The sequence below is a fragment of the Pedobacter yonginensis genome (assembly GCF_003173595.1).
Lineage (GTDB): Bacteria > Bacteroidota > Bacteroidia > Sphingobacteriales > Sphingobacteriaceae > Pedobacter > Pedobacter yonginense.
This window is the reverse complement of the sequence record NZ_QGNZ01000003.1, coordinates 403700-460739: the sequence shown is the minus strand read 5'-3', so window position 1 is coordinate 460739 and position 57040 is coordinate 403700. Positions and strand designations below refer to the sequence as shown.

The window sequence follows — 57040 nt, the reverse complement described above, 5'->3', positions numbered from 1 at the left end:
GTAGTGGTTGATGACTTGGCTTTGCCACTCGGTAAGCTCCGCTTAAAACTGCAAGGTTCTAGCGCTGGGCATAATGGCTTAAAAAGTATAGAGGAAGTTTGTGGCGGGCAAAATTATGCACGCTTACGCTTCGGCATCGGGAACGATTACCCGAAAGGTAGGCAGGTTGATTTTGTTTTAGGCCTGTTTGATAAAAATGAGCAACTAGAATTGCCAGCACTCATTGATAAAAGTGTAGAATTAATCAAAAGCTTCGTTACTATTGGCCCCGCACACACGATGACGGCATTTAATAAATAGTTCAATCCCCAAAATTACAGTAAAACAAAAAAGGCCATCTTACGATAGCCTTTTCCTTGTATAGTTATTTCTTGCTTATTTAACTTGACCTTGAGCTCTTGCAATATAAGCATCAACTAATTGAGCTTCTTGGCTTTCAGGGTATTGAGATTTGATTTTGCTATATGCTTCTACAGCACCTTTAAAATCTTTTAAGTTTTCATTAACCAAACCTAATTTTTTCAAGAACATCGGAGAAGTGAATTTACTAGCCTTATCAGAAGCTTTTTTGTAATAGGTAGCAGCTTGTTTGTAATCTTTCAATTCGCTATAAGCATCACCTAACAAACCTAAAGCCAATGGATCTGCAACAGGGCTACCAGTAGCACTATATTTACTCAAAGCCTCCACAGCTTGTTTATATTCTCCCTTACGAAGGTAAATACCACCTAAATATAAGTTAGCTAAGTTTGCTGATTTTGTATTGTCATAGTCCTCTGCAATTTTTTCCAAACCTGGATAGCCACCCTCGCCTTTGATTGCTTTATTTGATAAAGAATCAATACCGATATATTGTTCAGATCTGAACATTTTGCTTGCAGCTTCTTCTGCGCGGCCTTTTAAATATACGTTTTGATACCAAAAATATACTGCGATTAATAACACTACTGCACCAGCTATAAATAGCAAGCTTTTATTATTTTCCTGTAAAAATGAACCTTTTTTAGTAGGTTGAATTGTCTGGTTATCTGTTGTAGACATGTTTGATTAAAAAATTTAAGATTGCAAAAATACATTTTTCAGTCAAAGAATCAATCTTTATTTTGAACTATTTAATTAAACATTAGTTATTTAGAGGCTAAAAATCGGTAAATTGCGCTCTATTTATGTGGTTAAAGAATATTACGCTTCTAAATTTTAAAAACTATACCGATGCAGATCTTCATTTTTCGGAGACCGTAAACGTTTTTACAGGCAACAATGGATCGGGCAAAACCAACATGCTCGATGCAATTCATTACCTGTGCCTGTGCAAAAGCTACTTCAATCCTATTGATGGACAACAAATAAAAGCTGGTGAAGAGGTTTTTATGATTCAAGGCGATTTCGATCGTAACCACAAGAATGAAAAAATTAGTTGCGGAGTAAAACGGAATCAAAAAAAGCAGTTCAAACGCAATAAAAAAGAATACGATAAACTGGCAGATCATATTGGTTTGTTTCCAGTGGTGATGGTTTCTCCGTATGATGTAAATCTGATTATGGAAGGTAGCGAAGAGCGCCGGAAGTTTATAGACAATGTAATTTCCCAAACAGACGCACACTATCTCGATCAACTCATTACCTACAACCGCATATTGGCCAACCGAAATGCATTGCTTAAGCAAATCGCCGCTACCAAGCGCTATGACGCCACCTTACTTCAAATTTTGGATGAACAGTTGGTAATGGCGGGAAACAAAATATTCCAGATTAGAAAAGCATTTATGGATGAGTTTATTCCACTTTTCAATCAATATTATAGTTACCTTACCGATAACAAAGAAACGGTAGAGTTAAATTACCAATCGCAGTTGAAAGATGTAGGTTTTGAAGAACTTCTGCAAAAATCGGTAGAGAAAGATCGTATCTTAGAGAGAACAACCACCGGGATTCATAAAGATGAGTTGGCTTTTGTAATTACGGGCATGCCACTTAAAAAATTTGGTTCTCAGGGGCAACAAAAATCCTTTTTAATTGCGCTAAAGCTTGCCCAGTATGCATATCTAGCTAAGAATAAGGGTTTTAAGCCTTTGCTTTTGTTAGATGATATTTTTGATAAATTAGACGATAACCGCGTACAAAAGTTAATGCAAATGGTTTCTCACCACGATTTCGGACAAATTTTTATTACCGATACCGGAATTGAAAGGGTAAAATCGATTTTTAAAAAAATAGAAGTTGATGTAACTTTGTTCGACGTTGAAAATGGAATAATCACACATGCGTAAACCTAATGATGTTACCTTAAAAGATGCTTTCAGTAAGATGCTGGATGTGTATCGGTTACGCCGTAAATTCGATGAAACGTCTATTCTCGCCATTTGGCCTGAAATTATGGGTACGGCCATTGCCAACCGCACTACCCAGATTTACATTAAAGATAAAAAGCTTTTTATCCGAATAGAATCTTCAGTAATCAAAAATGAATTGGTTATGGTAAGGCAGGGAATTATCCAAAAGCTTAATGAACATGCGGGAAGCGAAGTCATTAATGAGATGGTTTTTCTTTAAAGACCTGTAAAGCCGAATTTCGGCCTTACAGATCTAGTATTTTGAAGGGCAACCTCTGTATAAAAAGAAGCTGGAAATTTAACTATCCGTTACCGCCGCCAAAGATTTTTGCTAAAATCCAAATCAGCAGAGCGACAACCACTACCACTACAATAACGCCAACCCAAACGCCGGCTTTAAAAATACCACCAATCAGTTCACAACTGCTTAGGGTGCTGCATAAAAATGCGATCAGTACTAATGGAAATGCTCTTTTCATATCGTTGTTAATTTTGTAATAGCTAACATCCGATAGGTAAAGAAAGTTTTAGCAAACCGTTATTTTCCGTTTACTTTCAATAATTCTACTTCGAAAATCAAAGTGCTATACGGTGGAATGCTTGCTCCAGCACTGCGTTCGCCGTAAGCTAAGTTATACGGAATGAAAAATTTGTACTTAGAACCAGCAGGCATTAACTGCAAGCCTTCTGTCCAACCTGTAATTACTTGGTTTAAAGTAAAAGCAGTTGGTTTACCTCTATCGTAAGAACTGTCGAATTGTTCTCCGTTTAATAACGTTCCTTTGTAGTGAACCAAAACTGAATCGGTTGCAGTTGGCTTAACACCAGTACCAGCGGTAATTACTTCATATTGTAAGCCACTAGCGGTGGTTTGCACGCCAGCACGTTTTTTGTTTTCATCTAAAAAGGCTTGTCCTTCTTTAATCATAGGTGCATATTTAATTCTATTGGCTTCAGCTTCAGCCTTGTTTTTACTTTCAGAAGATTTTGTTAAAGCGTCGTTAATACATTTTTGTACTTGTTGTTGGCTTAAGGCAGTATTAGCCCCTTTAAATGCTTCTTTAAGTCCTTTTAGTAGCGCATCGTAGTTAAGCGAGCTTAAGCCCGTTGCTTTTAAACCACTTCCAATTGAAATACCGAAGGCATAACTTGTAGTATCTAAACTTGATTTTAATCCCGTGATTGTTGTAGAGGTTTTGCCTGCAATTGTTGTTTTTTTAGCTACAGGTTTTTTACTTACTGTTTTTTTTGTTTGTGCAAACGATGCGATAGCCATACCCGACACGAACACCATTAAGAAAACTTTTTTCATTCTTTAAATTTTAATTATATTTTTAAGTTTAAATGGGATGACTTATAGGTCCGAAGATACAAAACTATAAAACAATAAAACCCCGAAATATCCGAGGTTTTATGATTATAGAATAATTTCGCTTAGAAACGTTCGTCTGCTTTGAAGAAGAAGTTACCTTCTATTTCTGCATTCTCATCAGAATCTGAACCATGAACTGCATTTGCATCAATAGATTTAGCATATTTCTGACGGATGGTACCTTCTGCAGCTTCAGCTGGGTTAGTAGCGCCGATTAACTTTCTGAAATCTTCAATAGCGTTATCTTTCTCTAAAATTGCAGCTACAATTGGTCCAGAAGACATGAAGCTTACCAAATCTTTGTAGAAAGGACGTTCAGCATGAACTGCATAAAACTGACCAGCAGTTTCATCAGTGAGTTTAGTATATTTTAATGCAATGATTTTGAAACCTGCATTGGTAATGTCGTTTAAAATAGCTCCAATATGGCCGTTTGCTACTGCATCAGGCTTAATCATGGTAAATGTTCTGTTAGTGCTCATTGTGTTTAAATATCAAATTTTGTGCAAAAATACGTTTTAATTGAGGAATAATCAACTGTTTAGATCGTAAGGGCTGTTGTTTAATGCCGATACCATTCATCTCGCTGCCTAATATTATATAAGATTATTCTGTAACAAATTGTTTTTCAATTACTTGTATTTATTTTAACAAGGCCTCCATCAGCTGCTTAAAATTCTTTAATCCTAGAGTAAAAATCCTTAGCTTTGCAACGCAAAAAATATATGCTTACATTAACAGAGTTAAAATCCTTATTGGCAACGCCACAAAGAATCGTGATTACTACACATCACAAACCAGACGGCGACGCACTAGGTTCATCGTTGGGTTTGTATGGATACCTAATTCAAAAAGGTCATCATGTTAAAGTGATCACACCTACCGACTATCCGAGCTTTTTGCATTGGATGCCCAACAATTCTGATGTAATTATTTTTACCGAAGCGCAGGAAGAAGCTGCGAAGTTAGTAAATGAAGCCTCAATCATCTTCTGTTTAGATTTCAATACGCTAAGTAGAATAAACGAATTGGGTGAATTGGTTAGGGCGGCTGGTGCAAAAAAAGTAATGATCGACCACCATTTGGAACCGGAAGATTTTGACGATTACCGCCATTGGGATATTAATGCCTGCGCAGCAGCTCAATTGGTTTACGATTTTATTGTGAATCAATTAGAGGATAAGGGTGGCATAAATAAAGATGTCGCATCTTGTTTATATACGGGCATCATGACTGATTCTGGTTCGTTCCGTTTTGCATCTGCAACCTCAGAAGTTTATCGCATTGCTGCCAACCTAATCGATTTGGGTGCTGAGCACGATAAAATTCATCAATTGGTATATGATAATGCAAGCGAAAATCGTTTACGTTTCTTGGGTTATTGCTTATCAAACAAACTAGAGGTTTTGAGAGAATACAATACCGCCATAATTTCGGTAACGAAAGATGAGCTGGCACAATATCATAGCGCAACGGGAGATACGGAAGGGGTAGTAAATTACGCACTTTCCATCAACGGCATCCGTTTGGCGGCTTTAATTGTAGAACGATCAGATAAGGTTAAACTATCCGTTCGCTCTACCGGAGATTTTCCAGCCAATGAAATCTGTAAAAAATATTTTAATGGTGGAGGCCACAGAAACGCCGCAGGTGGTGCAGCAGAAAAACCACTAAATGTAGTGGTAGATGAATTTAAATCCATTTTGGAAGAATATAAAAATCAACTCATTGCATAAAGCAACAGGCAAATAAAAATTAAAAGTTTTAAAACAACAAAATGAAACCATCATAATTTTTCCAACCCCAAAGAGGGATAAATAAACCGAGCTAGCGCGTTCTTGAACACAATGGCGAAATTTATACGTGAAAAATCTGATAGCTTCATCACAATTAAAAAACAAATTATACAATAGATGAAAAAAGGAATTATTATTCTGGCAGCAGCAACTTTAGGTTTAGCTGCTTGTAACAAGTTTGAAAAAGGTGAGGGCGACATGACCTACAAGATTTACAAAAGCGAAGGAAAGGCAAAAATCCAAGAGGGCGATTTTGTAAAATTAAACGGTATTCAAGTTATCGAAACCAAAAGCAATGGCGATTCTACATTGGTAAATACCTATGATAACGAGCGTCCGGCGTTTTTCCCAATCAGCAAATCGATGTTTAAAGGCGATATGGTTGCGGCATTAAAATTATTAGGTGAAGGCGATAGCGCAACTTTCAAATTGAATTTAGATTCAATGGCTAAATATTCGGGCCAACCTAAACCAACTGGTACTAAAGATAACTACGCCACTTTCACCGTAAAAATCGAAAAGGTTTTGCATAAAGCAGCTAATGAACCAGATTCTACTTTTGAGAAAAAGAAAAGAGCGTTTTTCGAAACAGAATACAAAGCTTTAATTGCTAAAAACAAGGCTTCCGAAGAAGGTAAAATCAAAAAATATGTTTCTGATAATAACCTAAAAACCACCACATCTGCATCAGGCTTACAATACGTAATCGAAGCAGCTGGAAATTCAGAAAGAGCAGCTTTAACAGATACGGTAATGGTTGATTACACTGGTCAGTTCACAAACAAAAAAGGCGATGGCAAAATCAACGTATTTGATACATCAAATGCTAAAATTGCTAAAGAGGCAGGTATCTTCTCTCCAATGGCACAATATGCTGCTCGTCCTTTAGTACTTGGTCAATTGGCTCCAGGATTTATCGAAGGTGTTCAATTAATTGGTGTGGGTGGTAAAATCAAAATTGTTATCCCATCTAAATTAGGTTACGGTGAAAACGGTGGTGGTCCAATCAACCCATTCACTCCATTGGTATTTGATATTGAGTTAAAAGGAATCAAAAAAGGTTCGGCAGTTGCACAAATGCCAGCTCCAGCAATGGCACCAGCTACCAAATAATAGCGGTAAAATTAACCCATAAAGCAAAAGGCTTAGGATTTTTACATCTTAAGCCTTTTGCTTTTTTATAGAAACTGCGATTTTATGTCCTAGTCAGCCCAGTGTTTGTAAGGATTTAGGGTTAGATTGGAGTTGTAATACTTCTGATCTTCAGTTACTTCTTGATCAATCCATTCTGGAAGATCAAATGCCTCATCTTCACTGGTCAGTTCAATTTCGGCTACCATTAAACCAAAATTATCGCCTAGAAACTCATCAACCTCCCAAACCTTTTCTCGGAAAGTGATTACATATCTGATTTTCTCGAGTTCTGACTCTGCAAAATTATCCAACAATTCAGTGGCTTCGCTTAATGGGATTTCATATTCATATTCCAAACGAGAGGCACCTGTAGAAATGCCCTTAATCGTTAAAAAGCCTTTAGTTTCTGTGGTTCTTACCCTAATGGTTTTGTTCGGATCAGTTAAGATATAGCCCTGCCTAAAATGCTGTCCAATCGGTTTATCAACTTCGAGCCATTGTTCGCGATTGATTAAAAACTTTCTTTCTATCTCCTGTCCCATAGCTGCTTACTTAGCTCTTTTTTGTAAGTCTGATACCAATATGCTCATGAGCCTTCCGATGGGTTGTTTACCTCTGTATGTGATAATTTTAAGTAAACTGGCATCTTTCGGAACTTGTAATGCCGCTGTATATTTTGGATAAAACCGATCTGGAGTAGAATTATCAAAACTGTAGTAAATGTCTAAATTATCCACTTCTGGTGTCAATTCGATTAATAATTGTTTATCTGCGCTGCGTTTTACGGTAACGATAGGATCGTAAATTGCAGGACTGTATTTCACTTCTGCCAAGTCTAAACGTTTAAAATGTTGTTCAGTTCTATCCACAAAGTTTGTCCAGTTTTTCTTTTCAATAGGGCTCCAAATGGATTCAGATATGGCGAAAGCCCTAGGCCAAAGCATATATTCTACCTGACGGAAATTATACACTTGTTCTGTCCATAAATTGGCTTGGGCACCGATAATGTATTGTGCATTAACACCAGCTGGTGTCGGATTAAACTGATACACCTTATTTAATCGGAGTGAGGCATACACCCTAGGCTCGGTGCTTACATCGGCCTGCATATAATCTAAATAGGCAAAATCTGTTGGGCTCATCACTACATTATGTTTATCGTTAGCGGCTTGGATCCCGTATTTCATTCCCCTCCAGCTCATTACTGCAGCCGTTGGAGAAATCCCGCCGTCTAAAATTTCATCCCAGCCCATAAACTTTTTACCCTTGGCCACTACAATTTGCTCTACTCGTTTTTCAAAATACGCCTGTACCTGTGGGATGGTTTTTAACCCTTCGCGCAGCATGAGTTGTTTTACCTGATCGTTCTTTTCCCAATAATTATGAGAAGCTTCATCGCCACCCATGTGTATGTATTCAAAAGGGAAGAGTTGTGCTATTTGCGTAATCACAGTATCTAAAAAGCTATATACCTTTTCATTTGCTGGGCACAGCGTATTGTCTACAAGCGCAATTGGTGGCGCGCCCCTACTCCAATCCATAATTTTTTCTCCCGAACGGACTTTATAATTTACCGATTCAGGTGTGCATGATAATTCTGGATAAGAGGCGATTACGGCTAAACTATGGCCTGGAACATCAATTTCAGGAAGAATGTTTACAAAACGTTCTTGCGCATATTGAACAAGTTCTTTTATATCTTCTTGGGTGTAAAAGCCACCATAGGTTCTAGGTTCGTCTGCCGTAGGGGGGATGAAATCGCCAAAAGTTCCAGTTTTTTTAACGCTCCAAGCGCCTACTTCAGTAAGCTTAGGCAGGCCCTTTATTTCAATTCGCCAGCCCTCATCATCTGCCAAATGCAAATGAAGCAGATTAAATTTATAGCGCACCATATCATCAATAAAGTGCTTTACTTCTTCTTTGGTGAAAAAATGGCGGGCTACATCGAACATTAATCCTCGCCAGCCCAGTTTTGGGTAATCTACAATATCCACACACGGTAATTTCCATTTCACATTGTTTACCAGTTCTTTGCTTTCTATCTCTGCCGGAAATAATTGTATGAGCGATTGCACCCCGTAAAAAATTCCTGCGGGTTTATTTGCAGTAATTACAATCTGTGTAGGGTTTACATTTAATTTGTAGCCTTCCGCACCCAATTGGGCATCAGGTTGACCATTTAAAATTAATTTTATGGTTGGATGTGAGGAATTGTTTAGGGTGCTTACGAATTTTCCTGTCGCCGTTGTAATTCTACTCGAAAGAAAGCTGATAGACTGCTTTAAATCACCCTCTTTCTGTGCTTGAATAATTACGTTTTCTGGTAAGGTAAATGATCCAGACTTCTTCATCAACGAAACCGGCTCTGGAATAATGGCTATGGGTGTTTGAAAAAGAGCGTTTTCAGCATCGCCAGCCTCTGTTTCGGTTACAATGTTTTGTGCAAATGTATTGGCTGTAAAGATACAGCAAGAGATAATCAGGAATAATTTCTTCATCAATAATATAAACTACGAATTAATTGAATAAGTATAATCCGCAATTTATTAAAAAAAGCTTTAATTATGTCGAGACAGGGGATTATAGATTGATTTTTATCGCATTAATAAAGGCCTCATGCAAATTTTTGCTAAATGGACTTTTCTGATCTTTCAATCTTTCTGGATGCCATTGCACGAAACACAAAAATGATTTCCCTTCTGGATAGAGGCGTTCCATGGCTTCGGTAACGCCATCTGGAGAAATGGCACTCACAATTAAACCTTTACCTGTTTTATCGGTGCTTTGATGGTGATTGCTGTTCACCATCCCTTTATCAGTATTTACAATTTGGTTTAACCATGAGGATGGATTTACGATGATTTCGTGGTAACGATCTGATTGATCGGGCATTTTTGCGTGGTTAAATTTGCCCCATGCAGCAATATCAGGAATTAACGTGCCACCAAAATATACATTGCCAACTTGCATTCCACGACAAATGCCCAATACAGGAATTTGGTTCTCCTCCGTGTAGGATAATACTCTAAATTCAAATTTATCACGTTCCTCATCGATGTCATCTTCATAGCAGTATTCGTAATATTCTGATCGATTATAAAATCTTGGATGCACGTCTTCGCCACCCGTTAAAACAATGCCATTGCATTTTTTAATGGCATCAAAATTCTGGAATTTATAACCTAAACGTATAATTTCCAAGTTTTCGCCGAAAGATAAAACCCAGTTACTATAAATTTCAAATTTGCTGCAATCGGTTACCCCTATAATTATTTTTTGATTCATCGTATTTCTTGGCAGATGGTAATGGAAGTCCAAAATAGCATATTTAACAATAGCCATTGGTATTGCTTGCCGAAAATATAAAATTCTTACAAACAACGCGCTTATTCAAAAAATGAGAGACGCCCTAACATTTCTAATGTTTGAAACAATACGCCACCAATTTATATTTATTGAACAGATAACATTATATTGGCTATATGCAAACATTGCTTACTTCCGAACAGATGCGTAGGGCAGACGAGTTTACCATTGCAACTACGCCCATTGCCTCAATCGATTTAATGGAAAATGCCGCTAGAGCCTTCGTTAAAAGTTTTGTGAAAGACGAGTTCGACACCACCAAGAAGATCGCTATTTTTTGTGGAAAAGGAAATAATGGCGGTGATGGATTAGCGATTGCCCATATTTTAATTGCGAAGGGATATGAAAACATTAAAGTTTACATCATAAATTTTACTAAAAAGCAAAGCGATGATTTTGCCATAAATCTTCAACGAATAACAGAGACACAATGCGATCGATTTGAAATTAATCAAGTCTCTGATGTTAAACATATCGAAACAGACATCATTATCGATGCAATTTTAGGATCCGGGTTAAATAAGCCTTTAGAAGGTGCTTACCAAGACTTAGCACAATTGATTAATGGACTGAATAAAAAGGTTTATGCAGTTGATGTGCCTACTGGCTTTTTTGCAGAAGGCGAACTGCCCGAAAATTATAATGGCGTAAAGGCTTTTAAAGCCATCTGTTTCCAACGTCCAAAAATTAATTTTTTCTTTCCTGAGTCTGCACATGCCACCGAAAAATTTGAAGTTGTAGAAATTGGATTGGATGAAGACTTTATACAAAATGAGGCATCTGATTTCTGCTTAGTTGAAAAAAGGGACATTGAACAAATTTTGAAGCCGCGTAAACTCTTTACTCATAAAGGCACATATGGACATGCTTTAATTGTTGCTGGTCAGCCAAATACAATGGGTGCAGCTTTACTTTCAGTATCAGCCTGTTTGCATACAGGCGCTGGATTAACAACAGCCTGCATTCCGCAAAGTGGCTTAACTGCTCTAAATACCAGTATGCCAGAGGTGATGGCCTTAAGCCGTGATGAATATACCCGAATTGAAAACCCAGCTAAATATCAAGCCATTGCAATTGGGCCAGGTTTAGGGGTTTCAACAGAAAATGAAAAGCTTTTGGAAAGCTTAATTGCTTCTGAACAACCTTTGGTTATTGATGCAGATGCCCTAAATATTTTAGCTGAGCGACAGGATTTAATGAGCAAATTGACCGAGAACACTATTCTTACCCCACACATAAAGGAGTTTGATCGATTATTTGGCGAACATAAAACTTGGTGGCATCGGGTGCAAACGGCTAGGCAGGAGGCTCAGAAATTGAAAACCATCATCGTGCTAAAAAATCAGTTCACATTGATATGCTTACCAAATGGAAAAGTACACATCAACCCAACTGGTAACCCAGCCATGGCGCAAGGTGGAATGGGAGATGTTTTAACAGGAATAATTGTGGGTTTTATTGCCCAAAAATACACTCCCGATGAAGCGGTAATGATGGCTTGCTTTATTCATGGGCAGGCGGGAGACTTTTTAGCAAAGCGCAATTATGTAGTAACCGCAGCTAGCGTAGCCAAAAGAATTTCAAAAGAAATCAAAAAAATAATGGACTCTATTGATAAATAGTGGTTTTGATCTGTTTTTCTAATGATCTAATCTGAACAATCATAACCAAATGCTTTAATTTCTCTAAATAATTTGGCTGGTGTTTTGATTAGCAAACTCAATAATCAAAATCGGATAACGAAAATACAAACGAATTATGAGCACAAAAAGAGAGTACACTTTATCAGAACTCATTCTAGAGTCTGCAGAAAACCCTAATGAAAATGATTTCTTCGAATTAGAGAAACCTTCACTATTAGAAGTTAATATGAACAACCAAAAAATAATGGCTAAAGCAGGGTCGATGGTTGCTTACATCGGCAATATAGACTTTAAAAGAGAAGGCTTATTGAGTAAAGGCTTGGGTGGTTTATTAAAAAAGGCAATATCGGGAGAAGGAACCAAACTGATGCACGCCGCAGGCACAGGTAAATTGTACTTAGCTGATGAAGGCAAAAAGGTCAAAATTATCAAACTTCAAAACGAATCCATTTTTGTAAATGGTAACGATGTTTTAGCACTCGAAGAAAACATCAAAAATGAAATCAAAATGCTAAAAAGCGTGGCAGGAATGATGAGTGGCGGTTTGTTTCAAGTAAAACTATCTGGAAGTGGCTATATTGCCATAACAACACATGGCGAGCCAATTTTATTAAAGGTTACGGCCAATCAACCCGTTTACACCGATCCAAATGCTACAGTTGCTTGGTCAGAATTTCTATCGCCAAAAATAAAAACCAATTTAACATTTGGTTCATTTATTGGAAGGGGTAGCGGCGAGTCTCTACAAATGGAATTTTCTGGCGAAGGCTGGGTATTGGTACAGCCTTTTGAAGAAGTTAAATACCTGGAGAAAAAATAGTCTAAATAAAAAAAGGTCCTGTAATTTCATTAATTACAGGACCTTTTTCTTGGTGATTTATATGTTAAATTAAACTCCACCCATTACGGTTAGTTTATCCATTGTTGGATTAACACTTCCGCCTCTTGGTTCTACTGTTACCGCAAAAGCTTGTGCTTGTTCTATGGCTTGCATTTTCACTAACGCTTCTTTCGCTTTCTCATCGCCACCAAATACACCCAAGCTAACTGGTTTGCCATTTACTAATGCCCATAACTGATATTCATGTTCAGCATCTGTTTTAGGTAAATCCATCGCTACATAGTTTATTAAAACATTTTTATTCTGCTTATTCCAATATACCTTCATTTTGGAAGATGGACTAAATTTCTGTCCTTCCAATCGGATAGTTGCCCATTCTTTACTGTCGGTCATCTCGGCCATATTACTTAGGCCTTGGTTATCGAATTCCAATTTGCTCACTACACCTGCAAACTTTTGTTTATCTAAATTTAAGCTCGCAATTTGATTGTGGGCGTCGTTAAGTTTGTTGTAGGTGATAAAAAGGCTTGCAAGACTTACAATCAGCAATGCAACGCAAGCAACGAGTGCATATCGTAACGTTCTCACCTTGGTGTAATTTGTATCAAGTTGAACAACCTTCGTCTGTTCAGTTGTATTTGAATCCAATGAAGTTGAAGCAATATTTTGACTTTCCTTTTCTTCATTCAGTCCCAACAATTCAAATAATTTAGTTTCAACATCTGCCGATGGTTCAACTGCATTTTGCATAGCATATTGTTCCATAGCCTGCTCAATTGCAGCTATTTCATCTCTAACCTCGGGGTGGCGAGATGCCATTTCCTCAACTTGCACAGTTTCTTCCGGCGATAAATCACCTAAAACGTACAGTTCAAGTACTCCAGATTCGATATATGCTTTTAAATTTTCCACGCTCAATTAAAATTCCTTCTCAATTCTATAATAGCCAATCGGATTCGGGTTTTAACCGTTCCTAGAGGCAACTCTAATTTTTCTGCGGCCTCTACATGAGTAAAGCCCTTGTAATAAACCAAATCAAGAACCGCCTGTAAATCAGGTTTGAGGTTCTCTACAAGTTGTTTAACGCCAAGTACATCGGGGTTAAACGTTACCTTGTTTTGATCATCAACAAAACTTACGTTATTTTCGATGTCTTGGTTTTTGAGTGAATTCTTAAAATCTTTAGATCGTAGTTTGTCTATAGAGAGATTTCTGGCGATATTCATCATCCAGGTAAATAAACGTCCCTTCGTATTGTCATAGTGTGATGCCGATTGCCAAATTTTTACAAAAGTTTCCTGAAGTACGTCTTCCGCAAGTTCGGTATGTGTTATAATGCGTGATATTACGCCATATAACGACGATGAATACATGCTATATAGTGTTTTTAGAATTGCAGGGTCTTTCGATTGCAATGCCAAAACAAGTTCAGGCTCGGATAGGGTTATTTTCTTTAATGCACTCACTATTGGTTACTAAGATACAATACTGAACAACAAAACCAAAAAAATGTTTTGAGAACATATTCCTTTTTAGAGTTCGATTTTGCTGAAATTAAATTGAAGATTGTATGTCTATGCAATTCCCTCTATTGGAAAAAGGTGTTTTTCTGCGTGATAAGACGACCTTACCAAAGGCCCACTTTCTACATATTTTAAACCCTTAGCCAATCCAACTTCTTTATACATTGCAAAAGTGTCTGGGTGAATCCAATCTACCACAGGGTGATGGTTTCGTGTGGGTTGTAAATATTGTCCTAAAGTAAGAATATGTACGCCATTAGCAACCAAATCATCCATGGCCTCAAAAATGTCATCTTCGGTTTCTCCTAAACCCAGCATAATACCGGTTTTGGTTCTTAAACCAAATTCAGATATTCTTTTTAAAGCCTCTAAACTCCTATCGTATTTTGCTTGGATACGCACCTGCCTGGTTAGGCGTTTAACCGTTTCCATGTTGTGAGAAACCACTTCAGGTCTTTCCTCTAAAACTCGATATAGGTTATCCCATATTCCTCTGAAATCTGGAATCAATGTTTCGAGGGTAGTAATTGGACTTTCTTTACGGATGGCTTGAAGCGTTTCTGCCCAAATGATCGAACCACCATCTTTTAAATCATCACGATCTACAGAGGTAATTACACAATGCTTTACACCCATTAACTTAACGGAGTTGGCTACACGATTAGGCTCATCAAGATCAACAGCTAATGGCCTGCCCGTTGCAACCGCACAAAAAGAACAACTTCTGGTACAGATATTACCTAAAATCATAAAAGTTGCGGTACCTGCACCCCAGCATTCGCCCATGTTCGGGCAATTACCACTTTCGCAAATGGTATGAAGTTTATGTGTATCAACCAAACTCCTAACTTGGGCATATTCCTTTCCAACAGGTAATTTTACACGCAGCCAATCTGGCTTACGTTTAACTTCAGTTACAGCAGGTACTACCGGTAAATCGATCATAATACAAAGTTAAGGATTAGGATTGAAATGTAGCAATGTTCGAATGTTAGCGCGTTGTAATGTTTTTATGCCTCAATGTGGAAAAGAATAGCCACAAATTTTGCGCTATAAATCAAATGCAGTTCCTATGATTTGTAAACTCCATAAAAATTCTTTTCGAGCGATATTTATCGGAACAATTTGCTTCTGTTAAATATTTTTATATTCTTTGTTATTTGGCAACATCGAAGAATTGAGATTTCAATAGGTTTTAATGATGTGATCCAAAAATATTTTTCTAACCATATCCTTTATCATAAATGAAGAAAATCAAAATTGTATTTTTTTTCATCCTTTCACTAAACATTTCGGTTGCTTTTTCTCAAAACGATTCCAAAAGAAATCGCTTTATTAACGATTTGATGAGCAAAATGACTATTGATGAAAAAATAGGTCAACTCAATCTTATTTCACCGCCGGGAAATATTCAAACGGGTGCCGCGGTAAGTGAGGATGCTGAGAAATACATCAAAGAAGGAAAGTTAGGTGCTGTGCTTAATATGACAACACTTAGCCGCATCAAAAAAACGCAAGAAATAGCAGTTTCACAGTCTCGTTTGAAAATACCACTCATTTTCGGCTTAGATGTTATACATGGTTACAAAACCGGTTTTCCTATTCCATTGGCGCTTTCTGCCTCTTGGAGACCCAATTTAGCCGAAAAAGTAGCGCAAATTTCTGCAAAGGAGGCTTCTGCAGATGGAATTAATTGGACTTATTCTCCCATGGCAGACATTGGTAGAGACCCAAGGTGGGGAAGGGTAGCAGAGGGGGCAGGAGAAGATCCTTTCCTAGCATCTAGAATTACGGAGTCCTTTGTAAGAGGCTATCAAGGCAATGACCTTTCGCTTAACAATACCATTCTCGCTTGTGTAAAACACTTTGCATTATATGGCGCTTCTGAAGCGGGACGAGATTATAACTCGGTAGATATGAGTAAGAATCGAATGTATAACGAATATTTTCCGCCATATAAAGCTGCGATTGATGCAGGGGTAGGATCGGTGATGACTTCATTTAATGATATTAATGGCGTTCCTTCAACCGCTAACAAATGGTTGCTCACCGATGTACTGAGAAAGCAATGGGGATTTAATGGTTTCGTGGTGACAGATTTTACAGCCATTAAGGAATTAATCGCACACGGTTTGGGAGACAATCAGCAAGTTGCTGCCAGAGCATTCCAGGCCGGGACAGATATGGATATGGTGGGAGAGGACTTTCTAAAAACCCTAAAAAAATCTTTGGATGAAGGTAAAGTTTTAGAAGAAGACATCAATAAAGCGTGCAGAAGGATTCTAGAAATGAAGTATAACTTGGGTCTGTTTGATGATCCTTATCGTTATATTGATGAGAAGAGATTGAAAACAGATATTTTAACGGCTGAGCACCGAAAAATCGCTAGAGAAATTGCTGCTCAGACTTTTGTTTTAATGAAGAACGACCAAAATGCACTTCCGTTTAAGAGAACAGATAAAATAGCCTTTATAGGGCCTTTGTTGGATGACCAGATCAATATGCCCGGCACTTGGGCTGTAGCTACCGATTATAGGGAATCTATCACTTTGAAAGCTGCATTAGAGGAACTTAAGGAAAAGAATAATTTCTACTTTTCAAGAGGTTGCAACATCACAGAAAATGTTGAGCTCGAAAAAAATTCATACATCGAATTTGCTAAAGAACAGCCTAAAAAATCGCCCGAAATTTTATTGCAAGAAGCTATCGAAACAGCAAAAAAAGCAGATAAGATCGTTTTAGTGTTGGGCGAAGCTTCAGAAATGACAGGAGAATGCTCCAGCAGAACGGATATTCGTTTTCCAGGAAATCAACTTTCGCTGCTTCGTGAAATGAAAAAATTAGGTAAGCCAATCGCAGTTGTTTTATTTACCGGCAGACCTTTGGATCTTACTAACATGATCGATTATCCAGATGCTTTACTGAATGTTTGGTTTCCAGGTATAGAGGCTGGGCATGCCATAACAGATGTTTTGTTTGGACAAGTGAATCCGTCAGGTAAATTGAGCATGACTTTTCCCCGTTCTGGAGGGCAGATACCGATTTATTACAATCATAAAAATACTGGAAGACCATTAGAATTTACGGATAATCGTTTCGAAAAATATAAATCGAATTATCTTGATGAAAAGAATACGCCATTGTTTCCATTTGGTTTTGGGTTAAGTTATACTCAATTTAAATATGGCGAGTTACAGTTATCTAAAGGCCAATTACAAGGAAACGAAACGCTAAAGGTTAGTATTGCCATCTCAAATATTGGAAACTACGATGGTGAGGAAATTGTACAACTCTACATCAGGGATAAAGTTGCCAGTATTACGCGTCCGGTTAAAGAACTTAAAGGTTTTAAAGCGGTTTCGCTAAACAAAAATGAAACCAAAACCATCACTTTCGATATCACTCCAGAATTACTAAAATTTTATAACGAGGAATTAACGTACGACTGGGAGGAGGGTGAATTTGATATTATGATTGGAACTAATTCTCAAAATTTAACCACTAAAACTATATTATGGAAAAAATAAAATTTTTAGCACTGCTTTTTGCCTGGCTTCCTATTGCCTTATTTGCACAAAAACCCAATGAAGCGAAAGTTAAAGAACAAATCCCGATTATGGGGGTAAAAAAAGGGCTATCTGATGCAGATTTAATGGAGACTGTACAAAAACAAACTTTCCGTTTCTTTTGGCACTACGGCCATCCGGTATCTGGCATGGCTAGAGAAAGAAGCAATACCGTTAACGCTAACTATTACTGGGATTACATCAATCAAGCATGGGATGAACCTAATCTAAGTAAAGGAACTTTCGGGCCAGAAGCCATCGCTGTGGGTGGAACTGGTTTCGGTATTATGAGTACCGTTGTTGCTGTGGAGCGGAAGTGGATTTCGAGAGAAGCTGGATTGGATAGAATTATTCAAATTGCAGATTTCCTGACCAAGGCAGATCGTTTTCATGGGGCTTTTCCGCACTTTATGGATGGCACAACGGGAAAAGCCATTCCTTTCGGAAGGCTTGATGACGGTGCAGATTTAGTAGAAACCTCCTACCTTATGATGGGCTTTTTATGTGCCAGAGAATATTTTAATCAGAACACCACCAAAGAACTCTACCTTAAAAAAAGGGTAAATGATATGTGGGATACCATCAATTGGAACTGGTTTACCAATAACGAGAAAAAACTCTACTGGCATTGGTCGCCCTATCAAGGTTTTGATATGAATTTTCCGATTTGGGGCTGGAACGAGGCCCTAATTACTTACCTTATGGCAGCTTCCTCTAATTGGCATCCCATTTCTAGAGATGCTTATAACGGCACCTGGGCAGGATCTACAGGGTTTAAAAATGGAAAAAAATATTATGGCTACGAACTCCCTTTAGGCAATTATGATTCTGATAAAGGTGGGCCACTTTTCTTTGAACAATATACATTTCAAGGCATTGATCCAAGAGGATTGAAAGATAGTTTAAATGTAGATTATGAAGTACAAACCAGAAATCATACACTGATAAACAGGGCCTATTGTATCGAAAATCCAAAGAAACACGTTGGCTATAGCGAAAAATGTTGGGGGCTTACCGCTGGAGACAGCTATAAAGGTTATATCGCACACAGCCCTGATAACGATTTTGGGGTAATTCAACCCACAGCAGCAATCTCATCTATGCCATTTACACCAAAAGAAAGTATGCAAGCCATGCGTTATTTCTACGAAGAATTGGGTAATAAAATATGGGGAGAGTATGGTTTTCATGATGGATTCCATCTAGGTAAAAATTGGTCATCAAATACTTATTTGGCGATAGATCAAGGTCCGATTGTGGTTATGATTGAAAACTATAGAACGGGCTTGCTTTGGAAATTGTTTATGAACACTCCAGAAATTAAAACCGGGCTAAAACGACTAAGTTTCACCACCAATAGCCCTTTACTAAAAAAATAAGATTATGAGTAGCTTTAACCTAACTTCAGAACAAATTGCCCAATATCATCAAGATGGGTTTATTATCGTTAATCGGTTTTTATCGTCAGAAGAGGCTCAGAAACTTCACTCAATAGCGGTAAATGATGATGTGATGAAAAAAAATGCTTTTGATTTAAACGATCAAACTGGTAAAAAGACAAAATTAAGCCTTTGGTACACCCCAAGTAATGATACCTATGGACTACTGACCAAGTCTGATAGGATGATTCATAATGTAGATAAGTTGCTAGATGGAGACGCAGCCGTTTGTCACTTTCACTCTAAACTGATGCAGAAAGAGCCAAAAGTAGGGGGTGCTTGGGAGTGGCACCAAGATTATGGATATTGGTATAAAAACGAATTTTTATTTCCAGAGCAGATGATTTCTGTAATGATTGCCATTACTGATGCCAATAAAGAAAACGGCTGTTTACAAGTCATAAAAGGAACCCATAAAATGGGAAGGGTAGAACACGGATTTTCTGGCGAGCAAGTTGGTGCCTCTCAGCGCTATGTAGATTTGGCGTTGAAAACCATGGAACATGTTTTCGTTGAATTAAAAGCTGGAGATGCCTTATTTTTTCATCCCAATTTACTGCACCGTTCGGAAGCCAATACATCAGATTTTCCTAGGTGGAGCTTAATCTCCTGCTATAACCGAGCCTCTAACATCCCTTATAATGAACCAAACCTAAGTTGTATAAAACCTATTGAAACCGTTGCAGATGAGGCATTGATGACCAGTGCATCAGAAGGGCTATCCGGCAGTACAGACTTTTTAATTAAAGAAAAGGATGAGGCACTTAAATAATGAAGATTAAAGTTTTAGCCACCCAATGGGGAAGTGGATCTTGGTCTGCTTCCTATTTTTTAGATTATGTTAAGGCGAATGATTATGCAGGTATAGAAATTAATATGCCTCAAGATCAGCAATACGTTTCTGAGTTTCTGTTGAAATTGGATGAAATAAGAGCTACTGAAGATTTTACGTTTGTAGGTCAGGCAGTTTTAGCCTATCAGAACGAAGGTTTTCAGGATCATTTAAAAAGGTATAAGCGTAGGCTGGAAGAAGTTATTTTGTTAAAGCCAGATTTTATTAATGTGCAAACAGGGACAGATTTTTTCAGCTTTGATGAAAATTGTGCGTTTATTGAATGTGCTCTGGAGCTTTCTGAAAAAAATGATGTTAAGATCATCCATGAAACACATCGTGGGAAGTTCTCCTTCCATAGCTTAAAAACGTTAGAATACTTAGAGAAATTCCCTGAATTAGAACTTACCGCAGATTTATCCCATTGGTGCAATGTATCGGAAAGTTTATTGGTGGGGCAAGACGAAATTTTGGATAAAATTTTCCCCAGGGTAAGGCATGTACATGCCAGAATAGGTTTTGCACAAGCCTCACAGGTCAATCATTTTATGGCGCCAGAATGGACAGCGACTACAGCACAATTTTTGCATTGGTGGAAACAAATTTTGGAAGCCAATGAAGGGAAGGAATTCACCTTTTTAACGGAGTTCGGCCCACAGCCCTATCTGCCAAGCCTGCCTTTTAGTGGTGTGCCTGTAGCAGACCAATGGGAATTGAACTTAAAAATGAAAGATTTCTTGCTTCAGAATCTATAATCGGGTAAGCATAAGGGAATTCAATAGGTTTTCTCATGTGGTTTTAATGTAGTTTTTGTAATTAAGTCGAAATAGGATTTATTTTGGAATAAATTTTGTCTGAAAGGATATCTGATGTGGTATAATTTCTAATTATTTAGCAATATTTTAAGTTTTAATCGCTTAAAATTCGTGTCATAATTCAAATCATTCTAAATTTGTAACTCCTTTAAGATAAGATGACAAAAAAGAAAAAGACAGTTGGTAAAACTGACGCAGATGTAATTTTAATAGGGGCTGGCATCATGAGTGCAACCCTTGGGGTTTTGTTAAAACAACTAGAGCCTAATTTAAGTATAGAAATTTACGAACGCTTAGATATTGCAGCAGCAGAAAGTTCTGATGCCTGGAATAACGCAGGTACGGGTCACTCGGCTTTTTGTGAATTAAATTACACGCCCGAAAAGAAAGATGGAACGGTTGAAATTAAGAAAGCCGTGCAAATTGCAGAGCATTTTGAGGTTTCCAAACAGTTTTGGTCTTATTTGGTTGAAAAAGGATTAATTTCTGATCCAGAAAACTTCATTCGTAAAATTCCGCATATGAGTTTTGTGTGGGGGAAAAAGAATGTAGATTATCTTAAAAAACGTTACGATGCCTTGCAAACATGCGATTTGTTTAAGGATATGGAGTACACCGAAGATACTGAGGTTGTTAAAGATTGGGCTCCATTGATTATGGATGGGCGTAAGAAGGGTGAAAAAGTGGCTGCAACCAAAATGGATTTGGGTACTGACGTAAATTTTGGTTCGCTTACCCGCGATATGTTCAATAATCTTAAAGAGCAAGCGCATGTAAATCTTTATTTTAATCACGAAATTCGCGATTTAACGAAAAATAAGGATGGGAATTGGGTTATTAAAGTAAAAGATTTAGAAAGTGGTGATAAGCGTAAGCGTGTTGCCAAGTTTGTATTTATCGGTGCTGGTGGTGGTTCTTTGCCACTGTTAGAAAAATCTGACATCCCTGAAGGAAAAGGTTTTGGTGGTTTCCCAGTGAGTGGGCAATGGCTAAAATGTACCAATGAAGAAATTATTGCCAAACATCACGCGAAAGTTTATGGCAAGGCTGCGGTTGGTGCACCACCTATGTCGGTTCCGCATTTAGATACCAGAATGATTAATGGTAAACAAGCCTTATTGTTTGGTCCTTATGCTGGTTTTTCCACTAAATTTTTAAAAAATGGTTCGTTCTTAGATTTGCCAAAATCAATCAAATTTAACAACATCCGCCCGATGCTTTCGGCAGGCTTACATAATCTTGATTTGACGAAATATTTAATTGAGCAGGTTAGACAATCGCCTGAAGATAGACTGGAAGCCCTAAAAGAATATCTTCCAAAAGCAGAGCTAAAGGATTGGGAATTGGAGTACGCCGGTCAGCGTGTTCAAGTAATCAAAAAGGATGAGAAGCAGGGCGGTATTTTAGAGTTTGGAACTGAAGTGGTAAATGCGTCTGATGGTTCTATTGCGGCGCTTCTTGGCGCATCGCCAGGTGCATCTACAGCAGTATCTATTATGCTGGATTTGTTAGAGCGTTGTTTCAAAGAAGATTTGGAGACCCCAGAATGGCAAGCGAAGATTAAAGCAATGATTCCTACTTACGGTAAAGCATTGGCCAATGATGAAACGCTTTGCAAAGAAACAAGAAGCAGAACTTCTAAAATTTTAAAAATAGAACACGCTTAATCTTCTATTAGATTATTGGTTGGTATCACCGCACGCAAATACAGCATAAGTAATTTTTAAATCTCTTTCAGAAGCCTCGGTTCGTGCTTTCACGAACCGAAAAAGCTGTGAGGGGGAAAGACCGAAGCAAGCCAATATCCATTAAGATGCTGAAATTAATTCAGCATGACGGATGTCTTCTAAGAGATCGTTATAGGAAGTCGTCACCCTGAATTTATTTCAGGGTCTTAGCTGGGTTTTTAAATGTATTTTCGGTGCGCATAAGGATAAACCAATTTTGATCCCATTAAGATGCTGAAATTAATTCAGCATGACGTAAGGGTCTGGAAAATCCTTTTCAGGTGTTGTCGAGCTTGTCTTATAAATCAACCTGCGCTTGCAAAATTATACTTTGCAATGCGAACGCACCCAACACGTTAATTGATTTACTTCAATTGCAAATTAAACCCGATGGCACGGAAAGCCGCTATTTTTCATAGCGCTTGGAGAAACAGCGGGACAGAACCTAGCCGATAGACCACAGCTATTGCTTTTCAAATATTTAAAAGCGAAGTTTTAAGCGGCAATTACCTCTGCAACTTCTTCTGGAGAAATATCGCTGTGTGAAGATTCTAAAACGCAATCTCCATCTTTAATTAATAATATTTGAGGTGATTGATGTGCAACTTGAAAGATATCAGCGATTTTATTTGAGATTTCTCTATAGCTAATTAAATCTAGAAAATAAAGTTTGGTATCTTCTGGAATAACTTCCCAATTGTACTCAAAATTCTTTTTTGCCATCATGCTGATTGAGCAACGCGTACTGTGTTTAAAGATAAGGCTGAAACCACTTGAGTTTTTAATCTCATCTAGCTGTTCCATCGAAGTTAAGTTAACCCAAGTCATGATATGATAAATATTTATTTACAAAGCAACAATTGCAGACAAACTATTGTTCTGCAAAATTTCGTAAGCGGTAAGTTATGAGATTGAAATGAAGATTAATTTCTTCTGCGTCTGCCTTCTGGATAAGAACCATAAGCTGGACAAAGTTTAGAAGAACAAGATTCTAAAATGGTAATGGTGCAAAACACCGCCAATAATAAGATGGCAACTTTTTTCATCTGATGCAATTTTTAAAACTCTAATGTACAAATATTTATTAAAACCTAGGTTTAAATGTTTGCAGAAAAATCGGCCATTTTAATTGCTGTTATAGCCGCCTCATCGCCCTTATTGCCATGTTTACCACCTGCTCTATCTTGAGCCTGTTCTAAGTTATTGGTGGTTAAAACGCCAAAAATAACTGGTTTACTGTATTTTATGCCAACATTTGTTACCCCTTGCGCAACTGCATCGCAAATAAAATCGAAGTGTTTGGTATCACCTTGAATCACACAGCCTAGGCAGATTACAGCGTCAATATCGCTTCTTTTATTTAATAAAATTTCGGCACCGCCAGTCAACTCAAAACTCCCCGGTACAGGAAACGAGTGAATATTTTCTTCTTTTACGCCATTTGCCAATAGTGTTTTTAATGCGCCATTATACAGGGCACCTGTAATTTCTGCATTCCATTCGGCTACAATAATTCCAAATGTATAGTTTGCTCCATTTGGAACGGTTGTATGAGAAAAATCAGATAGATTTTTTAATTGTGTTGACATGGGTGCAAAGATAGTGCTAAGCCTCCAATGTTGAAAGAAAGTAATGTTTAAATGTTGTAAGTTTATGTGCTTTGCCCAACACCGCAGTTTTAAAAAGAGAAAGAGGCTTTAACTAACCTGCGCTATCCTTAATGTAAGGACTAAGCTTATGGAAAGGATAAATTTTTAACTTTGGGCAAATATTCAATCAAAATTTATGAAAGTTTACGGAATTCCAAATTGCAATACAGTAAAAAAATCTCTCGATTGGTTAAAGGCGAATCACATTGATTTTGAATTTCATGATTTTAAGAAAAAGGGCATCACTACAGAGAAGCTGAATGAGTGGTGCAATACTTTTGGTTGGGATACGGTATTAAATCGCAAGGGTTTAACTTGGAAAAAACTAAGTAAAGAGGAGCAAGCGAAAATTGACAATCAAGACTTAGCAATTGCATATTTATTGGAAAATACAAGCGCAATTAAACGTCCCATTGTAGAAAATGGCGGCAAAGCCATATTGATTGGATTTGATGATGACAAATATGCGCAAACACTAGCCTAGTTGAGTTGTTTAATGTTAAAGTTTGTTAAAAGCGAGTTTTAACTGTTAAACTAAATTACTTTTGAATATGTATAGGCTAATCATTCTACTTTTCCTTGCGCTTCCTTTTAGCGGATTTACACAAACAGTTGCAACTGGTGCTGTTTTCGATTATAATAAAAAAACACTTTCATTACCTGGTGTTACGGTTAGAAATTTAACCACCAAGAAAACCTCAACCACCAACAATGCCGGTAAATACACCATTGGCGCTAATGTTGGTGATTTAATTGAATTTACTTTAGTAGGATATCATACAGATACCTTGTACTTAACAAATTTGTTGAACAGAACCATCTATCTTCCTGTAAAAAGCAATAGCCTAAGCGATGTAGATATTACTGCAGTAAAGATGAATAAGGAAATCTTGAATGCTAAAGATCCACTAGCAGAAAAATACACACTGCTTAACACTGGTGGCAATTTAGATCGGAAAAGAATGAAGGACAAAGTTGGGGGCTTAAATCTCAATTTGGGTTATGGTAAGTACAAAAGGCAGCAACGAAAAGAGGCTGATTTAGAGGAGCGAGAAGGTTATTTACAAGAAATAGATTATAATTTTACCGAAAAGGCTGTTACAGAACTAACAAAATTAGAGGGCGAAGAATTAAAAAATTTCATGATTATTTACCGCCCATCGGTAGAGCAGGTTAAAGCTGAAAGACCTTACCGTTACGCATTTTACATATCAAGGGCTTTTTATGCTTGGAAAAAATTAACTCCTCAACAAAGAAAACTTCAGGATTTGCCGAAACTCAAGGCAAACTAGAATTCCCTTCAAATTGGTAACATTATTTGCACAATGAGGGCTTAATGTGCAGATTTTTTATATTTACCAATTCTAACAACCTTATTATGAATTTAAGAATAAACAGACTAATCACTTTAAGTTTGATTTGTTGTTTAGTGGCGTTTAAAGTCTCTGCGCAACAAGCTTCAACCCCTACAACACCAGCCGCCAGCAACTATGTCCCTTCAGATGCTTTTGGCCCTCTATTTTACACACAAAATGGTAACGAATTCAGATCGGCCATGGGCACTCCCGGCCCGAAATATTGGCAAAACCGTGTTGACTACAACATTACGGCCAGTTTAGATGAAACAAAAAATACCATTACAGGTACAGTTACCATCACTTACAAAAATAATAGTCCCGATAAATTGCCGTATTTATGGTTGCAATTAGATCAAAATACCTTTAAGGAAACGTCGCGTGGCTATGCAATCACGCCAGGCAGAAGTCGTTATGGCGCCCAAGGGGAAAAATTTGATGGAGGCTACAAAATCCAGAATATTTCAGTTTCTCAAAAGGCGGCTCCTGTAAAATTCACCTCTTTAGTTGAAGATACGAGAATGCAGATTCGTTTAGATCAGCCAATGGCTGCAAATGGAGATTTGGTTACCATAAAAATGGATTATTCTTATGTTTTACCAAAAGAAGGATCGGATAGAACTGGACATTTGACCACTAAAAATGGGGAGATTTTTGCTGTTGCCCAATGGTTTCCACGCATGTGTGTTTATGATGATGTAATAGGCTGGAATACTTTACCTTATTGGGGCGGTGGCGAGTTTTATTGCGAATATGGCGACATCAATTTTGCCATTACAGCACCTGCAAACCATATTGTAATGGGTTCAGGAGAGTTGTTAAACCCACAAGAGGTTTTTACGCCAACACAATTACAAAGATGGAATGCCGCTAAAAATAGTGATGCAACAGTACATATTCGTACAGAAGCCGAAGTTACCGATCCTAAATCTCGTCCGGCTAAAGACAAATTAACTTGGAAATTTAAGATTACCAATGCTCGTGATGCCGCATGGGCCTCATCAAAAGCTTTTGTGTTAGATGCCGCTCGCATCAATTTGCCAAGCGGTAAAAAATCGTTGGCTGTATCTGCGCAACCTGTAGAAAGCAATGGAGTTGATTCTTATGGTCGTGGTGTAGAATATGTGAAAACAACCATCGAACATTACTCCACAAAATGGTTCGAATACCCTTACCCAATGGCCGTTAACGTAGCCACAAATATTGGTGGTATGGAATATCCTGGGATTGTTTTTTGCGGTTGGACAGCTAAAAAAGGAAGTGCATGGGGCGTTATCGATCATGAATTTGGACATACTTGGTTCCCAATGATTGTAGGTTCCAATGAGCGTAAGTTTGGTTGGATGGATGAAGGTTTTAATACCTTTATCAATGGAATATCATCTAAAAACTTTAATAACGGAGAATACAAACAACGCGATGCCAACATGAATGCAATTGGTAAAAGTGTTATCGGCAATCCGAGATATGAAAATATTATGTTGATGCCTGATGGCATGGCAGAAGCCAATATCGGAATTAACCTTTACAGCAAACCAGGTTGGGGCTTGAATATTTTAAGAGATCAAGTTTTGGGGGAAGATCGCTTTGATTTTGCTTTTCGCCAATACATTAAAAACTGGGCATTTAAACACCCAACACCTTATGATTTTTTCCGTTCGATGGAAAATGGAGCTGGCGAAGATTTAGCTTGGTTTTGGAGAAGCTGGTGGTTAAACAACTGGAAAATGGATCAAGCCGTTACCGATGTTTTGGCCGTTAAAAAGGATGGAAAAATTACAGGTTACACCATCAAGGTCGTTAATCTGGAAAAAATGCCAATGCCAATTATACTTCAAATTAAAACCAAAAGCGGAAAAACAGAAATTGTAAAAGTTCCGGTTGATGTTTGGATGAAAAACACCAGTTGGACAGTTCGTTATCCAACAACAGAGGAAGTGGTATCAGTCGTTTTAGACCCGAATAAAGTATTGCCAGACGGTAATGCCGACAACAACAGCTGGAGTTCGGGTGAAGGCAGTTCTGCAGCTACATCGACTGTTAATTTAGATCAATATGTTGGAGTATATTCAAGTGCAAAAATGCCGGTTAAAATTACGATTACAAAAGCTGATGGGAATTTAATGGTTCAGGCTACTGGGCAACAACCCTTCCCATTAACTTATGTTAGCGGTAATAAATTTTCTTTCGAAGAAGGTGGCGTCGATATGGATTTCGACTTAACTAAAAAAGAAGTAACCCTAAGTCAGGGTGGCGAAAGCTATGTTTTTGCAAAAGACAAATAGCGATTAAAATACATTCAAAATGCCCGGCAAAATTTGTCGGGCATTTTTTTTGCGCTGGGTTTGGCCTATGATGTAAGACGTAACACTGTTGCCGTACAATATAATTTCAGATAATTTATTTAATAATATAACTTTGTACAATGGCCGAAGCGCAAAAAAATAATCCTTTACATGGCATCACGCTAGAAAAAATCGTTACCGATCTTCAAACTCATTATGGTTGGGATAAATTAGGTATGCTCATTAAAATTGATTGCTTTAATAATAATCAAACCATCAAATCGAGCTTAAAATTTTTAAGAAGAATGCCTTGGGCACGCAAAAAGGTAGAGGGTCTTTATCTAGATACTTTTCATAAATAATTTCGGCCAATCATTATCAGCCTTATCCTACAAATGATGGTTTAAAACCTTCAGTTTAGCATCTTGCTGAATTTTCTGCTAAAGTTTTCACAAAAATTCATCTTAACTGTCACATTTTAGTTTTTCTGGTGTCTTATGTTTGTTGGCTATTTGGAAAAAAGCTAATCGTCAAACCAAACAAAAATTAAAATTTAGTTATGAAACCCTATTTATTAGCTATCCTATGCCTTTTATCTACGAAAGTCTTCGCACAACAAAGTATTCGCATTAGCGGACAGGTTGTAGAATCCAAAACCAGTCTTCCCTTAGAATATGCAGGTATTGTACTGTTCAGCAAAGCAGATTCAACCAAAAAAGTTGGTGTTGTTACCAATAAGAGGGGAGAATTTACTTTTAATGCAATTAATAGGGGTGATTACAGAATCAAAATTTCTGTAATCGGTTACAATTCCATCACAAGAAACATCAGTATAGGCGATAAAGATTATAACTTGGGTATTGTTAAAATGGAGGAAGATGCCATTTCACTTAAAGATGTAGCGATAAATGGGCGCTTAGCAACAGCAACAGTTAAGAAAGATACCGTTGAATTTAATGCCGATGCGTATAAAACAAAACCAAACGCCGCCGTTGAAGACTTATTGAAAAAACTGCCTGGTGTTACCGTAGATAAGGATGGAAGCATCCTAGTGCAAGGACAAAAGGTAACTCGGTTAACTGTTGATGGAAAAGATTTTTTCGGAACCGATCCCAAAACGGCCACTAAAAATCTCCCTGCGGATGCCATTGCAAAAGTTCAGCTAATTGACAGCAAAACGCAGGAAGCAAAAGCCACTGGAATTGATGATGGCCAGCGAGAAAAGGTATTGAATTTAACCATAAAAGAAGATAAGAAAAAAGGCTGGTTTGGAAATGTAAATGCGCTGGGTGGTACAACCGATAAGTATAACGGATATTTAAGTGCTAACCATTTTAATAAGAACCTGCAATTTGCTGTTTTAGGCATGAGCAATAATACCAACGATGCAAGTTTTGGTTACGACGATTTAAGCAGCTTTAGTGGTGGCAATATTGGTAATATTTTTGCGCCTCCGGCTGGTGGTAATTTCTCTATAAGTAATAATAATGGTAAAGTTACGGTAGGGGGTAGTGGCGTTTTTGATAACAATGCCATTGGCTTATACACTACCCATAGCGGTGGGGTGAATTTTAGTAACACTTGGGGTAAGAACAACAAACTTGCCATCAGCGCAAGCTATTTCACCTATTTTTCTTCTGGTTTGGGAAATAAACAATCCAACATTCAAGATATTAACTCCACTGACATCTTGCGTACGCTGGATTACACCAATAGAAACAGCGATAACCAAGCCCATCGATTTAACTTTAAGGCAGAGTATCATCCTGATTCTTTAACGGATGTCGTGCTACGTCCAAATGTAATTTTGAACAATACTACCAATATCAATAACCGTTTTTTTAATGCTGCTTTTGATGGAACGGGAAAAGCGAATGATGGAACACAATATTACAATCAACATAACTTTACGCCATCCTTGTTTGGAGAGTTTTCAGTGCTAAGAAGGTTGGTTAACAAAAAGGGATCCATCTCAATTCGATTGAATGCCACCAGCAACACCTACAATTCTGATTGGCTAAATCGTTCTGTTTTAAATCAATACACAGGTACAGGCACAACTCTAACCAATATTAACCAACAGGCCAATCAAGAAAACGACTCCAAAAACTACACTGCTAATGCAAACTACGCCAGGCAATTCAATCCCAAATGGAGCGGAAACATCACTTATGGATATACCAAAAGTGTGATCAACGCAGAACAAACTACCTTTGACTATAATGCCACGACAGATCGCTATGAAACAGTGGTTCCATCTCTAACCAATACTTTTGATAACAACAACAGTTTGCAAATTGCTGGGTTGGGATTTATCTATACTGGGAAAGATTGGACCTATAACTTTGGCGTTAATGCACAAGAAAGCGTTTTGAATGCAAATATCTTTAGCAACACGGGTAGCAGCATTGGTAACATCGAAAAATCTTATTACAATCTCTTACCAAGATTAACCGTCAACTTTAAGAATAATGCCAACCAAACCATTGCAATTAACTACAGGGCTAGTGTAAACCTTCCATCCATTACAGATTTACAACCTGTGCAGAACAACACGAACCCACTTTATCAGCGGCTGGGAAACCCCGATTTGGAAGCGCGAAAAAATCATCGGTTATCGGTAAACTTCAATACGTTTAGTCCTGACAATAACCAATATTGGAACGGGTATTTTCTATATAATTTGGCTTTCGATGATACGGGCAATAATATCACCTACATTAATGGTATTCAAACTGTAAAACCAATAAATGTAGATGGAAATTATTATTTAAGGGCGGGAACATTTTTTGGAATGCCCACTAAATTAAAAGGTTTAAGAATGAATTATGGCCTCAATATATTCGCCGAGCATCGAACAAACTTTATTAGTGATGTTAAAAATATCACGAACCGATACGAAGCTGGCCCGAACATCAATTGGAGTTATGATGTTGATGATAAGTTTAATGCAAGTATTTACGCATATGTGGCCTATACGAAAGTTAATAATTCTGCAGAAGCCGCCATCGACAACAAATACTTTACCCTTAATAACGATTTGAGTTTGAGTTACGAGTTTATCAAGGATTTAAGAATTGAGGCCGATTTAAGTCACATTGGGTCTGCAGGTCGGGCCGATGGTTTTAACAACAACTACTTCTTACTTAATGCCGGCATTAACAAATATGTAATGCAGCGCAGAATAACGATCAGCTTTAAAGGTTTCGATATTTTAAAACAAAATACCAGCATCGATCGGATTGTAAATAGCAGTAGGATAGAAGATGTTCGGTACAATAATATTACGAGGTATTTTTATTTATCTCTAAATTATAAATTATCAAAAGTTGGTCCTAAAGGTGAAAGAGGAAATCCTAGAAATACAGTAAATTAGAATTCTGAAAATAAAGGGGATGTGTATCAATAATCAAAAATAGCTTTGGTAAAAAAAAATTAATGGGCAAGAATTGGTGCTTTTAAATCATAATTATGATTTATTCAAAATATTAACTGAAGATTTCAAGCGAAAATGAATGATTCAGCCTTTTTCAAATTGTCATCTTAAATTTTATCTTTGATGAATCACACTTCAAAATCTATGAAAAAAGCGCTAATCATCACTTGCCTCATTTATTTAACCCTTCCTTTTTCTTCCTGTAAGAAAGGACAAATCAAAAATCTAAACAGTATTGGTTACGGAACTTCTTTTGGCATGTGTATCGGCTATTGCTCCAATAACTTAACCATCAGCGATTTAAAAGTTGTGTTCTCAAAATCAAAAAATGGGCAGACCCCTGATACCAAAACTTGTAGTAAAAGTATTTCTCAGGATGATGTTAACGCAATAAAGAACTTACTTAATGATGCTAGAATTTCGGCTTTGCCAGAAGTTATAGGCTGCCCCGATTGTGCCGATGGTGGTGCAGAATATGTGGCCGTTAATGCAGATGGCAAGCAGTACAAAATTACCTTCGAATACGGTAAAGCGCCCAAAGAACTTGAAGCTGTTGTAAGTAAACTGAAAGCCCTTAAAGACAGCTTCAAGGATTGCAATTAATTAATTTCCTAAAATAATCGGTGCACTTTTACCGTTGCCCATAATAATTACTTTGGTATTTGGAGATTTAGCAATTTCTTTCTGAGCCAAGATGGATTCATATTGTAATTGTTTATCGCTCAAGCCTGTGGATAGAATTTTTTGATAATCCGCTATACCCTGAGCTTCTACGCGTTTACGCTCAGCTTCCTGACGCTCTTTCTGCAGTACAAAAGTCATTTTCTGAGCATCTTGTTCGGCATTGATTTTAGATTCGATGCTGGCTTTAACTGATGCAGGTAAAGTGATGTTTCTCACCAATAATTGCTCGAGCTCCAAGCCTCTTTTTGTAAAGCTCTTATTTATTGTAGCAAATATTTTGGCCTGAAACTCATCGCGTTTGCTTGAATACAAGGCAACAGCATCATACGAAACCGCATTGTCTCTTATCGCAGTTCTGGAAACCGGACGGACAATTTTTTCTAGATAGTCTGTGCCAATTTCCTTTAAAATATTTGGTGCCGAACTTGCCTTCACTCTGAATAAGACAGAAAGATCGATTACAACTTCCAGTCCATCGGCCGATAAAACTCGAAGCGCATCATCGCCTTGCTTATTTCCCTCATCATGAACGCCAGACATGGTGTAGTTTTGGGTTTTAACATCAAATGGTGTAACCTCAGCGATGGGATTAATTACATTTAAACCGCTGTATAAAACTTGATTATCTACTTTCCCAAATACTGTTTTAACGCCTACCTCGCCCGCGTCAATTACCTTAAACATAGATAGCGACAAGCCAATAAGTACGATTACAATACCAACAATTTTTATCAGATTTCCATAGCGGCTAGCCGGATGGTTTGGTGTAGATAACAGAAAACCTACAATTAGAATAATAACACCTAAAATGCTTAAGAACATATAATTAAATTTAACTGATTAAAGATATGCTATTTAATGTGATGTTGGAAAAAAATGATTGGGGGTTTTTAACTTAGATTGAAAATTAGATTTTTGGATAGTCATTTTTTAAAATAAATTTGGTTTGTTACCATTTTGGTAATACTTTTGCTTAAACATTTGTATGCGAATTATTGCTAAAAAAACTATAGTTACATTTTATAAAGAATATAGTACTGCTAAAGCTAGTTTAGAATCTTGGTATCATGAGGTTGTTGAGCAAGATTGGAGTATGCCGTCGGATGTCTTTAAGGCGTATTCTACAGCAGACGTTATACATGGCAAACGATTCGTTTTTAATATAAAGGGTAATGACTACCGATTAATAGCTGATATTGAATTTAAGCTAAAGATTGTTTTTATAATTTGGATAGGTACCCATGCAAATTATGATAAGATTAATGTAAAGGAACTAAAATATGTTAAAAATAATTAAAACAGAAGATGATTATGAATCGGCTTTAGAAAAAGCTTATTTACTAATGCAAAATGACATTGTTTTAGGCTCTAAACAAGCTGATGAATTAGAGTTGCTTACACTTTTAATTGAGCATTACGAAGAAAGTCACTATCCAATTTTACCTCCATCTCCAATTGAAGCTATAAAATTTAGATTGGAGCAATTAAATAAGGCTCCAAGTGAATTGTCAAAAATTTTAGGGGCTCGTAGTCGCCAATCTGAAATCTTAAGTGGAAAGCGCAAATTAAGTTTAAGCATGATCAGGAAATTGCATGCAGTTCTTCATATACCCGCAGAGAGTTTGATTGGGGCTTATTAAGCTAAGTAAGTCATTAATAATTGTTGAGAATCTCCTTCCAAAATAATTCTCTTTCAAAACTAAGCCCAATATAAGCGTAAAGCCGCCGTTTTTTCTTCGGCGCTTGGAGCAATAGCGGGGCCGAACCTTACAAAAGAACTACTGTAATTGCTTTCCAAAGAAAATAGCACGTCGATTAAGATGCTGAAACACGTTTAGTAAGATCGATGTTTATTCTTCGACGCAGATTTATAACCTCTTATTGTTAAAGACAAAACCAAAAACTCTGGCCTCCAAACTTTTTGCGCTAACCCCTTGATTTTTAAAAAGAATTGTTCTACTTTTGCAGTCCGTTTTATGGGCTATCTGTAAGGAAGCCGGGGGAGCGGTAAATAATTAAATAAAAAATTAAAAAAGCACAATGCCAACCATTCAACAATTAGTTAGAAAAGGTAGAGTAGCACTGGAGTTCAAGAGTAAGTCTCCAGCGTTGGACAGCTGTCCACAGCGAAGAGGTGTATGTACACGTGTGTACACCACTACCCCTAAAAAACCAAACTCAGCAATGCGTAAAGTAGCCCGTGTTCGTTTAACGAACGGTAAAGAGGTTAATGCATACATTCCTGGAGAAGGTCACAACTTACAGGAACACTCAATCGTATTGATTCGTGGTGGTCGTGTTAAAGATTTACCAGGTGTACGTTATCACATCATCCGTGGTGCATTAGATACATCAGGTGTTGCTGGTCGTAACCAACGTCGTTCGAAATATGGCACTAAACGTCCTAAACCAGGACAGGCGGCTGCTGCACCAACAAAAGGTAAAAAGAAATAATCGGGAGGAAATAAGAAATGAGAAAGTCAAAACCAAAAAAGAGAATTATTCTTCCTGATCCAAAATTTAATGATATTCAGGTAACTCGTTTTGTAAACAATATGATGTACGATGGAAAGAAATCTATCGCTTATGATATTTTTTACGATGCTGTTGAAATTGCTGAGAAAAAAGCAGGAGAAAACGGTTTAGAGATATTTAAACGTGCATTAACGAACATTATGCCAGCTGTAGAGGTTAAATCTCGCCGTGTTGGTGGTGCTAACTTTCAGGTTCCAACTGAGGTTAGACCAGAGCGCAAAACGGCTTTAGGTATGAAATGGTTAATTTTATACGCTCGTCGTCGTGGTGAAAAAACGATGAAAGAAAAATTAGCTGGAGAGATTGTAGCTGCGGCTAAAGGCGAAGGTGCTGCTGTTAAGAAGAAAGAAGATACGCACAAAATGGCTGAGGCTAACAAAGCGTTCTCACACTTCAGGTTCTAAATATTAAAATGATTGAATGATTGAATTTTGAGTGAATGAATGCGAATTAAGCCATTCAATCATTCTTTAATTCAATCATTCGCTAATTATAAACAATGGCAAGAGATTTAAAATTTACAAGAAATATCGGAATCGCAGCTCACATTGATGCAGGTAAAACTACAACAACAGAGCGTATTCTTTATTATGCTGGTGTTAGTCATAAAATTGGTGAAGTGCACGAAGGTGCTGCAACAATGGACTGGATGGCACAAGAGCAAGAGCGTGGTATCACGATCACTTCTGCTGCAACAACTGTTGAGTGGAAATACAGAGGTCAGGCTTACCACATGAACATTATCGATACACCAGGACACGTGGATTTTACCGTTGAGGTAAACCGCTCGTTACGTGTATTGGATGGTTTAGTGTTCTTGTTCTCTGCAGTTGATGGTGTTGAGCCTCAATCAGAAACAAACTGGCGTTTAGCTAACAACTACAATGTTGCTCGTATTGGTTTCGTTAACAAAATGGACCGTTCAGGAGCTGACTTTTTAAAAGTTGTTAAACAAGTTAAAGACATGTTGGGTAGCAATGCAGTTCCATTGCAATTGCCTATCGGTGCTGAAGACGGATTTAAAGGTGTGGTTGATTTGATCAACAACCGTGGTATTGTTTGGAATGAGCATGATAAAGGTATGACCTTTACTGAAGTGCCTATCCCAGAAGATATGCTTGATGAAGTTGCTGAGTGGAGAGAAAAATTATTAGAATCAGTTGCTGATTATGATGAGTCTTTAATGGAGAAATTCTTTGAAGATCCAAATTCAATTACTGAGCGTGAAATTTTAGATGCTTTACGTGCTGCTGTTTTAGATGCTAAAATTGTACCTATGGTTTGTGGTTCATCTTTCAAAAACAAAGGTGTACAAACCATGCTTGATTATGTGATGGAATTATTGCCTTCACCTTTAGATAGTGAAGGTGTTATTGGTACCAACCCAGATACAGATCAAGAAGTTTTATTAAAACCAAGTATTAATGAGCCATTTGCAGCGTTAGCTTTTAAAATTGCAACTGACCCATTCGTAGGTCGTTTATGTTTCATCCGTGTGTATTCAGGTAACTTGGAAGCAGGTTCTTATGTTTACAATACACGTTCAAACAATAAAGAGCGTATTTCTCGTATCTTCCAAATGCATGCTAACAAGCAAAATCCTGTACCTAATGTGGCTGCTGGTGATATTGCTGCGGTAGTAGGCTTTAAAGATATTAAAACAGGTGATACACTTTGCGATGAGAAGAACCCAATCATTCTTGAATCAATGAATTTCCCTGAGCCAGTTATCGGTTTAGCTATTGAGCCTAAAACTCAAGCTGACGTTGATAAATTGGGTATGGCTTTAGGTAAATTGGCTGAAGAAGATCCTACATTTAGAGTACAAACCGATCAAGAAACTGGTCAAACTGTAATCTCTGGTATGGGTGAGTTACACTTAGATATTTTAATTGACCGTTTAAAACGCGAATTTAAAGTAGAAGTTAACCAAGGGGCGCCACAAGTAGCTTACAAAGAAGCAATTTTTGGTACTGCTGAACATCGTGAAGTTTATAAAAAACAATCTGGTGGTCGTGGTAAATTTGCCGACATCAAAATTGTTATTTCTCCAATTGATGCTGATTTCGAAAAAGGCGGTTTGCAATTCGTAAACGAAATTGTAGGTGGTTCGATTCCGAAAGAATTTATCCCATCTGTTCAAAAAGGTTTCGAAGCTGCTATGGCTAATGGTGTATTAGCTGGTTATCCGCTTCCTGATATGAAAGTTCGTTTGATTGATGGTTCGTTCCACGCAGTCGATTCAGATGCTTTATCTTTCGAGCTTGCAGCTAAGATGGCTTATCGTGAAGCATTGCCTAAATGTAAACCAACTTTGATGGAGCCAATCATGAAAATCGAAATCTTAACCCCTGAAGAAAACATGGGTGATGTTATCGGTGATATGAACCGTCGTCGTGGTCAATTATTAGGTATGGATACTCGTAATGGATCTCAAGTAATTAAAGCAACTGTGCCACTTTCTGAAATGTTTGGTTATGTAACTCAATTACGTACAATCACTTCAGGCCGTGCAACTTCTACAATGGAATTTGACCACTATGAAGCTGCGCCTAAAAACGTACAGGATGAAGTAATTGCTAAATCAAAAGGCAGAGTTAAATCAGAAGACTAATAATAGAGGTGAGATTTGAGATATTAGAGGAGAGAAAAAATCTCAATACTAAAGTCTCAAGTCTCAATACTCACATCTTAAAAATAAATCCGGTCTTTGTTATTAATAGCTCTAACAAGGATCATAATTAAATAAAAAAATGAGCCAAAGAATCAGAATTAAATTAAAATCTTACGATTACAACTTGGTAGATAAATCTGCTGAGAAAATCGTAAAAACTGTTAAACCTACGGGTGCAGTTGTAAGTGGACCAATTCCACTTCCTACAGAGAAAAAAATCTTTACTGTTTTACGTTCTCCACACGTAAACAAAAAAGCAAGAGAGCAATTTCAATTATGCGCTTATAAACGCTTATTAGATATTTATAGCTCTAACTCGAAAACAGTTGACGCTTTAATGAAACTTGAATTACCTAGTGGTGTTGAAGTTGAAATCAAAGTTTAACTGATTTTAAAAAGAACTGAAAGTCTCGATGCAAATCGAGACTTTTTTTTTGCTAATTTTTAATGCCAAAAGCAGAAACAAATCCTGACTCCTAATCGTTGTTATTATTGATATCCATTTGATTTATGAAAAAGCAAAACATACCGAATTCAGAAGAAGTAGTTGAGGGGCAGGATTTTGCCGATCCAAAGGAAGTCCAGAATGAAAAGCCTTCATCACATGGTGAGGTTGGAAACCAAAAGGGTGGCGATTTTTCTGATTTGGAAGAAAGTAGAATGGAACATCCCCCGAAGCACCGCGATGAAAATGGCTCAGATAAAACGGACGCCGATGTTACCAAAGGGGTTGGACAATCTTCGGGGATAGATCATCAATAGATCAATCTATAATTCCGTTTCTGATTACGAAATTAATTAGGGCAGCCGTATTTTTTTTCCCCGTTTTGTCTAACAAGTTTTGTCGGTTACCTTCAATTGTTCTCTTGCTTGTGAATAATTTCTCCGCAATTTCACTATTCGTATAACCCTCCGCAATAAGGCCTAAAATTTCCAATTCTCTTTTAGAAAGATCAATGTCTGATTTTAACACGCTTGATGAGCCTATCGCAAAGCGACCGCGCAACTGGGCTAAGAGTTTAAGCGTAATCGTTGTACAAATATATTTATAGCCTTGTGCAACATTCTTTATCGCAAATATAACTTCATCTATATTTACACTTTTCAATAAAAAGCCACTCGCGCCAGCATCTAAAGACTGTGAAACGTAATTTTCGTGATCGAGACTGGTTAAGATGATGACTTTAATTCTGGGGTATCTGGCTTTAATGATTGAAGTTAACTCTATCCCGCTGATATCAGATAGATTAATTTCCGTGATGATGATGTCTAACTCCAAATCACCCTTTAAATGATTCAATACATCAGTTCCGCTGGCAGCCTCAGCAATAATTTGTATTGCTGGCTCATTATCCAATAAGGCTATGAGGCCGTTTCTCATAATTGTATGATCATCAGCGAGTAATACTTTGACTGGAATTTTCAATTTTTACCGAAGTGCTAAACTTGTGTTATTGCCAAATATCGAAATAATAACTACGCTTAAGATTTGAGTAACTACGCAAAATCTGCGTATTTATACTGATTAAGGGCGATTATGAAAGTCAATCTTTGGGAAAGGATCTTATCTATTGTTAGGGTTATTTGTAAGACCAACTGGTGAAGAAGATTCAATTTAAGTATAATTAGATGGATAACTCTATTTATTATCTGGTTCGCGCAAGCCAAGAGCGTAATTCTATACTAATTTATCGTCGCTTTTCTATTATTAGTGCTGAACAGGCTGCATGGAAACACTATATGTGTTTCGTGCCCTAACTTAATGCTAAACTTTTTATGACCATTATATGTTATTAATAAAAGCCTATGTAAAAAGATTATGAATACTGGAGAAGAAAATACGAATTCAATTGATTCCGGAAGGGATAAGAATCAGGATCAAAATATTGAGTGGGATAATGGAGAACCAACTTATGGTCACGCCGTAAACCCTTCATCAATTAAACGGAAGGATGCACCTAGCGAAGATCACTTAAAAAATATTGAGGAAGCTGATGCAACAAACATTATATCCGATTTGAAAAATGTAAATTTAACGAATGATTCTGACCTCGGTGGTAGAAATAGCGACGAGGAAAAAGGTATTGGTGGCAAGAGCTTATAAACAAAAGAGGGATCATTTTTTGCATGATCCCTCTTTAATAGCATGACTTTTCCGGTAGATGGAAATTAATTTAGAACTCCACAACTTTAAAATTTAATCAAGAAACTGATAATCAGCTCTTCAATTGTTTAGTCAAAGAAATTTTGGTTAATCGTGTTGCGAGTCCTAATAATAAAACAAAATTCAACATCTCAACCCGATTCTACAATGGATGTTGAAACAAAATTATTGACATATGTCATCTATTCAACATCCATCACCGAGCCATTATATTCAGTATAAATCGCTCGTCTGCGTATAATCTTTTTTTACGCTATTTCCGTACTCTTTTGCTTTCTTTATAAGGTCCGGCGCATTTTCTTTAAAATCATCAATCAACGATTTTCCATCAATTTCTCTTTTTTTGGTCGCGTACTTGAAACCATAAACGGCTGCAGCGCCTAGTATTGCATATTTTAATAAGCTCATAATATTTATAATTTAATTGTTTTAAATTCCTGTGTTCAAAGCTTCATCTTCATCTTTTTCATTAATGTTTGATTGTGGCTTTTGATCAAAATCTTCCGATGAACTGCCCGTATGGCTTTCTGCACTTTCTACGGTAGGGTGTTTATCTGGACTATTGTATGCATCATCGCTTAAAGAGTCTTTACCTTGCGTGCCTGTGTTATCATAGCCATCTCTCGCGGTAATAGAGCCTTTTATATGATCTGTATTGGCTTGGGCATTAGTTTCTTTACCAAAACTAGTTACCTCGTTGCCATCATTGCCAGCCTCATACTGTTTTTGGACGTCCGATTTTGCTTCTCTATTTTCCTCTGAACCTACGTAACCCTCAATATGTTCTTCCTTGTTATAGATGCTGGTTTTCATAATCTCTTTTCGTAAAAAACAGTTTATAGCGGAAATGGTTTCATTTAATTTAATAAGGCTATCGCAGTTTGGTGGCTGGCCAACCTTCGCCTGCATACTGTGTACCTATTTTTGGCGCCAATGATTAAGGTAAGAATGATTGTATTTGGAAAGGATCTGATTGATTTCTTGGCGGCCTGCGGTCCGTCTTTCCGCTAAATCCCCGATTGAAAAAATCGGGGGATACCGCTTCAATACGGTTTAGTGACAAGGGTTTGTGCAACAATCGTATCGCAGTTTGGTGGCTGGCTAACCGCTGCCTGCATACTGTGTACATATTTTTTGCGCCGATGACTAAGGTAAGAATGATTGTATTTGGAAAGGAACGGATTGATTTCTTGGCGGCCTGCGGTCCGTCTTTCCGCTAAATCCCCGATTGAAAAAATCGGGGGATACCGCTTCAATACGGTTTAGTGACAAGGGTTTGTGCAACAATCGTATCGCAGTTTGGTGGCTGGCTAACCGCTGCCTGCAAACTTTTTAAATATTTTGCGCCTATAGCTAAGTTAAGAATGATTGAATTTGGAAAGGAACGGATTGATTTCTTGGCGGCCTGCCGTCTGTCTTTCCGCTAAATCCCCGATAGAAAAAATCTGGGGATACCGCTTCAATACGGTTTAGTGACAAGGGTTTGTGCGATAAATCCTATCCCATGTTTGGTGGCTAAACTAAATATTAGCAATTCTTTAATTGTGGTTCTAGCCTAAGCACCACAAACCTCAGTAACATAGACCTGATTGAATTGAAGCCATTTTTCATGGCGAAAAGCAAAGCAGGACTACCGAAACCGACTGGCACTGCAACTGCTCTCCAAATTTTTATCAATTTTCACATGGAATGGAATCAGTAACTTGTTGTCGAGATACTAAACAGCTCTTCGCAAAACTCAAGATGAAGGATAAACAACAGTCCTCAATAGAACTAAAAACCTCTAAAAATGGAACAGATTAATCAAATTAAAAATAATATTACTTCGCATTTTTCCGTTTTGCTTAACTTGCCCCATATTTAAGCATTAAAGACACATGGAGTGGAAACATTTACTTTCTAATAAAAGGTTTGGACAAGAAAGCTGGACAGGGGATAGAGACAAAGCCCGATCAGATTTTCAAAGAGATTATGATCGATTAATTTTTTCATCACCTTTTAGAAGATTGCAAAATAAAACGCAGGTTTTTCCATTGCCTGGAAGTGTATTTGTTCATAATCGCCTAACCCATAGCTTGGAGGTAGCCAGTGTAGCCCGATCGATGGCAAATATTTTCCTGAATACTTTGGAAGAAAATAAGTCCCCGCTTTTGAAAGATGTTCCGCTGATTAATGAAGTTGGAAATATCGTGGCTGCAGCGGCTTTGGCGCACGATCTTGGAAATCCTGCCTTTGGTCATTCAGGTGAGGCAGCCATATCCAGATATTTTACAGATGGTGATGGGCGGGTTTATGAAAAGGAAATGACAGCCTCTCAATGGCACGATTTGATTAATTTTGAAGGAAACGCAAACGCCATTCGAATTCTTACCCATCCATTAAAAGGCAAGGGTAATGATGCTTACGCTCTTACGTATTCTACCCTAGCCTCCATTGCTAAATATCCTTGTGCATCAATCGCTGGTAGGCAGAAAGGCCTATTACACCGCAAAAAGTACGGCTTTTTCCAATCAGAAGAAGAAACTTTTCAGAAGATTGCCAATGAACTTCATTTGGAAAAAGAAGAAAACGAATATCTGATATATAAACGTCATCCCTTAGTGTACTTGGTTGAGGCCGCAGACGACATTTGTTACAGCATTATTGATTTGGAAGATGCGCATCGTTTGAAAATTCTATCCTATGAGGAAGTAAAAAATTATTTGCTACCATTTGCCAATTCCAAAACGATTGAAGAACGTTTAAAGAATGACTATGAAGATGATGATGCAAAAATTGGTTTGTTGCGCGCAAAGGCAATTAATACCTTGACCAAGACCTGTGCGGATATTTTTTACCGCGAGCAAGAAAGCCTCCTCATGGGCAGCTTGAATAAAAGTTTAACAGATTTGATTCCTGAACCTTATTTTACCGCATGGAAAGCGGTAGAGAAAGTCTCGGTAGAACGCATTTATAATTTCTCGTCGGTAATTCAAAAAGAAGTTGCAGGTTATAAAATTATGGCGGGTTTATTAGAAGAATTTGTTCCGGCCCTAATTCATAACAATACCCATTACTATAAAAAATTGGTAAAGCTTATCCCTAAACAGTATCATACCGATAGGACAGACATTTATTCAAGAACTCAAAGTGTATTGGATTTTGTTTCTGGAATGACGGATTTATATGCCGTAGATCTATATAGAAATATAAAGGGAATTTCTTTTCCTTCAGAAACTTAGGCTTTAATAGCAATTTTTGAACCTTAAAGTAGGACAGTTAGGGGTAATTTTAGTGGTTTCTATCTTACAATTATGGTGTTTTTTAGGCTTTATGTGTAAAAAAATAGTTTCTATGTGGTTATTTATTGCTGATTTATAGCTATTTACGTTGCTTTTGATGGTTCATGAACCGCTTTTGTGTAAAGTTTGTATGCTGGGATATACTAATTATTAGATTTGAGAGTTAAGGAGAGCCAATCATCCGGCATTTCTTTTAAACTAAACAGATCATATCCCTTTTATGAAAAAAACGTTTCTCGTTGCCATGCTATGGCTTGGTTTCGCATTCGCCGTACACGCACAAACGCCTCAACAATTTAACTATCAAGGTGCCGCTCGAAACACAAATGGAACGCCTCTAGCAAATAAAAGTATTTCGCTGAGAATAAGTATCCTCGATGCTTCTGCAACAGGAAGTGCACAATACACTGAAGTTAGAAGTGTTACCACAAATGCTTACGGTTTATACAGTTTAATTATCGGTGGTACGGGCGCAACATCAACCATCGGTACAATTTCAAATGTAACCTGGGGAACAGGACTCAAATTTGTTAAGGTAGAAGTAGATCCAGACAATGGATCAAATTTTACTGTTGCTGGAACAGCACAATTATTAAGTGTTCCTTATGCATTATATTCAGCTAATGGCCCACAAGGCCCGATTGGCTTAACTGGTGCAACAGGTGCAGTTGGTCCGGCGGGGCCACAAGGCGTGGCAGGGCCAGTTGGTCCGGCAGGTGTTGCAGGTGCAGTTGGTCCGCAAGGCCCAATCGGTTTAACGGGTGCAGTTGGAGCAACTGGTCCTCAAGGAGTTGCGGGGCCTGCTGGCGCTCAGGGTCCGATTGGTTTAACAGGCGCAACTGGCCCACAGGGTGTTGCAGGTGCTGTTGGCCCGCAAGGCCCAATCGGCTTAACAGGTTCGGCAGGGGCAGTTGGAGCAACAGGCCCACAAGGTCCTATAGGATTAACTGGTGCACAGGGTCCAATTGGTTTGACAGGTGCAACTGGGGCCAAAGGAGATAAAGGCGACAAAGGCGATACGGGTATTCAGGGGCCTGTTGGTCCATCCACAGGTGTCGCCGGAGGCGATTTAACAGGTAATTATCCTAATCCAACAATTGCCAATTTGCAGGGTAAAACCGTATCCGCTGGTTCGCCAACGGCTAATCAAGTTTTATTATTTGATGGTAGCGTTTGGAAACCAATTACGCTGGATGTTTCTACTTTACCTGGTGGAAAGGCATTAACCTCTACAGATTTAAGTATCAGTGCTAATGGTGCAACCTCACTATTAAAGGATGTTGTAGTTGATATCAATACGGGTGCGGTAACTACAGTTAAACTTGCTGATGCTGCGGTAACTTCAATTAAAATTGGCGCTAAAGAAGTTAAAACTGCAAACATTGCAGATTTAGCGGTTGGAAGCTTGCAATTAGCAGATGCTTCAGTAACTACACCAAAATTAGCAGATGCTTCTGTTACGGTAGGCAAACTTACTACTGCTGGTTTAACAGATGCCAATAAAGTTTACATCACAAATGCAACCACGGGTGTACCCGAATTAATTAGCCGAAATTTATTTGCGAATGCAAATTCATGGGGTTTAAGAGGGAATTCTGGAAATACAGATCTTAACAATAACTTTTTAGGTAATACAGATGACATTGCAATCAATTTCCTCATTAACAATCAAAAAGCAGGACGAATAGGTGCCTCAGTAGAAACGAGTACTTCTTTTGGTTATCAATCTCTAAGTAGCAACATTACCGGATATAACAATAGCGCTTTTGGTAAAGAGGCATTAAAGCTAAGTTTAACAGGCTACGGTAATAGTAGTTTTGGTGCTTTTGCTTTGGCAAAATCAGTAAGTGGTTATAGTAATACGGCTTTCGGTTCTGAGGCACTTGCCACCCTAAGCACTGGAGCAAGTAACACTGCAACAGGTTTTAGAGCGCTTGCATTGAATACAGGAGATAACAATGTGGCTTTGGGTTCGCAATCTTTAGAAACAAATTCTACAGGCTCAAACAACATCGCTATTGGTAATCTAGCTGAAAGTAAAAATACCTCAGGATCAAATAATACTGCAATTGGCGATATGGCGGGGACAAATAACAATGGTAGTGGAAATATTTTTATCGGCAGTAAAGCCGGTAGCCAGTTAACATCGGCTGCCAATACCTTGGTTGTAGCCAATACGAACACTAATTTTCCACTAATTGCAGGAACACTTGCAACAGACGGAGGGACGTTAACCGTTAACAGTTCTATTGCATCAACTACAACGGCAACTGCACCAAATAGCAACAGCACTTTAAACGTAAATGGGTCAGTTTCTACCAGCATATTAAAATATACCAGCACTGCAACTTTAACCTTAGATGCCAGCCACCATACCGTACGCGTGGTAAATGCGGGCGTAGCAACTAACATTACCTTGCCTTTAGCCACAAGTTGCAAGGGTAGGATTTATGTGCTAATTAAACCGCTATCTTCTGGAAATATTACCTTAAGTCAGTCGGTTTTGTTGAACACAGATGTTGCTTTAACCACCTTGACCGGAAGTCAAACCTTGGTTATCCAAAGTGATGGTACAGATTGGATTGCTATTAATTAATCGAGCTATGAAAAAAAGATACTACTGGTTTCTTTTCTTTCCTTTATTGTTTTCAATTGGGGAAGCTAAAGCTCAAAATACCACTCTGCCAAGCGCCATAAACTCCGCAAGTAGTTACGCTAAAATAAACAATCAGCTTTACGATTTTAGTATCGGAGAGATGGTTTTGGTGCAAACTTTTAGTGCAAACAATTTGGTGTTTACACAAGGTTTTCTTCAGCCATTCCTAATATCATCTAACCCAACTGATTTGGTGATTGTAAACAACATACTAACGCCAAATGGAGACGGGAAAAATGATTTTTTTGTGCTTAAGGGATTAGAAAAGTACACCAGCAATAAGGTAAGCATTTTCGACAGGGCGGGACGCTTGCTTTTTAAAACCGACAATTACCAAAATAACTGGGATGGTTATTATAACGGGAAACCACTTGCAGAAGATACCTATTATTACATCATTGATTTAGAAGGCGCAGGCGTTGCAAAAGGTTTTATATCGATATTATTTAAAAAATAACAACAGGTGAAAAAGATAAAAATATACGTAATCGGACTGTTGTTGTTTCTCATTACACCAGCAGCTTATAGCCAGCTAAACCCAATGGGGAGCATTTACTATCAAAATCAGTTTCTGGCAAACCCTGCCTTAGCTGGCTTAGATACAGTAGTAAATTTGAATGCTGCATTCAAAACACAATGGGTTAACATTAATGGAGCGCCAAAAACGCAATACTTAACAGCAGATTTTGCCTTGAAAAACAAAAAGGTAGGTTTAGGCTTACTTTTTTATAACGAAAGTGCAGGGGTAATAAACAGAACCCGAGCAACCCTTACCTATGCTTATCATTTAAAATTAAACAATGATTCCAGTTCGTTAGATTTTGGTTTATCAGCAGGAATCATGAACGAATGGATCGATTTTGGCAAGGCGCAAGCCGATTTAAGCGACGATGTTATCAACAGCTTTAACGATAGGAGGTTATACTTTGATGGCGATTTCGGAATCGCTTATCGAAGCGAAAAATTAACCCTACAGGCATCATTGCCAAATCTTAAAAGGTTCTTTAAGCGTGATGCAGTTCGCAACATTGTGGATCGATCTATTTATTTTGTAGCCGCAAGCTATAAAATCAAAACCGATCAGGTGCTTAATAGTATAGAACCTAAAGTAATTTATCGTGGGGTAGAAAATTATGATGGAATTTTAGATGTCGGTTCGAATTTTCAGTTTTTGCAAGATAAATTTACGCTAAGCGGAATCTATCATAGTACCAACAGCTTTACAATTGGCGCAGGTGCTAATTACAATAACAAACTGGGTATCTTATTCCAATACACCACAAACACATCTAAAATGCAAAGCTACAGCAACGGCGAATTCGAGCTTGGGTTAAGATTCAATTTTAAAAGATAAATAATTGGTAAAAATAAAAGCCCTTTCAGTTTAAGTTGAAAGGGCTCTTTTTTGGAAAATCGCTTCTAAATTATCTGCCTCTGGCGTCATCCCATCTATTTCTTTCGTCTTGCAATTCTCTCGCAAGCTTCATCTCTTTATCTTTTGCTTTCACTTTATGCGCTTGGAATTCGTCTGCAACTTCTTGATAAAGTTGTGTTCTGTAAGTGGCTTCGTGCCTGTATTTTCCCGATTGGAAAACGATAAACGCCAATGCCGCGCCCAGTACAATGATGATGGTCCACACAATGGTATTATAAGTGCCTTTGTTGAAAGACATGCCCAAAAATTTAATTTCGTTAACTGAAGCATTGGCATTTGCCAACGAACTTTCCTTTCCGGTAACCTCACCTTTTAAACTCGCAATATTATCCGCCTGCGCTTTAATTTCCTGTTTTGCTTCTTGTAACTGTTTACGCTCTTTTCGCAAGGTATCGTTTACACTTTTCCAAAGAGATGATAATCTGGATGGATTAATCAGCCTTGCACCGTACAAACTTTTAGATTTTGACAACATAAAATTGTATTGACCACTTAATGAGGGATCGGTGTTTTTAGTTGTGTCTTGCTGTGCCTGGACAAATGCAACGTTCAAAAATAGCAAAGCCCAAAAAATGTAAAGGGTGTGTTTTAATTTCTGCATAGTTTAAATATAGGTGTTATGATGTAAAACTACATTTTTATCTATTTCTCTCTCAATATATTTTCATTTAAGATTAAGGAGAGATCCGTAAATGATTTCTTTTATCATCCTAATTAACAATTTTATCTAAGTTTTATTATAAAATTATTTGCGATAGATTACATTTGCCTCATGCAAATAGGAATTATTGGCCTCGGCGACATGGGTAAATTATATGCTGTGTCTTTCGTAAACGCAGGCCACCAGGTTTGTGGAGCAGATATGCCTTCACGTTTCGAAGAATTAAAAAAGGAATTGGAGCCCAAGCATATTGAGGTTTTAATTGATGGGCATGAAGTAGCCCGAAAATCTGATTTTATTATTTATTGTGTTGAAGCAGAGAAGATAGACGAAGTTGTGGCCACCTTTGCAAGGTCAACAAAGTTTGGTGCCATAGTATCTGGACAAACTTCGGTTAAACATCCTGAGATTGCCGCATTTGAAAAACATCTACCAGAAGATACGCAAATCGTAACCTGCCATTCTTTGCACGGCCCTGCATTTAGTCCTGAAGGGCAAACCTTAGTAGTGGTTCGCCACCGTGCCACCAATGAGGTTTACCAAAAAGCCCTAAATATTTATAAATCATTGAAATCAAACATCATTGAGATGGATGACTATAAAGAGCATGATCGGATTGTGGCCGACACGCAAGCCGTAACGCACATGGGTTTCGAGAGCATGGGTTCTGCATGGAAAAATGCAGGCTTTTTTCCTTGGGATAACCCAGCCTATGCAGGTGGGATAGATAATGTAAAAATTCTAACTACCCTGAGGATATTTAGTTACAAATCGCACATTTATGCAGGCTTGGCCATTCTAAATCCGTACGCACAAAAACAGGTTAAATATTACGCCCAGGCAGAATCAGAATTATACAAGCTGATGATTTGCGAAAACGAAACGGAGTTTAGACAGAAAATTTATGCAGCGCGAGATTTCGTCTTTCATGAAAGCAGAAACCTCCTTTTGCTGGATGATAACATCATGAAAGAATTTAGCCTCTCCGATGCAAATCATAAGCAAAAGCCGAACTCTCACTTAAGTTTATTGAGCATGGTTTATGCCTGGTACAAAATGGGTGTAAATCCCTATGATAATTTGATTTGCCAAACGCCACCATTCAAACTAAGATTAGGTATAGCAGAATATTTATTTAAAAATGAAGCCATGCTGGAAGAATCTATTCACACAGCCTTGTACGATAAATCTATCCGTGGCGATGATTTGGAATTTCATACAGCGGTGCACGAATGGGCATCGATAATTGGCTACGGCGATTTGAAAGGTTACAAAGAGCATTTTGAAGCTGCCAAAGCCTTTTTTGCAAACCGTTTGAACGATGGCCGGGATTTAAGTGGCGAAATGATTAAGCGTTTAGGGAAGTAGGGTTAATTTTAGATGTAAGTTTTCATGAAGCCATTTTTTGGCAGTAAGTTTAGGAAACGAACCTGAAATTGACAAACAACGAAGAAGAATACTAAAAAATATGGCAGCATACAGTTTACCACATTTCGGAGATTTGCCGACGGAGAATTTAGAAGAATATTACAATGTTGACATTGACTTTAACGGAAATGAAATTCAAATGGACCTAAATTTTGAAAACAAATCCATTGACAGATTAACTATGGATAAAGTAAAACACTTTATTGAAAACATAGACAGGTTTGACAAATTGAACAAGACGTATATTCTCAACGACTATAATGACGAAGATGCTGACACAGTGAAATTTTATTTAGAACATCATCTTGAAGAAATTGGTAAAGACGAACTTTCAAAACTTATAAATTTTGATGCCACGACAACCAAACCTGAGCAACAACTTTTGACAAAATTGATATTGGTTAGAGTTGGACTTTACCCTGAAAATGCAGATAATTTTGCAATTTTTGATTACTCAATTGGTCGAGAAATAACAGATTATTTAGTTGTGATAATCACTAACGAGAAAGGAGAACTCGTCAATATGACAATGGAAAGCTAAAAGAATAAAACCTGTTGCCAATAACAGTATTGTGAAAAATTCCTTTGTCGTACTGTGCAAACAGCAAGCCATTATAAGAGTTAACCATTTCAGAATGTGCTTAACTTCAATAGTAAAATATTAGGTTAAAACTTCATGGTCAAAACGACACCCTTATTGGTTTGCTTGCTCATTTAAAATTTAATCATTCAATAATTAATTTATAACTTTATTGTTATGACTACTTTAACTGTAAACATCAACGATAAAAAAACTGAAAAAGCTGTGAAAGCAGTGTTCGATGCTTTGGGTTTGAGTTATGCTGAAGATAAAACAAAGAAAGTAGCGCAAGAATCCTTGAGTAAGCTTGAGCAAGCTGTGTACAATCGTCTTGAAAATTCGTTCGAACAAATTAAGTTACATCAGGAAGGAAAGGTTGAACTTAGAAATGCTAGAGCGCTTTTAGATGAGTTATAGCGTCAAAACTGTGCCTGATTTTGATAAAGTTCTGAAGAACATATCAAAAAAGCATAAATTAATTAAGTATGATATTTCGGATTTAATTGATGAGCTTGAAATTAATCCAACTCTTGTTGTTCATCTTGGGCACAATATTTAGAAGATTCGCTTAGCCCTTTCTGGTACTAACAAAGGAAAATCTGGAGGCGCCAGAATTATCTCCTATGTTTTTATTGATCATCACACTGTTTACTTGGTTGATATTTACCTAAAGAGTGAATATGATACCATTGATGCAACGAAGATCATTCAAAGGCTTGCAGAAACCGGAATCATTTAACCGCGTTCGCCCTTTCGCATTTATTTCTATCGTTATTTCGATTGCCCGTAACATTTCATTGTTAAAGCAAGCCTAAGCAATCTTCTGCATCTTACTTCATCCATATAATATATAGACTTTATTTTATTGCTTTAATATTTCATAAAGCCAATACAAGTCGCTTATATTTGCCCGCATGTCGGTATTGCTGTTTACCATTATCGTTTTGTTCGGTGCTTTTTTGGCAGGTTTATTAGGTTCATTAACTGGCTTAGGCGGCGGGGTGATCATTATTCCACTCCTTACCCTAGCGCTTGGCGTTGATATTCATTATGCCATCGGTGCATCAATCGTTTCGGTAATTGCAACATCTTCAGGTTCGGCAGCAGCTTACGTTAAAGAAGGCATTACCAATATTCGAATTGGTATGTTTTTAGAAATTGCCACTACCATTGGAGCCATTTGCGGTGCAATAGTTGCTGTCTACCTCAATGCTAATTATATCGCAATCTTATTTGGATGTATCCTGATCTTTTCCGCCATCATGACTTTGAAAAAGAAGGTAGATCATACCACACTGGATGATAGCGACAAATGGGCGAAATTTTTTAAACTTAACGGATCTTTTCCTGACAAGGGCGTTGAGCAGAGGTATGCCGTAAAACATGTGCCGGGTGGCTTTCTGATGATGCTTTTCGCAGGTACGCTCTCTGGCTTATTGGGCATTGGTAGCGGAGCCTTAAAAGTAATTGCGATGGATAACATTATGCGCTTACCGTTTAAAGTATCTACAACTACCAGCAATTTTATGATGGGCGTTACCGCTGCGGCCAGCGCAGTGGTTTACTTACACCGCGGTCAAATAGATCCTGGAATTGCTATGCCCGTTTGTATCGGTGTTTTAACCGGAGCAACCATAGGCTCTAAAATTTTACTAAAAACTAAAACCGATAAGCTCAAAATTGTTTTTGCGGTTGTGGTTACCTTTTTGGCTTTACAAATGATTTATAAAGGAATTACAGGATTATAATGAGCGCCATAAGAAAAGAAAACATAAATGATAGAGATATCCAGGTTATTTTGGGTACGCTTTTACGTGCAGGTGTAATTATTTCTATGAGCATTGTTTTAATTGGCGGGGTTATTTTTCTGATTCACAATAATGGGGTAATAACCGATTACAAAGTTTTCAAACCAGAGCTATCTAAATTCTCTTCCATCGCTTCCATATTCAAAGGCGTACTTACTTTACAAGGTGATGCAATTGTGCAGTTTGGTGTGCTCATGCTCATATTTACTCCGATTGCCCGCATTGTTTTCGCCATATTTAGCTTTTTAATCGAAAGAGATTATCTATATGTATTAATAGGCTTAATTATATTAGCCATCATAACCATCAGTTTAAATGGTGGTTTGGCACATTAGTTCAGCATTTTAAGCTAAATCCCATCGTATCAGCAAATTATTTGAAAAAATATTTCGCTAACTATTTGAATATTAAGAATTCTTTCCTATTTTTGCCCTCCCTTAAAAGGGACGAACAACCACCTTGAACGAAGCCCTACTGCTTCGATGGGTGTTAAAAAAGAAAAGATAAAATGTCAGGAATTATTGGAAAAAAAGTAGGAATGACCAGTATCTTTGATGCCGAAGGAAGAAACATTCCTTGTACGGTAATCGAGGCTGGACCTTGTGTAGTTACACAGGTAAAAACCGAAGAAGTAGATGGTTACTCATCAATCCAGTTGGGTTATGATGAGAAAAAAGAGAAAAACACAACTCAACCATTGAAAGGCCATTTCGCGAAAGCAAACACAACTCCGAAACGCAAGCTGGTAGAATTTGATTCGTTTACAACTTCACTTAATTTAGGTGATGTAGTAACGGTTGATTCTTTCGCAGAAGGCGATTTTGTTGATGTTGTAGGTACCTCAAAAGGTAAAGGTTTTCAAGGTGTTGTAAAACGCCACGGATTCGCCGGTGTTGGTATGCAGACTCACGGTCAGCACAACCGTTTACGTGCCCCAGGTTCATTGGGAGCATCATCATTTCCATCACGTGTATTCAAAGGAATGCGCATGGCTGGAAGAACAGGTGGAGACAGAGTAAAAATTCAAAACTTACAAGTTTTGAAAGTTTATGCTGAGCAAAACTTATTAGTAGTTAGTGGTTCCGTTCCAGGAGCTAAAGGTTCTTACGTAATCTTAGACAAGTAATCAGATGGAAGTTAAAGTATTAAACATTTCAGGTAAAGAAACAGGTGCCAAGGTGCAACTTCCTGAATCGGTATTTGGTATCGAACCTAACGACCACGCGATTTATTTAGATGTTAAACAGTATTTGGCTAACCAACGTCAAGGTACTCACAAATCTAAACAACGTAATGAGATTGCTGGTTCAACGCGTAAACTATACAAGCAAAAAGGTACAGGTGGTGCCCGTGCTGGTAGCATTAAATCTCCGTTATTTAACGGTGGTGGTCGTGTTTTCGGTCCTCAGCCACGTGATTACAGTTTTAAATTGAACAAGAAATTAAAATCATTAGCACGTAAATCAGCTTTAGCTTACAAAGCAAAAGATAACAACGTGGTAGTTTTAGAAGATTTCACCTTCGATACTATTAAAACTAAAAGCTTCATTAGTTTAATCGCTGCGTTAAACGTAGGTAACGAAAAAACTTTGTTGGTTTTACCTGCACAAAATAATAATATCTATTTATCAAGCAGAAACGTTCAGAAAACTAAAGTAATTGCTGCGGCTGATTTAAACACATATGATGTTTTGAACGCTGGCGTACTTGTGTTAACTGCAGATTCTGTTAAAACTTTGGAGGAGGCATTTGCCAAATAATATGGACATTTTAAAAAAACCAATATTAACCGAAAAAGCTTCAGCTTTAACTGAGAAATCTAACCGTTTCACATTTAGCGTTAACCACAAGGCTAACAAAATCCAAATCAAACAAGCCATCGAAAAATTGTACGGTGTAACCATCGTTTCAGTAAATACAATGGTAGTTGATGGAAAAGCTAAATCTCGTTACACTAAAGCAGGTTTTGTATCTGGCCGTAGCCCGAAATACAAAAAAGCAATCGTAACGTTAAAAGACGGCGAAACAATAGATTATTACGCAACTCTTTAATTCAATAATTATATTATAACTATGGGCTTAAGAAAATTTAAACCAGTTACTCCGGGAACCCGCTTTAGAGTTGGTGCCAGCTTTACGGAGATTACAGCAACCAAGCCCGAAAAATCATTGGTTGTATCATCAAAAAAGTCTGGTGGACGTAACAACACAGGAAAGATGACTATGCGCTACATGGGTGGTGGTCACAAAAAATCATATCGTTTAATCGACTTCAAACGCGATAAATTCGATATTCCTGCTACAGTAGCTACTGTAGAATACGATCCAAACCGTACTGCCCGCATCGCATTATTACATTATGCAGATGGCGAGAAGCGTTATATCATTGCTCCAGAAGGATTGCAAGTAGGTTCGGTATTATTATCGGGCGATACAGCAGCTCCAGAAGTAGGTAACACTTTAAAATTATCGAACATTCCATTAGGTTCTATCATCCACAACGTGGAGATTCACCCTGGAAAAGGAGCACAATTAGCTCGTAGTGCAGGTGCTTACGCACAATTAGCTGCTCGCGATGGTAAATATGCTACTTTGAAAATGCCTTCAGGCGAAACCCGTTTAATCTTAGCCACTTGTTTAGCTACAATCGGTGCAGTATCTAACTCAGATCACGCAAACGAAGTATTAGGTAAAGCTGGTCGTAAACGTTGGTTGGGCCGTCGTCCGAGAACTAGACCGGTAGCGATGAACCCTGTCGATCACCCAATGGGTGGTGGTGAAGGTAGATCATCAGGTGGTCACCCTCGTTCAAGAAATGGTGTTTTAGCTAAAGGCTTCAAAACCAGAGAACTTAAAAAATATTCTAATCGTTACATCATAGAGAGAAGGAAGAAATAATGGCTCGTTCGATAAAAAAAGGACCTTATATTGACCATAACGTAGAGAAAAAAGTAAACTCTATGAATGATTCAGGCAAAAAGTCTGTAATCAAAACTTGGTCTCGCAGATCAATGATTTCACCAGATTTCGTGAATCATACATTTGCAGTACACAACGGAAATAAATTTATCCCTGTGTACGTTACAGAAAACATGGTTGGTCACAAGTTGGGAGAATTTGCTCCAACCAGAACATTCAGAGGACACGCTGAAAAGAAAAAATAATTAGACAATGGAAGCAATAGCAAAATTAAACAATTGTCCAACCTCACCGCGTAAGATGCGTTTGGTTGTAGATCTTATCAGAGGTGAACGTGTAGAAAAAGCATTAAGCATTTTAAAGTTTACCAATAAAGAAGCAGCAATAAGAGTTGAGAAATTATTATTATCTGCTATCAAAAACTGGGAATCTAAAAATGAAGGTGCTCGCCCTGAAGAAAACCAACTGTTTGTAAAAACAATTATGGTTGATGGTGGCCGTCAGTTAAAACGCTTACGTCCAGCTCCTCAAGGCCGTGGATATAGAATTCGTAAACGTTCTAACCACGTAACGCTGATTGTAGATAGTAAAAATACAGAAACAACTCAAAACTAATTTTAGGAAATGGGACAAAAAGCAAATCCAATAGGTAACAGGTTAGGTATCATCAAAGGATGGGATTCTAACTGGTTCGGTGGCAACAACTACTCCGATAAATTAGTTGAAGATGAGAAAATAAGAAAATACCTTTCTGCTCGTATTGCTAAAGGTGGTGTTGCAAAAGTAGTTATCGAGCGTACGTTAAAACGTATCACCGTAACTATCCACACAGCTCGCCCAGGTATTGTAATCGGTAAAGCAGGTGCTGAGGTTGATAAAATTAAAGAAGAGTTAAAGAAATTAACCAAAAAGGAAATTCAAATTAACATCTTCGAAATTAAACGCCCAGAACTTGATGCACAATTAGTTGCAGAAGGTGTTGCAAAACAATTAGAAGCAAGGATCTCATTCCGTAGAGCAATGAAATCTTCTATCGCATCAACCATGCGTATGGGTGCTGAAGGAATTAAAATCATGACTTCTGGTCGTTTAGGTGGTGCTGAGATGGCACGTTCTGAACAATACAAAGAAGGAAGAGTGCCTTTGCATACATTCCGTGCTGATATTGATTACGCTTTAGCAGAAGCTTTAACCACTTATGGTAAAATAGGTGTTAAAGTTTGGATTTGTAAAGGTGAAGTTTATGGAAAACGTGATTTGTCTCCAAACATTGGTGCAACAAACAACGGTCCAAAAGGCGCATCAGACAAACCAGCTTTCGGCGGAAGAGATAACCGTGGTGGTGGCGGAAGAGATAGCCGTGGCGGTGGTAACGACAGACGTGGTGGAAACCAAGGTGGTGGTCGTGGCCCAGGTCAAGGTGGTCCCGGAGCAAATAGAGGTGGTGGCGCAGGCGCTAACAGAGGTCCTCGTAAATAATTGATTTATTAACATCGTTTAACGATTAGAACAAAATAAAATGTTACAGCCAAAAAGAACGAAGTTCAGGAAGATGCAAAAAGGCAGAATGAAGGGTTTAGCTTCACGTGGAGCTGAGTTAGCATTCGGATCTTTCGGTATCAAATCTTTAGAAGCCACTTGGATCACAAGTCGCCAGATAGAGGCTGCCCGTATTGCCGTAACTCGTTTCATGAAACGTGAAGGCCAAGTATGGATCAGGATTTTCCCGGATAAACCGGTAACTAAAAAACCTGCTGAAGTACGTATGGGTAAAGGTAAAGGTGCTCCTGAATATTGGGTTGCAGTAGTAAGACCTGGACGTGTAATTTTCGAAGCTGAAGGTGTGCCTTTAGAAGTTGCTAAAGAAGCATTACGTTTAGCTGCTCAGAAATTACCAATCCAAACAAAATTTGTAGTACGTAGAGATTACGTAGAAGCATAGTAAAGAGTTGAGATGAATGTTGTAAATACTTGTTTTTTATAACCGCTACACTCAATCGTAAAAGAAAAATAAAAATGAAAAATTCAGAAATCACAGGGCTTTCAAAAGAAGAATTAGTAGCTAAGATTGCGGAGGAAAAAGAGACATTATCAAAATTGAAATTCTCTCACACCATTTCAGCTATCGAGAATCCTTCACGCATTTCAAAAGTAAGGAAAGACATAGCCCGTTTAAATACTGAACTGACTAAAGTAAAACTTGCTGAGTCAGCTACTGAAACTAATTAATTTGAAAGTCGAAATGGAAAGACAATTAAGAAAAACAAGAACCGGGTTGGTGGTGAGCAACAAGATGGACAAATCTGTTGTAGTGAGCGTTGAGCGTAAAGTAAAGCACCCGATTTATGGTAAGTTCGTTAAGAAAACTACCAAATTTATGGCTCACGACGAGAAAAACGAATGCGGTATCGGAGATACAGTATTAATTATGGAAACTCGTCCTTTGAGTAAAAATAAGAACTGGAGATTGGTACAAATTTTAGAAAGAGCTAAATAAGATGGTACAACAGGAATCGAGATTAAACGTTGCTGATAACAGCGGCGCGAAAGAAGTATTGGTAATTCGTGTGCTAGGTGGAACCGGCAAACGTTATGCTTCAATTGGTGATAAAGTAGTTGTTACCGTAAAAAGCGCATTACCGTCAGGTAATATAAAAAAAGGTACAGTTTCTAAAGCAGTAGTGGTAAGAACTAAAAAAGAGATCAGACGTAAAGATGGTTCTTATATTCGTTTTGACGATAACGCTGCAGTATTATTGAACGCACAGGATGAGCCAAGAGGTACACGTATCTTTGGCCCGGTTGCGAGAGAACTACGTGAAAAACAATTCATGAAAATTGTATCATTAGCACCGGAGGTATTATAAAATGGGAAACAAAGTAAATACACCATCAAAACTTAAAATCCGCACAGGAGATTTAGTTAAAGTAATTGCTGGCGATTCAAAAGGTCAACAAGGAAAAGTACTTTCAGTACAAATAGATAAAAACAGAGCCATTGTAGAAGGCGTTAACTTAGTGTCGAAACACACTAAACCAAATGCTGCAAATCCTAACGGTGGTATTATTAAAAAAGAAGCTGCTCTTCACATTTCTAACTTGA

65 protein-coding genes (2 of these 65 cut by a window edge) are annotated in these 57040 nt (G+C 37.8%); 47 read left to right on the top strand and 18 right to left on the bottom strand.

The features are described 5' to 3' along the window. Positions 1-300: the 3' portion of an aminoacyl-tRNA hydrolase gene (gene pth, locus DHW03_RS13675; protein ID WP_109926391.1), read on the top strand. Its footprint begins 261 nt before the window's first position; 300 of the gene's 561 nt are visible here — the last part of the coding sequence; the start codon falls outside the window, past its left edge; its stop codon occupies positions 298-300. Positions 301-375: 75 nt separating this feature from the next. Here pth and DHW03_RS13670 read toward each other — a convergent pair whose 3' ends face one another. After that, positions 376-1041 carry a tetratricopeptide repeat protein gene (locus DHW03_RS13670; protein WP_109926390.1) on the bottom strand — a complete coding sequence of 222 codons (666 nt, stop codon included), beginning with the start codon at positions 1039-1041 and terminating at the stop codon, positions 376-378. 125 nt (positions 1042-1166) lie between these two features. Here DHW03_RS13670 and recF point away from each other — a divergent pair, with 125 nt between their 5' ends. After that, the gene (gene recF / locus DHW03_RS13665) at positions 1167-2270 is read left to right on the top strand and encodes a DNA replication/repair protein RecF (protein WP_109926389.1); all 1104 of its coding nucleotides are present in this window, start codon (positions 1167-1169) and stop codon (positions 2268-2270) included. Next, on the top strand, positions 2263-2553 hold the full coding sequence (locus DHW03_RS13660) for a DUF721 domain-containing protein (protein WP_109926388.1): 291 nt from the start codon (positions 2263-2265) through the stop codon (positions 2551-2553). Before recF ends, DHW03_RS13660 begins: the two co-directional genes overlap by 8 nt. Positions 2554-2635: 82 nt before the next feature. Here DHW03_RS13660 and DHW03_RS19340 read toward each other — a convergent pair whose 3' ends face one another. The 3 genes from DHW03_RS19340 to DHW03_RS13650 all read right to left on the bottom strand — a co-directional run bounded on the left by DHW03_RS19340 (position 2636) and on the right by DHW03_RS13650 (position 4187). Next, the gene (locus DHW03_RS19340; protein WP_165825422.1) at positions 2636-2812 is read right to left on the bottom strand and encodes a hypothetical protein; all 177 of its coding nucleotides are present in this window, start codon (positions 2810-2812) and stop codon (positions 2636-2638) included. 59 nt (positions 2813-2871) lie between these two features. After that, positions 2872-3645 (bottom strand): FKBP-type peptidyl-prolyl cis-trans isomerase, encoded by a 774-nt coding sequence (locus DHW03_RS13655; protein WP_109926387.1) that lies wholly within the window; start codon positions 3643-3645, stop codon positions 2872-2874. A 122-nt stretch (positions 3646-3767) separates the two neighbouring features. Continuing rightward, complete coding sequence (locus DHW03_RS13650) at positions 3768-4187, bottom strand: nucleoside-diphosphate kinase (protein WP_109926386.1); 420 nt, start codon at positions 4185-4187, stop codon at positions 3768-3770. Between the two features lie 243 nt (positions 4188-4430). Here DHW03_RS13650 and DHW03_RS13645 point away from each other — a divergent pair, with 243 nt between their 5' ends. Both DHW03_RS13645 and DHW03_RS13640 read left to right on the top strand, forming a co-directional pair. Further along, entirely contained in the window at positions 4431-5441 is a 1011-nt protein-coding gene (locus tag DHW03_RS13645) for a DHH family phosphoesterase (RefSeq protein WP_109926385.1), read from the top strand. Positions 5442-5618: 177 nt separating this feature from the next. Then, complete coding sequence (locus tag DHW03_RS13640; protein ID WP_109926384.1) at positions 5619-6614, top strand: FKBP-type peptidyl-prolyl cis-trans isomerase; 996 nt, start codon at positions 5619-5621, stop codon at positions 6612-6614. 89 nt (positions 6615-6703) lie between these two features. Here the strand turns inward: DHW03_RS13640 and DHW03_RS13635 are convergent, their stop codons facing one another. The 3 genes from DHW03_RS13635 to DHW03_RS13625 all read right to left on the bottom strand — a co-directional run bounded on the left by DHW03_RS13635 (position 6704) and on the right by DHW03_RS13625 (position 9920). Beyond that, a complete protein-coding gene (locus DHW03_RS13635; protein WP_109926383.1) occupies positions 6704-7177 on the bottom strand; it encodes a CYTH domain-containing protein in 474 nt (157 codons plus the stop codon). A gap of 6 nt (positions 7178-7183) precedes the next feature. Further along, positions 7184-9133, bottom strand: a complete 1950-nt coding sequence (locus DHW03_RS13630; protein ID WP_109926382.1) for a beta-N-acetylhexosaminidase — start codon at positions 9131-9133, stop codon at positions 7184-7186. Between the two features lie 82 nt (positions 9134-9215). Next, the gene (locus tag DHW03_RS13625; protein ID WP_109926633.1) at positions 9216-9920 is read right to left on the bottom strand and encodes a gamma-glutamyl-gamma-aminobutyrate hydrolase family protein; all 705 of its coding nucleotides are present in this window, start codon (positions 9918-9920) and stop codon (positions 9216-9218) included. A 197-nt stretch (positions 9921-10117) separates the two neighbouring features. Here DHW03_RS13625 and DHW03_RS13620 point away from each other — a divergent pair, with 197 nt between their 5' ends. Both DHW03_RS13620 and DHW03_RS13615 read left to right on the top strand, forming a co-directional pair. Beyond that, on the top strand, positions 10118-11623 hold the full coding sequence (locus tag DHW03_RS13620; RefSeq protein WP_240618537.1) for an NAD(P)H-hydrate dehydratase: 1506 nt from the start codon (positions 10118-10120) through the stop codon (positions 11621-11623). Positions 11624-11759: 136 nt separating this feature from the next. Continuing rightward, on the top strand, positions 11760-12464 hold the full coding sequence (locus tag DHW03_RS13615; RefSeq protein WP_109926381.1) for an AIM24 family protein: 705 nt from the start codon (positions 11760-11762) through the stop codon (positions 12462-12464). Between the two features lie 69 nt (positions 12465-12533). On the opposite strand, the gene DHW03_RS13610 is transcribed toward DHW03_RS13615, so the two are convergent. The 3 genes from DHW03_RS13610 to lipA all read right to left on the bottom strand — a co-directional run bounded on the left by DHW03_RS13610 (position 12534) and on the right by lipA (position 14953). Then, the gene (locus DHW03_RS13610; RefSeq protein WP_109926631.1) at positions 12534-13397 is read right to left on the bottom strand and encodes an anti-sigma factor; all 864 of its coding nucleotides are present in this window, start codon (positions 13395-13397) and stop codon (positions 12534-12536) included. A gap of 2 nt (positions 13398-13399) precedes the next feature. Then, the gene (locus DHW03_RS13605; protein WP_109926380.1) at positions 13400-13951 is read right to left on the bottom strand and encodes an RNA polymerase sigma factor; all 552 of its coding nucleotides are present in this window, start codon (positions 13949-13951) and stop codon (positions 13400-13402) included. 108 nt (positions 13952-14059) lie between these two features. Further along, entirely contained in the window at positions 14060-14953 is an 894-nt protein-coding gene (lipA, locus tag DHW03_RS13600) for a lipoyl synthase (RefSeq protein WP_109926379.1), read from the bottom strand. Positions 14954-15252: 299 nt separating this feature from the next. On the opposite strand from lipA, the gene bglX reads away from it, so the two are divergent. The 5 genes from bglX to DHW03_RS13575 all read left to right on the top strand — a co-directional run bounded on the left by bglX (position 15253) and on the right by DHW03_RS13575 (position 22327). After that, positions 15253-17535, top strand: a complete 2283-nt coding sequence (gene bglX / locus DHW03_RS13595; RefSeq protein ID WP_109926378.1) for a beta-glucosidase BglX — start codon at positions 15253-15255, stop codon at positions 17533-17535. Then, complete coding sequence (locus DHW03_RS13590; protein WP_109926377.1) at positions 17523-18953, top strand: glucoamylase family protein; 1431 nt, start codon at positions 17523-17525, stop codon at positions 18951-18953. Before bglX ends, DHW03_RS13590 begins: the two co-directional genes overlap by 13 nt. Before the next feature lie 4 nt (positions 18954-18957). Further along, the gene (locus tag DHW03_RS13585) at positions 18958-19785 is read left to right on the top strand and encodes a phytanoyl-CoA dioxygenase family protein (RefSeq protein ID WP_109926376.1); all 828 of its coding nucleotides are present in this window, start codon (positions 18958-18960) and stop codon (positions 19783-19785) included. After that, positions 19785-20600, top strand: a complete 816-nt coding sequence (locus DHW03_RS13580) for a sugar phosphate isomerase/epimerase family protein (protein ID WP_109926375.1) — start codon at positions 19785-19787, stop codon at positions 20598-20600. The genes DHW03_RS13585 and DHW03_RS13580 overlap by 1 nt, the downstream gene beginning before the upstream one ends. Positions 20601-20818: 218 nt before the next feature. Continuing rightward, entirely contained in the window at positions 20819-22327 is a 1509-nt protein-coding gene (locus tag DHW03_RS13575; protein WP_109926374.1) for a malate:quinone oxidoreductase, read from the top strand. 555 nt (positions 22328-22882) lie between these two features. Here DHW03_RS13575 and ytxJ read toward each other — a convergent pair. The 3 genes from ytxJ to ribH form a co-directional block, all read right to left on the bottom strand. Further along, a complete protein-coding gene (gene ytxJ / locus DHW03_RS13570) occupies positions 22883-23215 on the bottom strand; it encodes a bacillithiol system redox-active protein YtxJ (protein ID WP_109926373.1) in 333 nt (110 codons plus the stop codon). Positions 23216-23310: 95 nt separating this feature from the next. Further along, on the bottom strand, positions 23311-23433 hold the full coding sequence (locus DHW03_RS19580; protein ID WP_262503181.1) for a hypothetical protein: 123 nt from the start codon (positions 23431-23433) through the stop codon (positions 23311-23313). 51 nt (positions 23434-23484) lie between these two features. Beyond that, on the bottom strand, positions 23485-23976 hold the full coding sequence (ribH, locus tag DHW03_RS13565; RefSeq protein WP_109926372.1) for a 6,7-dimethyl-8-ribityllumazine synthase: 492 nt from the start codon (positions 23974-23976) through the stop codon (positions 23485-23487). A gap of 196 nt (positions 23977-24172) precedes the next feature. Here ribH and DHW03_RS13560 point away from each other — a divergent pair, with 196 nt between their 5' ends. From DHW03_RS13560 to DHW03_RS13535, 6 genes are all read left to right on the top strand, one after another. Continuing rightward, positions 24173-24520 carry a Spx/MgsR family RNA polymerase-binding regulatory protein gene (locus DHW03_RS13560; RefSeq protein ID WP_109926371.1) on the top strand — a complete coding sequence of 116 codons (348 nt, stop codon included), beginning with the start codon at positions 24173-24175 and terminating at the stop codon, positions 24518-24520. Between the two features lie 67 nt (positions 24521-24587). Further along, positions 24588-25328 carry a hypothetical protein gene (locus DHW03_RS13555; RefSeq protein ID WP_109926370.1) on the top strand — a complete coding sequence of 247 codons (741 nt, stop codon included), beginning with the start codon at positions 24588-24590 and terminating at the stop codon, positions 25326-25328. 86 nt (positions 25329-25414) lie between these two features. Beyond that, a complete protein-coding gene (locus DHW03_RS13550) occupies positions 25415-27676 on the top strand; it encodes a M1 family metallopeptidase (RefSeq protein ID WP_165825421.1) in 2262 nt (753 codons plus the stop codon). Between the two features lie 140 nt (positions 27677-27816). Beyond that, positions 27817-28038 (top strand): VF530 family protein, encoded by a 222-nt coding sequence (locus DHW03_RS13545; protein WP_109926369.1) that lies wholly within the window; start codon positions 27817-27819, stop codon positions 28036-28038. 197 nt (positions 28039-28235) lie between these two features. Continuing rightward, entirely contained in the window at positions 28236-31052 is a 2817-nt protein-coding gene (locus tag DHW03_RS13540; protein ID WP_109926368.1) for a TonB-dependent receptor, read from the top strand. A 204-nt stretch (positions 31053-31256) separates the two neighbouring features. Next, positions 31257-31715, top strand: coding sequence for a hypothetical protein (locus DHW03_RS13535; RefSeq protein WP_109926367.1), 459 nt, complete (start codon positions 31257-31259; stop codon positions 31713-31715). On the opposite strand, the gene DHW03_RS13530 is transcribed toward DHW03_RS13535, so the two are convergent. Next, positions 31716-32618: a prohibitin family protein gene (locus DHW03_RS13530; RefSeq protein ID WP_109926366.1), complete on the bottom strand. Its 903-nt coding sequence runs from the start codon at positions 32616-32618 to the stop codon at positions 31716-31718. 163 nt (positions 32619-32781) lie between these two features. On the opposite strand from DHW03_RS13530, the gene DHW03_RS13525 reads away from it, so the two are divergent. From DHW03_RS13525 to DHW03_RS13495, 7 genes are all read left to right on the top strand, one after another. Then, a complete protein-coding gene (locus DHW03_RS13525; RefSeq protein ID WP_109926365.1) occupies positions 32782-33093 on the top strand; it encodes a type II toxin-antitoxin system HigB family toxin in 312 nt (103 codons plus the stop codon). Further along, a complete protein-coding gene (locus tag DHW03_RS13520; RefSeq protein ID WP_109926364.1) occupies positions 33077-33436 on the top strand; it encodes a helix-turn-helix domain-containing protein in 360 nt (119 codons plus the stop codon). The genes DHW03_RS13525 and DHW03_RS13520 overlap by 17 nt, the downstream gene beginning before the upstream one ends. Before the next feature lie 400 nt (positions 33437-33836). Further along, positions 33837-34250: a 30S ribosomal protein S12 gene (gene rpsL / locus DHW03_RS13515; RefSeq protein ID WP_109926363.1), complete on the top strand. Its 414-nt coding sequence runs from the start codon at positions 33837-33839 to the stop codon at positions 34248-34250. A 17-nt stretch (positions 34251-34267) separates the two neighbouring features. Continuing rightward, positions 34268-34735, top strand: a complete 468-nt coding sequence (gene rpsG, locus DHW03_RS13510; RefSeq protein WP_109926362.1) for a 30S ribosomal protein S7 — start codon at positions 34268-34270, stop codon at positions 34733-34735. A 95-nt stretch (positions 34736-34830) separates the two neighbouring features. Further along, positions 34831-36945, top strand: a complete 2115-nt coding sequence (gene fusA, locus DHW03_RS13505; RefSeq protein ID WP_109926361.1) for an elongation factor G — start codon at positions 34831-34833, stop codon at positions 36943-36945. Positions 36946-37084: 139 nt separating this feature from the next. Further along, complete coding sequence (gene rpsJ, locus DHW03_RS13500) at positions 37085-37390, top strand: 30S ribosomal protein S10 (RefSeq protein ID WP_008244591.1); 306 nt, start codon at positions 37085-37087, stop codon at positions 37388-37390. Positions 37391-37515: 125 nt separating this feature from the next. After that, positions 37516-37767 (top strand): hypothetical protein, encoded by a 252-nt coding sequence (locus tag DHW03_RS13495; protein WP_109926360.1) that lies wholly within the window; start codon positions 37516-37518, stop codon positions 37765-37767. Between the two features lies 1 nt (position 37768). Here the strand turns inward: DHW03_RS13495 and DHW03_RS13490 are convergent, their stop codons facing one another. Next, positions 37769-38431: a response regulator gene (locus tag DHW03_RS13490; protein WP_109926359.1), complete on the bottom strand. Its 663-nt coding sequence runs from the start codon at positions 38429-38431 to the stop codon at positions 37769-37771. A gap of 393 nt (positions 38432-38824) precedes the next feature. Here DHW03_RS13490 and DHW03_RS13485 point away from each other — a divergent pair, with 393 nt between their 5' ends. After that, positions 38825-39109, top strand: a complete 285-nt coding sequence (locus DHW03_RS13485; RefSeq protein WP_109926358.1) for a hypothetical protein — start codon at positions 38825-38827, stop codon at positions 39107-39109. A 273-nt stretch (positions 39110-39382) separates the two neighbouring features. Here DHW03_RS13485 and DHW03_RS13480 read toward each other — a convergent pair whose 3' ends face one another. Both DHW03_RS13480 and DHW03_RS13475 read right to left on the bottom strand, forming a co-directional pair. After that, complete coding sequence (locus tag DHW03_RS13480) at positions 39383-39577, bottom strand: hypothetical protein (RefSeq protein WP_109926357.1); 195 nt, start codon at positions 39575-39577, stop codon at positions 39383-39385. Positions 39578-39598: 21 nt separating this feature from the next. Further along, the gene (locus tag DHW03_RS13475) at positions 39599-39982 is read right to left on the bottom strand and encodes a hypothetical protein (protein WP_133248525.1); all 384 of its coding nucleotides are present in this window, start codon (positions 39980-39982) and stop codon (positions 39599-39601) included. A 1064-nt stretch (positions 39983-41046) separates the two neighbouring features. Here DHW03_RS13475 and DHW03_RS13470 point away from each other — a divergent pair. The 4 genes from DHW03_RS13470 to DHW03_RS13455 all read left to right on the top strand — a co-directional run bounded on the left by DHW03_RS13470 (position 41047) and on the right by DHW03_RS13455 (position 46460). Continuing rightward, on the top strand, positions 41047-42390 hold the full coding sequence (locus tag DHW03_RS13470; protein WP_109926355.1) for a deoxyguanosinetriphosphate triphosphohydrolase: 1344 nt from the start codon (positions 41047-41049) through the stop codon (positions 42388-42390). A 280-nt stretch (positions 42391-42670) separates the two neighbouring features. Beyond that, on the top strand, positions 42671-45046 hold the full coding sequence (locus tag DHW03_RS13465; RefSeq protein ID WP_109926354.1) for a hypothetical protein: 2376 nt from the start codon (positions 42671-42673) through the stop codon (positions 45044-45046). 7 nt (positions 45047-45053) lie between these two features. Further along, positions 45054-45563, top strand: a complete 510-nt coding sequence (locus tag DHW03_RS13460) for a gliding motility-associated C-terminal domain-containing protein (protein ID WP_165825420.1) — start codon at positions 45054-45056, stop codon at positions 45561-45563. A gap of 6 nt (positions 45564-45569) precedes the next feature. Further along, the gene (locus tag DHW03_RS13455; RefSeq protein WP_240618535.1) at positions 45570-46460 is read left to right on the top strand and encodes a PorP/SprF family type IX secretion system membrane protein; all 891 of its coding nucleotides are present in this window, start codon (positions 45570-45572) and stop codon (positions 46458-46460) included. Positions 46461-46530: 70 nt separating this feature from the next. Here the strand turns inward: DHW03_RS13455 and DHW03_RS13450 are convergent, their stop codons facing one another. After that, positions 46531-47142 (bottom strand): hypothetical protein, encoded by a 612-nt coding sequence (locus tag DHW03_RS13450; RefSeq protein WP_109926352.1) that lies wholly within the window; start codon positions 47140-47142, stop codon positions 46531-46533. A gap of 171 nt (positions 47143-47313) precedes the next feature. Here DHW03_RS13450 and DHW03_RS13445 point away from each other — a divergent pair, with 171 nt between their 5' ends. From DHW03_RS13445 to rplX, 17 genes are all read left to right on the top strand, one after another. Continuing rightward, on the top strand, positions 47314-48570 hold the full coding sequence (locus tag DHW03_RS13445) for a prephenate dehydrogenase (RefSeq protein WP_109926351.1): 1257 nt from the start codon (positions 47314-47316) through the stop codon (positions 48568-48570). A gap of 37 nt (positions 48571-48607) precedes the next feature. Next, the gene (locus tag DHW03_RS13440; protein WP_109926350.1) at positions 48608-49171 is read left to right on the top strand and encodes a DUF2004 domain-containing protein; all 564 of its coding nucleotides are present in this window, start codon (positions 48608-48610) and stop codon (positions 49169-49171) included. A 216-nt stretch (positions 49172-49387) separates the two neighbouring features. After that, on the top strand, positions 49388-49627 hold the full coding sequence (locus DHW03_RS13435; protein ID WP_109926349.1) for a hypothetical protein: 240 nt from the start codon (positions 49388-49390) through the stop codon (positions 49625-49627). 497 nt (positions 49628-50124) lie between these two features. Next, a complete protein-coding gene (locus DHW03_RS13430; RefSeq protein ID WP_109926348.1) occupies positions 50125-50958 on the top strand; it encodes a sulfite exporter TauE/SafE family protein in 834 nt (277 codons plus the stop codon). Then, positions 50958-51353, top strand: a complete 396-nt coding sequence (locus tag DHW03_RS13425) for a DUF1634 domain-containing protein (protein WP_109926347.1) — start codon at positions 50958-50960, stop codon at positions 51351-51353. The genes DHW03_RS13430 and DHW03_RS13425 overlap by 1 nt, the downstream gene beginning before the upstream one ends. Before the next feature lie 173 nt (positions 51354-51526). Then, a complete protein-coding gene (gene rplC / locus DHW03_RS13420; RefSeq protein WP_109926346.1) occupies positions 51527-52144 on the top strand; it encodes a 50S ribosomal protein L3 in 618 nt (205 codons plus the stop codon). Between the two features lie 4 nt (positions 52145-52148). Then, positions 52149-52778: a 50S ribosomal protein L4 gene (gene rplD / locus DHW03_RS13415; RefSeq protein ID WP_109926345.1), complete on the top strand. Its 630-nt coding sequence runs from the start codon at positions 52149-52151 to the stop codon at positions 52776-52778. Between the two features lies 1 nt (position 52779). Continuing rightward, a complete protein-coding gene (rplW, locus tag DHW03_RS13410) occupies positions 52780-53070 on the top strand; it encodes a 50S ribosomal protein L23 (protein ID WP_109926344.1) in 291 nt (96 codons plus the stop codon). A gap of 21 nt (positions 53071-53091) precedes the next feature. Then, on the top strand, positions 53092-53916 hold the full coding sequence (gene rplB, locus DHW03_RS13405) for a 50S ribosomal protein L2 (protein ID WP_109926343.1): 825 nt from the start codon (positions 53092-53094) through the stop codon (positions 53914-53916). Continuing rightward, the gene (rpsS, locus tag DHW03_RS13400; protein ID WP_010599906.1) at positions 53916-54182 is read left to right on the top strand and encodes a 30S ribosomal protein S19; all 267 of its coding nucleotides are present in this window, start codon (positions 53916-53918) and stop codon (positions 54180-54182) included. The genes rplB and rpsS overlap by 1 nt, the downstream gene beginning before the upstream one ends. 7 nt (positions 54183-54189) lie before the next feature. Beyond that, complete coding sequence (gene rplV / locus DHW03_RS13395; protein ID WP_056097519.1) at positions 54190-54552, top strand: 50S ribosomal protein L22; 363 nt, start codon at positions 54190-54192, stop codon at positions 54550-54552. A gap of 9 nt (positions 54553-54561) precedes the next feature. Continuing rightward, complete coding sequence (rpsC, locus tag DHW03_RS13390) at positions 54562-55416, top strand: 30S ribosomal protein S3 (protein ID WP_109926342.1); 855 nt, start codon at positions 54562-54564, stop codon at positions 55414-55416. Positions 55417-55456: 40 nt separating this feature from the next. Further along, on the top strand, positions 55457-55879 hold the full coding sequence (gene rplP, locus DHW03_RS13385; protein WP_010599903.1) for a 50S ribosomal protein L16: 423 nt from the start codon (positions 55457-55459) through the stop codon (positions 55877-55879). 74 nt (positions 55880-55953) lie between these two features. Continuing rightward, positions 55954-56166 (top strand): 50S ribosomal protein L29, encoded by a 213-nt coding sequence (gene rpmC, locus DHW03_RS13380; RefSeq protein ID WP_109926341.1) that lies wholly within the window; start codon positions 55954-55956, stop codon positions 56164-56166. 13 nt (positions 56167-56179) lie between these two features. Then, positions 56180-56434 (top strand): 30S ribosomal protein S17, encoded by a 255-nt coding sequence (gene rpsQ / locus DHW03_RS13375; RefSeq protein ID WP_010599901.1) that lies wholly within the window; start codon positions 56180-56182, stop codon positions 56432-56434. A 1-nt stretch (position 56435) separates the two neighbouring features. Then, complete coding sequence (gene rplN, locus DHW03_RS13370) at positions 56436-56804, top strand: 50S ribosomal protein L14 (protein ID WP_010599900.1); 369 nt, start codon at positions 56436-56438, stop codon at positions 56802-56804. Between the two features lies 1 nt (position 56805). Further along, positions 56806-57040: the 5' portion of a 50S ribosomal protein L24 gene (rplX, locus tag DHW03_RS13365; protein WP_025145216.1), read on the top strand. Its footprint extends 107 nt past the window's final position; only the first 235 of its 342 coding nucleotides appear in the window; it begins with the start codon at positions 56806-56808; its stop codon lies beyond the right edge, outside the window.

Bases quoted from the DNA above. Each gene is read 5' to 3' on its own strand.
- ytxJ (WP_109926373.1), bottom strand. From the start codon at position 23,215: ATGACTTGGGTTAACTTAACTTCGATGGAACAGCTAGATGAGATTAAA.
- DHW03_RS13670 (WP_109926390.1), bottom strand. From the start codon at position 1,041: ATGTCTACAACAGATAACCAGACAATTCAACCTACTAAAAAAGGTTCA.
- DHW03_RS13625 (WP_109926633.1), bottom strand. From the start codon at position 9,920: ATGAATCAAAAAATAATTATAGGGGTAACCGATTGCAGCAAATTTGAA.
- rplN (WP_010599900.1), top strand. From the start codon at position 56,436: ATGGTACAACAGGAATCGAGATTAAACGTTGCTGATAACAGCGGCGCG.
- DHW03_RS13520 (WP_109926364.1), top strand. From the start codon at position 33,077: ATGTTAAAAATAATTAAAACAGAAGATGATTATGAATCGGCTTTAGAA.
- DHW03_RS13560 (WP_109926371.1), top strand. From the start codon at position 24,173: ATGAAAGTTTACGGAATTCCAAATTGCAATACAGTAAAAAAATCTCTC.
- rpsJ (WP_008244591.1), top strand. From the start codon at position 37,085: ATGAGCCAAAGAATCAGAATTAAATTAAAATCTTACGATTACAACTTG.
- DHW03_RS13580 (WP_109926375.1), top strand. From the start codon at position 19,785: ATGAAGATTAAAGTTTTAGCCACCCAATGGGGAAGTGGATCTTGGTCT.
- ribH (WP_109926372.1), bottom strand. From the start codon at position 23,976: ATGTCAACACAATTAAAAAATCTATCTGATTTTTCTCATACAACCGTT.
- DHW03_RS13650 (WP_109926386.1), bottom strand. From the start codon at position 4,187: ATGAGCACTAACAGAACATTTACCATGATTAAGCCTGATGCAGTAGCA.
- DHW03_RS13635 (WP_109926383.1), bottom strand. From the start codon at position 7,177: ATGGGACAGGAGATAGAAAGAAAGTTTTTAATCAATCGCGAACAATGG.
- DHW03_RS13435 (WP_109926349.1), top strand. From the start codon at position 49,388: ATGACTACTTTAACTGTAAACATCAACGATAAAAAAACTGAAAAAGCT.
- DHW03_RS13530 (WP_109926366.1), bottom strand. From the start codon at position 32,618: ATGTTCTTAAGCATTTTAGGTGTTATTATTCTAATTGTAGGTTTTCTG.
- DHW03_RS13630 (WP_109926382.1), bottom strand. From the start codon at position 9,133: ATGAAGAAATTATTCCTGATTATCTCTTGCTGTATCTTTACAGCCAAT.
- rplC (WP_109926346.1), top strand. From the start codon at position 51,527: ATGTCAGGAATTATTGGAAAAAAAGTAGGAATGACCAGTATCTTTGAT.
- DHW03_RS13545 (WP_109926369.1), top strand. From the start codon at position 27,817: ATGGCCGAAGCGCAAAAAAATAATCCTTTACATGGCATCACGCTAGAA.
- DHW03_RS13550 (WP_165825421.1), top strand. From the start codon at position 25,415: ATGAATTTAAGAATAAACAGACTAATCACTTTAAGTTTGATTTGTTGT.
- DHW03_RS13575 (WP_109926374.1), top strand. From the start codon at position 20,819: ATGACAAAAAAGAAAAAGACAGTTGGTAAAACTGACGCAGATGTAATT.
- DHW03_RS13480 (WP_109926357.1), bottom strand. From the start codon at position 39,577: ATGAGCTTATTAAAATATGCAATACTAGGCGCTGCAGCCGTTTATGGT.
- rplP (WP_010599903.1), top strand. From the start codon at position 55,457: ATGTTACAGCCAAAAAGAACGAAGTTCAGGAAGATGCAAAAAGGCAGA.
- DHW03_RS13540 (WP_109926368.1), top strand. From the start codon at position 28,236: ATGAAACCCTATTTATTAGCTATCCTATGCCTTTTATCTACGAAAGTC.
- DHW03_RS13525 (WP_109926365.1), top strand. From the start codon at position 32,782: ATGCGAATTATTGCTAAAAAAACTATAGTTACATTTTATAAAGAATAT.
- DHW03_RS19580 (WP_262503181.1), bottom strand. From the start codon at position 23,433: ATGAAAAAAGTTGCCATCTTATTATTGGCGGTGTTTTGCACCATTACC.
- DHW03_RS13460 (WP_165825420.1), top strand. From the start codon at position 45,054: ATGAAAAAAAGATACTACTGGTTTCTTTTCTTTCCTTTATTGTTTTCA.
- DHW03_RS13470 (WP_109926355.1), top strand. From the start codon at position 41,047: ATGGAGTGGAAACATTTACTTTCTAATAAAAGGTTTGGACAAGAAAGC.
- rplD (WP_109926345.1), top strand. From the start codon at position 52,149: ATGGAAGTTAAAGTATTAAACATTTCAGGTAAAGAAACAGGTGCCAAG.
- DHW03_RS13655 (WP_109926387.1), bottom strand. From the start codon at position 3,645: ATGAAAAAAGTTTTCTTAATGGTGTTCGTGTCGGGTATGGCTATCGCA.
- bglX (WP_109926378.1), top strand. From the start codon at position 15,253: ATGAAGAAAATCAAAATTGTATTTTTTTTCATCCTTTCACTAAACATT.
- DHW03_RS13620 (WP_240618537.1), top strand. From the start codon at position 10,118: ATGCAAACATTGCTTACTTCCGAACAGATGCGTAGGGCAGACGAGTTT.
- rpsG (WP_109926362.1), top strand. From the start codon at position 34,268: ATGAGAAAGTCAAAACCAAAAAAGAGAATTATTCTTCCTGATCCAAAA.
- DHW03_RS13645 (WP_109926385.1), top strand. From the start codon at position 4,431: ATGCTTACATTAACAGAGTTAAAATCCTTATTGGCAACGCCACAAAGA.
- rpsL (WP_109926363.1), top strand. From the start codon at position 33,837: ATGCCAACCATTCAACAATTAGTTAGAAAAGGTAGAGTAGCACTGGAG.
- DHW03_RS13465 (WP_109926354.1), top strand. From the start codon at position 42,671: ATGAAAAAAACGTTTCTCGTTGCCATGCTATGGCTTGGTTTCGCATTC.
- rplW (WP_109926344.1), top strand. From the start codon at position 52,780: ATGGACATTTTAAAAAAACCAATATTAACCGAAAAAGCTTCAGCTTTA.
- rpsQ (WP_010599901.1), top strand. From the start codon at position 56,180: ATGGAAAGACAATTAAGAAAAACAAGAACCGGGTTGGTGGTGAGCAAC.
- DHW03_RS13430 (WP_109926348.1), top strand. From the start codon at position 50,125: ATGTCGGTATTGCTGTTTACCATTATCGTTTTGTTCGGTGCTTTTTTG.
- fusA (WP_109926361.1), top strand. From the start codon at position 34,831: ATGGCAAGAGATTTAAAATTTACAAGAAATATCGGAATCGCAGCTCAC.
- DHW03_RS13615 (WP_109926381.1), top strand. From the start codon at position 11,760: ATGAGCACAAAAAGAGAGTACACTTTATCAGAACTCATTCTAGAGTCT.
- DHW03_RS19340 (WP_165825422.1), bottom strand. From the start codon at position 2,812: ATGAAAAGAGCATTTCCATTAGTACTGATCGCATTTTTATGCAGCACC.
- DHW03_RS13555 (WP_109926370.1), top strand. From the start codon at position 24,588: ATGTATAGGCTAATCATTCTACTTTTCCTTGCGCTTCCTTTTAGCGGA.
- DHW03_RS13475 (WP_133248525.1), bottom strand. From the start codon at position 39,982: ATGAAAACCAGCATCTATAACAAGGAAGAACATATTGAGGGTTACGTA.
- rpmC (WP_109926341.1), top strand. From the start codon at position 55,954: ATGAAAAATTCAGAAATCACAGGGCTTTCAAAAGAAGAATTAGTAGCT.
- rpsS (WP_010599906.1), top strand. From the start codon at position 53,916: ATGGCTCGTTCGATAAAAAAAGGACCTTATATTGACCATAACGTAGAG.
- DHW03_RS13590 (WP_109926377.1), top strand. From the start codon at position 17,523: ATGGAAAAAATAAAATTTTTAGCACTGCTTTTTGCCTGGCTTCCTATT.
- DHW03_RS13660 (WP_109926388.1), top strand. From the start codon at position 2,263: ATGCGTAAACCTAATGATGTTACCTTAAAAGATGCTTTCAGTAAGATG.
- rplB (WP_109926343.1), top strand. From the start codon at position 53,092: ATGGGCTTAAGAAAATTTAAACCAGTTACTCCGGGAACCCGCTTTAGA.
- recF (WP_109926389.1), top strand. From the start codon at position 1,167: ATGTGGTTAAAGAATATTACGCTTCTAAATTTTAAAAACTATACCGAT.
- DHW03_RS13425 (WP_109926347.1), top strand. From the start codon at position 50,958: ATGAGCGCCATAAGAAAAGAAAACATAAATGATAGAGATATCCAGGTT.
- DHW03_RS13585 (WP_109926376.1), top strand. From the start codon at position 18,958: ATGAGTAGCTTTAACCTAACTTCAGAACAAATTGCCCAATATCATCAA.
- DHW03_RS13485 (WP_109926358.1), top strand. From the start codon at position 38,825: ATGAATACTGGAGAAGAAAATACGAATTCAATTGATTCCGGAAGGGAT.
- lipA (WP_109926379.1), bottom strand. From the start codon at position 14,953: ATGATCGATTTACCGGTAGTACCTGCTGTAACTGAAGTTAAACGTAAG.
- DHW03_RS13535 (WP_109926367.1), top strand. From the start codon at position 31,257: ATGAAAAAAGCGCTAATCATCACTTGCCTCATTTATTTAACCCTTCCT.
- rplV (WP_056097519.1), top strand. From the start codon at position 54,190: ATGGAAGCAATAGCAAAATTAAACAATTGTCCAACCTCACCGCGTAAG.
- DHW03_RS13450 (WP_109926352.1), bottom strand. From the start codon at position 47,142: ATGCAGAAATTAAAACACACCCTTTACATTTTTTGGGCTTTGCTATTT.
- DHW03_RS13640 (WP_109926384.1), top strand. From the start codon at position 5,619: ATGAAAAAAGGAATTATTATTCTGGCAGCAGCAACTTTAGGTTTAGCT.
- rpsC (WP_109926342.1), top strand. From the start codon at position 54,562: ATGGGACAAAAAGCAAATCCAATAGGTAACAGGTTAGGTATCATCAAA.
- DHW03_RS13445 (WP_109926351.1), top strand. From the start codon at position 47,314: ATGCAAATAGGAATTATTGGCCTCGGCGACATGGGTAAATTATATGCT.
- DHW03_RS13495 (WP_109926360.1), top strand. From the start codon at position 37,516: ATGAAAAAGCAAAACATACCGAATTCAGAAGAAGTAGTTGAGGGGCAG.